Genomic DNA, 57,671 nt, shown 5'->3' on the forward strand with positions numbered 1-57,671 from the left:
CACCGAGCCGGCGCGGCCGTCGGTGATCGCGGCGCGGAAGGCCGGCAGATAGGTGTCCTCGAGATCGTGGCGCGAGACGAAGACATTGGCGCTGTGCCGGGTCGATTCCGGACCGCTGTGCACGGCGAAGTGCTTGGGCGTGGCTACCACCTGCGGCAGATCGGAGTCCGGACCTTGGACGCCCTGGACGAAGGCGACGCCCATCCGCGCGGTGAGGAACGGATCCTCGCCATAGGTCTCTTGGCCACGGCCCCAGCGGGGATCGCGGAAGATGTTGATGTTGGGCGACCAGGTGTCGAGACCGGTGCCGATCCGGCCCAGGCGTCCGGTTCGCCGGGCCAGGCCGTGCAGGCCGCGCACCTCGGCGCCGATCGCCCCGGCGACGTCCTCGACCAGGCCGGTGTCGAAGGTCGCGGCCAGGCCGATCGGCTCGGGGAAGTTGGTGGTCGGCAGCGCGCCCAGGGCGCCGTGCAGCGACTCCGTCCACCAGTTGTAGGCCGGCACGCCCAGGCGCGGGATAGCCGGCGCGGTGTTGAGTAGCTGGTCGAGCTTCTCCTCGGTGGTCATCTTCGCCACCAGGTCGGCGGCCAGGCGGTCGGCCTTGGCCCGCGCGGCCGAGTTGGCCGGCTTGGCCGCGTCGAGCGGGGCGGCCTGGACGACGGACGGCGCGGTCAGGGCGAGGATCGCGCAGAGCGCCGTGCTCGCGCCGCTGCGGCGCCATGAAGACCTGAACATCGCTTGCACCTTGGGAATGGACATCTGAATGGCTTTGCGGATCGCGGGGGCTAGCGGGACGGGCCGGCGCGGGCGATCACCGCGCGGGCGCCCTCGGGCCAGGCCGGGCCTTCGACCGGGACATTGTCGACGAGACGGTTGTTGGCGTAGCCGGACCACGACCCGTTGGCCTTGCCGGCGTTGTGCCAGTTGCCTCGAGCGAGGTTGTCGGCGGCCGTGCGGCGCGGATGGGCGCCGTCCAGGGCGTTCAGATTGACCCAGAGTCCGAGGCCGTCGAACACGTTGTCGCGCACGGTCACGTAGCGCGAGCCCTCGTCGAGATAGACGCCGATGCCGCCGGGCACGTCATAGACGTGGTTCTCGGCGATCAGGGCGCCCGGGTCGGCGGAGAGATGATAGATCGCGCCGCCGTCGGGGAACCAGCGCTTCACTCCGTGCACCCGGTTACCCAGGATCACGGTGTCGCGCAGGATCGTCGGGGTGTCGTAGATCAGGTTACCGGGCTGGTCGTAGTAGCCGCGGTTCAGCGACATGTAGGCGGTGTTGCCGCCCGGATCGTTGACGCCCCAGCCCCAGCCGACATCGATCCCGTCATAGGGGGCGTCGGAGACGTCGTTGTGCACGATGACGGCGGCGCTCGCGTAGGTGACCAGGATCGCGGCCTGCTCGCGATAGACCTGGGACACGCCCGAGATCGTATTGTCGCGAATGACGATGTCGCGCACCGCCAGGTCTGGCCGCGAGGGGTGGTGGGCGTCGGTCGAGACGCCGCCGACCATGATCGCGCCGCCGGCCAGGTCTTGGAACCGGCTGCGGACCACCTCGACCGACCGCGTCTCCAGCTTGGTCCCGCTGAGATTGGCGCTGGCGTCGTTGCCGAGGCCCAGCGCCACTTGGCCCAGATGCGCAAACTGGCAGTCCTCGAACAGGATCCGCGCGGCGGCCGACACTTGGACGGCGGCCGGCTGCTGACGCCAGTGGTTGCGCATCGACTCGAACGCCCAGCACCCCCAGCTGCAATCCCTGACCGGGTCGGCCGGATAGTTTGCGACCTCGCCCGCCAGATATGCGCCGCTCTGCTGGCTGGCGTAGCCTTCAGCGCTGGAGGGGCCGAGCGAACTGGTGTGCTGGAACCCGATCCTCGCGAACTGCAGGTCGTGCAGGGCTTGGCCCGGGCGTCCGGCGGCGGAGATCAGCGCCTCCAGCCTCGGCATGATCACCTGGCTCTCGGACAGACGTTCGCCGGTCCGTGGCTTGTAGTAGAGCTTGCCCTTGGCCGGGTCGGCCCACCAGTCGCCCTCGGCGCGGACGAAGGCCAGGGCGTTGGCGATGAAGAACCGGGCGCGGTCGCCCGAGACCGGGCGCGCGAAGGTGTCGTAGCCGATCAGGTTATTGCGCCAGCCCGGCTGGGCCAGGACGATGCGGCCGTCCTTGATGCTTTCGACGCGGGCGCGACGATCGGTGAAGAAGCCGGTGTTCTCGACCTCAAGACGGGACTGGTCGGGCAGGTCCGCCAGGAAGCGCCAGGCGGGGTCGACGATCTCGATGCCCCAGTCGTGGAACGCGAAGGCGCGGCGGGGCGCCTCCACGGCGGCGCGATGGGCCAGTCGGTCATTGACCCACAGTTGGCGCGGGTCCGCGCCGCGCGGAATGTCGGCCATCCAGATGTCGCGCGCCGCATCGGCTTGGCGCCAGCCGGTGACCTGCTCGCCGCCGGAGAGGATCGGTTTCGCGCCCTTGGCCGCTTCCCAGCGCACGACGTAGCCGGCCTGACCGCCGTCCTCGACGGCGAAGCGCAACGGCGCGCGCAAACGATAGACGCCGTCGGCCAGACGCACGGTCACCGACTGGGTCTTGTTGACCGAGCGCACCGCCGCCTGGGCGCGGGCCAAGGTGGCGAAAGGCCGCTCGGGACTTCCGTCGCCGGCGTCGGATCCTCCTGGGGCGACGTTGAAGACGATCGGAACCGGCGCGGGGCGCTCGTGGATCTCGACCGACGAGAACGCCTTTTCGGAATTGGGCCGATCGGCCGATGCGATCGGCGGGATGGCGATGGCCGGAGGCAACTGCGCCGTGGCCGGCGTCGCGATCAGGAGCGCGGCGCCTAGAACGCCGCGCCAGCGCGCGTGATGGGTGAGCGGGCTCATACCGGCTGAAGGCCGTGTTCGACGATCTTGCGGATCAGGTCGCGATGCCGGGGCAGACTGGCGCGCAGCCGCTCGGTCTGGAGGGCGTTTTCACGCAGCGCCCGCTGGGCCAGGGCCGCCTCGTCTGCCAGGGCGCCCGGCTCGATCTCGGTCCGAAAACCCATGCCGTAGAGCACGTACTGATAGCTGGCGGCCGGGAAGACCTCCTCGACTCGATCGAATTCCTCATGCAGCCAGGGCGGCTGATGACGCCAAAGGCGCAGCAGGTCCGACAGGCGCTCGGGGATGGTCTCGGGCGCGCGGTTATCGCGCCAGAAGGCGGTGTCGGATCTCTGGCTCAGCACATAGTGCAGCTTGAGGAAGTCGATGATCCGGCCCCAGCGGTAGTGGGTGGTGGCGTTGAAGCGGGCGGCGACGACGTCCATCACCTCGCGACAGGCGGGCATCTGCTCGGCGATCAGCTTGGCCGAAAGCTCGATCAGGACGATGGCCGAGGCCTCCAGCGGCTCCAGGAAGCCGGCGGCCAGGCCGACGGCCACGCAATTGCCCTTCCAGAAGGTCTCGCGGTGGCCCGAGCGGATCGAGATCTTGCGCGCCGACAGGTCGCGCGCCGCCGGCCCGATATAGCCGCGCAGCTCGCGCTCGGCGTCTTCGTCGGAGATGTGGCGACTGGAATAGACGTGGCCGACGCCGCGACGGGTCGGCAGGCCGATGTCCCAGATCCACCCCGCGCTCTGGGCGGTCGAGATCGTGTGGGTCGACAGGGGGCTGTCCTCGCGCTCGTGCGGGACCTGGATGGCCAGGGCCGTGTCGCAGAACAGCACGTCGCCGCACTCGCGGAACTTGACGCCCAGCGCCTCGCCCAGCAGCAGGGACCGAAAGCCGGTGCAGTCGACGAAGAGGTCGCCCCGGACTTCGCCGCACTGCTCGGTCACCACGCCCTGGATGTCGCCGTCCTCGGTCAGGGTGACGTTGCGAACGTCGGCCAGGACGTGGCGCACGCCCAGCTTCTCGCAGCAGTGGCGTTGCAGGAACGGCGCGAACTTGCCGGCGTCGAGGTGGTAGGCGTAGTTGGCCGCGCCCTGGTAGGGTGGGGCGGTGATGGTCTTGGGCGCCAAACCGTCGTCGCACAGCACGCCTTGCGGACAGACGGCGTCGCAGAAGCTCTGCGCCGCGCCGCTGGCCAGCCAGTGGGCGGCGAGATTCACCTGGCCGAAGCTCTGTGGCAGGACCAGCGGATGATAGTAGGCGTCGTCGGGCGCGCCGGTGGTCCAGCGGGCGAACTTGGCGCCCTGCTTGAACGCCGCGTCGCACTCGCGGAAGAAGTCGGTCTCCGACACTCCGATCTTGGCCAGGGTCGTGCGGAGCGTGGGCCAGGTGCCTTCGCCGACGCCGATGATCGGCGTGGTCGGCGACTCCACCAAGGTGACGGTGAAGCCTCCGGCCTGGCGGGCGCGATGCTTGGCGGCGATCACGCCGGCGGTGAGCCACCCGGCGGTCCCGCCGCCGACGATCACGATGTTTTTGACGGGACGGACCATGATCTCGGCGCAAGCAGGGGCTTGGAAAAAAGCGATTGGGAAACAAGGAGCGACCGGGAACGCCGAAACGACGTTCCCGGTCCAGTGGGGAGTAGAGACTAGAAGCGGAACCGTGCGCCAGCCGTATAGCGACGGCCGTACGCGAACACGTCGAGTAGCTGGTTGTCGAACCGGCCGTGCGTGCTCTGCACCTCGTTGGTGAGGTTCAGGGCTTCGAAGAACAGGTTGATCTGCTTCGTCAGCGCGTAGCTGGTCGAGAAGTCGATCTGCAGGTTCGGGTTCTCGAACGTGGGTTCGGAGCCGAACGCGCCCGTGTTCTGGTTCTGGCCAAAGGCGCGCAGATATTCCTTGCGGTAGTTGACCGCGACCCGCGCCTCGAGACCGTTCTTGTCATAGAAGGCCACGAGGTTGGCCGAGTCCGCCAAGCCGGTGATCGCGAAGCCACTCTGCGAGATGTCCTTGCGATCGTAGGGCTTGTTGGTGCTGACCAGGGTCGTGTTGGCGTTGAAGCCGAAGCCGCTGTCGCCGAACACGTGCTGCCAGGCCAGCTCGACGCCGCGCACGGTCGCTTCCGGACCGTTCACCTGTTGAGTGACGCTGAACACCGCCGGCTGGTTCGTCGTCGGATCGATCACGCCGTTGATCGTCTGCCGCTGGGTGCCGCCGACGATGAAGTTGCTGACGTCCTTGATGAAGAAGTTCACCGCCGCGTACGAGTTCGGCTTGTAGTACCACTCCACCGCCGCGTCGAAGTTGTCGGCCAGGTATGGCTTCAGCGACGGGCTGCCGCCGCTGCCGGTCAGGGCGCCGACGCGTTGGCCCGTTCCGACGCTGAGCACCGGCGTCAACAAGTTCAGGCTCGGCCGCGTCAGGGTCCGCGAGGCGTCCAGACGCAGGTGGATGCTCTCGGTCAGCTCCAGCTTCATGTCGACGCTGGGCAACAGGTAGGAATAGTTGCTCTTGGTCGACACCGCCTGGGGTTGGCTGAGGGACACCGTCAACAGGGTGGGGTCACCGGTGCTGCGGGTGATCGCGGTCGGCACCTGGCCGAAGCCGTTCGAGGTGACGTGGGTGTTCTCCTCGCGGACGCCGGCGTTGAAGTGGAACGGCATGCCGGCCACGTCGACGTCGAAATTGGCGCGGACGAACAGCGCCCAGGTCTTTTCGGTGATGTCGCGGATGCTGCCGTTGTCCAGCGCCAGGTCGAACGCCCCGGTGAACTGGGTTCCGACGCCGCCGCCGCCATAGTTGAAGCCCGGGATGTTCTTGGTCTGGGGATTGCCCAGGCTCGACAGGAACTGCTGGAAGGCGTGGGCGTCGTACTTCAGCAGGTACGGCGGCAGAGCGCCGTCGAAGCCTGGGATGAAGTTCTTGGTGCTGACGCGGGCGGTGAACAGGTTGGCCGGGACCATGACGCCGCCGTTAGCGCCCGAGGCGGGGCCATAGCCCGGATAGGCCTGCCAGAAGTTGTTAACGAAGGTGTTGCTCTGCTGGAACTTGTAGTGATCCTCTAGATAGCTGCCGCCGGCCTTGATCTTGAAGCCTTCCTGCTCCCAGGACCCGGCGAACCGCAGTTGCTTGACGACGTCGGTGTTCTGCTGGGCCTGGCGCACCACCACGTGAGAGCCCATCACCGACGTGTCCGCCCAACGCGCGGCGTCTCCATTCGGGCCGTAGTTGTGTAGCACGGGCAGCGTGTTCTTGCTGTCGCCGCCGATGCTGATGCCCAGCGAAGGGCCGATGCCGAAGCCGTAGCCAACGTCGGCGCCGTCGCTGGTGAGCTCGCCGCCCGGGTTCAGCCAGCTCTTGGCGTAGCTGGCGTCGGCCTCGAACTTCAGATTGTCGGAGGCGTCCCACTGGACGTTGAGGCCCGTCTGGTTGGTCCGCAGAACCGAGCGATCGGTGCCGGCCGTGAAGTCGGTTTGCGAGCCGGCCTGGGTGAAGTCGACGGTCGTGCCGTTCTGGTCAAGCTTGACGTTCCGAAGACCGTCCTGGTTGAACCAGATGCCGTAGCCGAAGTTGTCGGCCCGGATGCTCTGACGCGAATAGTTGTCGTCGAGCGTCACCGTGAGGCCGTCGGTCGGGGCCCATTGCAGGGCGATGCGCCCGTCGAGCCGTTCGTCCTTGGTGTAGATCTGGCTGGCGCCGGCCTGTTGCTCGAACCAGCCGAGGACGGTCTTGGTGCCCGAGGCCTGCTGGGCTGGCGTGCAGGTCGGGGTCAGCTGGCATGGCGAGTAGTAGCCGCCCGGCCAACCACTGACATAGACGCGGTTGGTCTGGGTGTCGTGACGCGTGTACATCGCGTCGACCAGGACGCCGAACTTGTTGTCGGCGAAGGTGTCGCTGAACAACGCGCCGACGGTCGGAACGAACTTGCCCGCGTCGTCCTGCACCGAGCCCGAGGCGCTGAGCGCCATGCGACGACCGGGATGGTCGAAGGGCTTGGGGAAGGCGACGTTGACGGTCGCCCCGATCGAGCTGCTCGACAGGGAGACGTCGGGCGTCTTGAGCACGGACAGGCCGCCGACGAAATCAGCGCCGACGGTGCTGAAGTCCACCGAACGGCCGCCCGTGGCCGTCGAGATCCGGCGGCCGTCGTACAGGGTTTCGTTGAAATCGCCGCCGAAGCCGCGGACCGTGATCCCCTGAGGTTCGCCCCGGGCGCCGGAGCGCTGGATCGAAACGCCCGGCAGGCGTTGCAGGGACGCGGCGACGTTGGAATCGGGGAACTTGCCGATGTCCTCCGCCGAGATCGCGTCGACGACGCCCGCTGAGTTGCGCTTGATATCGAGGTTGCGCTGCAGGGAGCCTCGCAGGCCGGTGACGACGACCTCTTCGACGACGCTCTGATCGGATGCTTGTGAGGTCTGAGCCTGCGCCGCGCCGGGCGCGGCCAGGGCCGCGGCCGTGGCGATCGCCTCGCCGTCGGCGCGGTCTGCGGCGTGAGCGGCGCCGCAAAGCGCCAGAGCCAGAAGGCTCGCCGCACCGGCTAGCGCCGACTTGGAGGCCGTGCGCATGCCGTAATTACTCTGATAAGATATTGTCGTGGTTTTCATTTCCCCCTCCAGGGTGTCATGGGGTGTTTTCTTTCCGGCATGAGGCAGCCGGACGCACACGCAGACGCCGTAACGCTGCGATTCCATTGACTAAAGAGGGTGTGGTGCCTCGCTTGCGTGAGTCTTGCTCATCACATCCTCCCTGCGCATTTATCGTTCTTATGACGCAACGTTAGCGCTACCAGTTACCGGTATCAATAGTTATTTGTCGGTGTAATTGTGAAGGTATGGAGCGGGGTGCGACGCATTGCGTCGGACGCCGTATCGGGGTTCAACGAGGCCTCTGGAGGAAGCGATGCAAGGACAGCTGGAGCGGCTCAACGCCCGGGATCACGGCGATTTGCGCCTGGGCGGGCCCGTGGGAGCGGGCCCTCATTTCGTGCAGGCGGTGACGGCCGAGTTCACCACCGCCGCCGCCGTCTGCCCGCTGTTCCTGACAAAAAGCGCGGATACCGGCCAATTCTACGCGGGCGCGATGTTCGGTTTCGAGCCGGGCGAGAACCTGCTGGACGAAATCTCGCGCGCGCTGTTCGCGCCACTGGACCTCGCGCGCCAGGGCTTCTTCGTCATCGATGACGACCTGGTCGCGATTGATCCCGGTCATCCCCGATTCGCGGCCGCGGGGGGCGCACGCCTGTTCGAAGCCGACGGCGAGCCGAGCCAGGCTCTGCGCCGCGTCCAGCAGGCCATGGCCCGCCTGCGCAACGGCCTGGCCGAGACCGACGCGTTCATCCAGGCGGTTCTGGCGCGGGGGCTGGTCGAGCCGATCGACGTCGACCTGTCGTTCGACGACGGCAGGACCCTGAGCCTGAACGGCCTCTACACGGTCAGCCTCGACAAGCTGGGCGAGCTGGACGAGGCGGCGGTGCTCGACCTCTTTCGGCGCGGACACCTGCAACTGATCTACGCCATGGCCGGATCGCTGAAGCAGGTTTCGCGGCTGGCCGCGCGGCGAAACGACCAGATCTCGGCATGAGCGCCGCGCCCGTGCGCATCCTGGAAGGGCCGGCGTTCGACGGGCTCGACGCCGCGACCTTCTTCCGGTTGGTGGCCCAGGATTGCCAACCGGTTGTGCTGCGGGGGCTGTGTCGCCAGTGGCCGGCCAGCGCGGCGGCCCGCCAAGGCTGGGAGGAACTGGCGGCCTATCTGCTCGCGTTCGACGCCGGCCGCACCGGGCAGGCCTTCATTGGCCCGCCGGCGATCGCCGGGCGCTACGACTATGGCGATGGCCCGGACGGGTTCAACTTCGAGCGCCAGTCCCTGACCCTGGCCCAGACCCTGGAGCGCATCGACCGGGCCGCGCGCGAGCCGGAGGCGCCTAGCGTCTATATGGGCTCGCTCCCCGCCGACGATTATGCGCCCGGCTTCGCGGCCGCCAACGCCCTGGACATCCTGCCGGCCATGGCGGCGCCGCGCCTATGGCTAGGCAACGCCAGCCGGGTGGCCTGCCACTACGACACCTACGATAATCTGGCCTGCGTCGTGGCGGGGCGTCGGCGCTTCACGCTGTTTCCGCCGCAAGCCATCGCCGACCTCTATGTCGGGCCGATCGACCACACCCTAGCGGGACAGCCGACCAGCCTGGCCGCCAGCGCCGCGCCGGGCGACCCCCGTTATCCGCGGTTTCCCGCGGCCGCCGCCGAGGCCCGCGTTGTGGAGCTCGAGGCCGGCGACGCCCTCTACCTGCCCAAGCTGTGGTGGCATCAGGTCGAGGCGCTGGAGCCGCGCAACCTGCTCGTCAACTACTGGTGGGACGGGTTCGCCGCCGGCCCGGACGCGCCCTACACGACCATGATGCTGGCGATGATCGCCATCGCCGAGCGGCCCTGGGCCGAGCGCCAGGCGTGGCGGGCCTTCTTCGACCATTACGTCTTCCGCCCCGACGGCCACCCGCTGGCGCATCTGCCCGCCGAGCGTCACGGCCTGCTGGGGCCGCTCGCCAACGGCGCCTATGGCCGCATCCGCGCGACGATCATGCGGATGCTGCGAGGCGGGTAGGGCGCCGGGCTAGCCGGCGCCCGTGTCCTAGCGGCCGCGCGGGTCGATCGGGAACTCGAACACCGTCGCTGAGACGGGCGACACCACCAGGCTCGCGCTTGGACGGGCCGCGCTCGGAGTGATCGAAACGCCCGCCGGCGCGCCGACCTTGTTGGCCGCCGCCAGCGAGGAGCCGCTCAGCGTCCACTTCTGGCCCGCCCCGCGCAGGGCGAGGGCCTTCAGGTCCAGGCGCACGGTCTGAGGCGTCTGGGTCGCGTTGACCACCCCGACCTTCAAGGTTCTGCCGTCCGGGCTGAGCCCGGCGATCACGTCCAGAGGATAGGTTGGGCTGCCCGCCCGGACCTTGGGATGGTTGAAGCCGACGGGGTAGCGCGGCTCGGGTTGCGGCGCGTCACCATCGACCGCCACGGGAACGACGCCGGCCCCGAAGTGCTCGCCATACAGCTTGAACACCAAGCCCGTCGTGTTGAGCGTGGCGGCGGTGGGGGTGATGTCCATAGTCGAGGCGCCGGTCGTAAAGGCGGCCATGGTCAGGAAGTCGGTGTGGCGCAGCATCTCCTGCATGACCATGGCGTAGGCCAGGGCCGACTTCAGATTGACCTCGCCGAAATAGGCGTACTCGTCGATCGACAGGAAGATCTTCTTCGCCGTCATCGCCGGGAAGCGCTGCTGGTAGATCTTCCACTGCTCGGCCTTCATGCGCACTTGGTTCGAGGGCGAGCGCGCATATTCCATCAGCTCGGCGTCCGCCGGGGCGTCGGGCCGTTTTTCGGGCTGGTCGTACCAGTGCTCGGAGATGCCGTCGAAATTGCCCCAGGCCTTGGCGAGCAAGCCGCCGGTCCAGTCCCACTCGGTGCCGAACTTGGGCGCGACGCTCTCGAGCGAGGCGTTCTCCTTGGTGCCGCGCGGATGGCCCTGGTCGGGCATGGCGCCCGAGCCGATCAGGGTGATCGTCGGGTCGACCGCCCGCATCGCCTCGGCGAAGGCGTTGTGCTTGATCATGAAGTAGTCGAGCGAGGTCTTGCCGATCTGCCACCAGCCATAGGGCTCGTTGCCGATGTTCCAGAACTTCACGCCATAGGGCTCGGGATGGCCGTTGGCCGCCCGGCGCGCGCCCCAGGCGCTGGTCGCCGGCCCGTTCAGGTACTCGACTTCCTCAGCCGCCGAATTGGCGTCGCCCAGGCCGGCGTTGACGGTGACATAGGGCTCGACCCCGATGATCTTGGTCAGGTCCAGCCATTCGTCCATGCCGATGTCGTTGGGCTGCATCGCGCTCCAGGCGTGGTCGAACATCGGCGCGCGCTTGTCACGCGGACCGATCGCGCCGTGCCAGTCCCAGTCGGACAGGAAGTTGCCGCCCGGCAGACGCCACATGCCCGAATTCAGCGAGCGCGCGATGGCGGTGGTGTCGGCGCGCCAGCCTCGCACGTTGTCGGCCGGCATCAGCGAAACCGCGCCGATCCGGAAGGCGCCCGAGCCCAGGCCGGTGATTTCCAGCCTCGCGTCGGCGGCGTCGGCGGTCGGGGTGAAGTTGAAATCGGCGCGCTTCCAGTCGCCGCCGAGAGCGGGCAAGGCAATGACTTGGCGATCGTTGGGGCCTGGTCCCCAGACCAGGGCGACCTCGACCTGGGCGCCGGCGTCGCCCGAGATCTGCACATAGCCGTCGTAGCGCTTGCCTTTGGCCAGGCCGATTCCCGCTTGCGACAGGCCTTTGCGCGTCGCCGGATCGACGACGATCCGCGGGCTCTGGGCGCCGACATAGGGCGCCGCCTTGTCCATGATCACCGCGTCGTCGCCCCCGATCGGGCGCCATTTGCGATAGCTGACGCCAGGCCGGCCTTCAGCGTTCAGGGGCGGCGGCGTGTCCAGCGCCGCGGGGACCACCGGGTAGTAGAACTTTCGGTCGTCCAGCATCTCGGCCCACAGGGTGCGCGCCACCAGGCCGCCGATGGGTTCGATGAACATGCCGTATTCGTACTTGGTGACGGCGGCGGCGCGCCGCGCCCCATCGATCGTCACCTTGACCGGCTCGGCGCTGGCGGCTTCCGCCGCGCCGCTGATCGCCCAGCCGAGGCAGGCGGCCAACATCAACCTGGAACGCATCTGAATCTCCCTAATTACTCTGTTTATTTATGAGTCTCGCGTGGGCGACGACGGCGCGAGACGCCGCTGTTTCCCCGAACGGTCTTCGCGCGACAGATCGGCTTCTCTCGCCGATTTCTTGCCGGTTTTGGTATGGGTTCGCGTCGGAGGGCGAAGCGTGAATTTCAAGGCGTTCCGCACCGACGCGGTTGACGAAGCTTCATTTACACAGACAAATGGTAGCGCTCACAATGGCAGAGCGCAACGACCGCGATCACGCGGCGCCGGGGAGGTTTCGATGACGACTCGCGACAAGCATGGCCAGGGCGGCGCGCGCTCGAGAGCCTTCGCCTCAGCCTTGATGATGGCCCTGCTCGGCCTGGCCGCGCCGGTCGCCGCCAGCGCCCAGGTGACGACCAAGGCGCCCCCGCCCGTCGCCGGCGCCAAGCCCGCGACCGTCCAGAAGATCAAGGTCCATTCGGCGGCCATCGAAGGCAATCTCGAGGGCGAGAGCGCCGACCGCGACGTGCTGGTGGTGCTGCCGCCCGGCTATCAGAGCCATTCCAAGCAGCGCTATCCGGTCGTCTATGCGCTGCACGGCTACTGGATCGGCGCGCAGCAGTGGAGCGGCGAGATCCACGTCCCCCAGACCGTGGAGAGCGCCTTCGCCAAGGGCGCGCGCGAGATGATCGTCGTGCTGCCGGACAGCAAGACCATCCACAATGGCTCGATGTATTCCAGCTCGCAGACCACCGGCGACTTCGAGACCTTCGTCGCCCGCGACCTGGTGGCCTATGTCGACCGGCACTACCGAACCCTGCCGCGCCGCGAGAGCCGCGGCCTGGTGGGCCACTCGATGGGCGGCTACGGGGCCAGCCGGATCGGCATGCGTCACGCCGACGTGTTCGGCGCGCTCTACATGATGAGCCCGTGCTGCCTCTCGGCGCGGGAGGCGGCTCCGCTCAGTCCGGAAGCCGCCGCCGCGCTGGCCCAGGTCAAGACCAAGGAAGACGTCGCCAAGCTGCCGGGGGCGCTGCGCCCGCAGCTCGCCGCCGCCGCCGCCTGGTCGCCCAACCCGCAAAAGCCGCCGCTCTACCTGGATCTGCCGGTCGAGAACGGCGTCGCGCGGCCCGAGGTGCTGGCCAAGTGGGCGGCCAACGCACCGCTGGCCTTCGTCGACCAGTACGTGTCCCAACTGCGCCGCTACAAGGCGATCGCCATCGACGTGGGCGACCGCGACAGCCTCAAGGGCGACGCGGGCAAGCTGCATGAGACGCTGGACCGTTACGGTCTGGCCAATGGTTTCGAGATCTATCCGGGCGATCACACCAGCGACGTGGCCGGACGCTTCCAGGACCACGTCCTGCCGTTCTTCAGCCAGAACCTGTCGTTCCAGGCGCGCTGAGATCCATGTCGCCCGCCGTCCGGAGCCCCCAGATGTCCTCACGCCGCCTGAGCGCCGCCCTGGCGGCCGCGCTTCTCGTCTGCGCCGCCTCGGCGGCGGCCGATCCGTTGGCCGCCACGGGACGGTGGAGCGCCCATGAGCGGAGCGCGGCGCGCACGCCGCCGATGGGCTGGAACAGCTGGAACGCCTTCACCAGCGACATCGACGAAGACAAGATCATGGGCTCGGCGAACGTCCTGGTCTCATCGGGCCTGGCCGCCAAGGGCTATCGCTACGTCAATCTCGACGACGGCTGGTGGCTGAAGCGCCGGGCCTCGGACGGCCGCATGCTGATCCGGGCGGCGCGTTTCCCCTCGGCTGCGACCGCCAATGGCGACACCAGCTTCCGCCCGCTCACCGACCGCCTTCACGCCATGGGGCTGAAGGCGGGGATCTATTCCGACATAGGCCGAAACAGCTGCGGCCAGGTGTTCACCTCGACCTTTCCCAACCAGCCGGAAGGCGATGTGCGCGAACGCGAGGTTGGTCTCTACGGTCACATCGATCAGGACATCGGCCTCTATTTCGGAGAGTGGGGCTTCGATCTGATCAAGGTGGACGGCTGCGGGGTGCGCGGTCTCGGCCCCGCCGACCCCAGGGTCAAGGCCGGGCAGTATCGAGCGCTCGGGCCGTTCGTTGACATCGACTCTCTGGGGCGAACCGACATTCCTACGGTCCGTGGGCTTTACGAGGACGTCGGCCGGGCGCTGGACAAGCACAATCCCGACGGCGACTTCGTCTATTCGCTTTGCCTGTGGGGCGCGGCCGACGTGCGGTCTTGGGGCAAGAACGTCGGGGCGATGTCGCGCACCAGCGAGGACATCTCGCCGACCTGGAGCCGCATGCTGCACAATCTCGACAGCGTCTCGCGGCGGCCGCTCTACGCCCATCCGGGGACGTGGAACGATCCGGACATGCTCTTTGTCGGCAAGGGCGACTTCGACGCCGACCATCTCGAGGCCGCCCGGTCGCACTTCGCGCTCTGGGCGATGGTCAACGCCCCGCTGCTGATCGGCTATGACCTGCGCAACGCCAATCCCGCCTTGCTGGAGATCCTCGGCGCCGAACAGGTGATCGCCCTGAACCAGGATCCGGCGGGCAACCAGGCCGTCCTGGCGTTCGATTCCGCCGACCTCTCGATCTTCGTCAAGACGCTGGCCAGCGGCGACAAGGCCGTGGCGATCCTCAACCGCACCGCCGCGCCGGCCGAGGCGATCCTGACCGCCGAGCACCTGAAGTTCCTGGCCGACGCCGATATCGATCTGACGGACCTCTGGTCCGGCCAAGCCTCCCGTTTCAAAGGTGAGCGCAAGTTCCAGCTCGCGCCGCGCCAGACCCTGCTGTTCTCGGCCAAGGGCAAGCGACGGCTGGCGGACGGCGTCTTCCTGTCCGAGCAGCCCGGCGCGGTCAATCCGGCCATCGACGGCGTAGTCACCCCGCAGGCCGACCCGCTGGTTCATCGGGCGATCCTGCCCTGGCGCGGCACGCGCGGCGCCGGCGAGCCGCCTCGCTACGGCGGCTGGGGCGGCGCCCAGGCCGATCGGACGCCCTATGATCAGGAGCTGGCGATCGCGAGCCAGCGGTTCGGCGCCGGCCTCGGCGTCCTGGCCAATTCGCGGCTGGAGGTTCGCAACGCCGGCTTCCGACGCTTCACCGCGACCGTCGGCGTTGACGACAGCGCGATAGATCGCGGCCGGGCCATCACCTTCCTGGTCTATGGCGACGGCAAGCTGCTGGGGCGCTCGCGGCCCTTGAAGTTTGGCCAGAAGGCGCAGCCGCTCAGCATCGACGTGGCCGGCGTGCGATTAATCGAGCTGGTCGCACGGGCGGCCAAGGCGGACCCGCATCCGGATCCCGTCACCTGGGGCGAGGCGGCTCTGCGACGCTAGAGGCTTAGGACCGAGGCTCGTCCCGGGAGCCGCATCGGCGGTCGATCGCCGGTTCCAGCGACCGCCGTGGTGCGCGCCCTCGAGGTTGATCCGAGCAAGGCGTTCCTGCGCCTCGAAGTCGGACACCGCGGCGAGATAGGCGTCGAAGAGCGCGCCGACGGCCTGGCGTGTCGCGGAGGGCGAGCGCTGCGCCAACGCCTCGACCACCCGCGCCTGCAGCGTCCGGATCGACCGCGACGAGCGGGCCAGCGCCGCGTTGAAGGGGCCGCGAAGTCCGGGCCGGGTGGCGGCCAGATCCCAGAGGTTCTCGATCGAGGCCGCGATCGCCGCGTTGTCGCTGGCCCGGGCCAGGGCGACATGAAAGCGGCGGCAACACTCGGCGGTGGTCGCGCCCGGCGCGCTGGGGGGCGGGGAGGCGGGCAGGGAGCCCTCCGTCGCGTCGAGGCCCGCGGCGAGACTGGCCGCCTGGATCTCGAAGGCGCGGCAGGCCTCCAGCAGGGCCACCAGGTCGACGGAAGAGTTCCCGCCCAGGCCGCTCCTGGGCTCGGCGCCGATCACCTGGCTGCCCGATCCGTGACGCGAGACGATCAGCCCCAGGCACTCCAGGATGATCAAGGCTTCGCGCAAGGCCGTGCGGCTGACGCCGAACTCGCTCAGCAGCTCCTGCTCGGTCGGCAGCCAGTCGCCACGGCGGAAGACCCCGGCCTTGATGCGGCTCATCAATTCATAGGCCAGCCGCTGCGGCGCGCGTCGCCCCAGCGGGGTCACCTGGGCGGCGCGCAGAGAACCAAACGACGACATCGCGAACCCTAATTACTCAGGAAAAAATATGATTTTAGGGTCCCCTCGTCGAGAGGATTCTCATATTTGACAATGTTTCCATATATAAAATGACGGACTCATCGGTGGCGCCCACAACGATGAATCTTCCGGAGATTTCGAGATCGGAGCGGTCGCTTGAAGGGGCGCGTTGGTCTGGTGGTGAAACGGGATTTCAGCCGGCTATCTAGGCCGACGAAAGCACGCGCACGCGATCGCCGCTCGAAGCCTTGGTGGCGGTGTTTCAACTCGGATTTGGTAGGCCGTAGGCGACGGCCGGATTACATGGACGAGCGGGTGTCATCCAACGCCAGATCGACGAGCGCGCGCATCGCCGCGCTCGCCGCCTCTGGATCTCCAGCGACGATGGCGTCGCAGACCCTGGCGTGATCAGGCACCGGATCGCGCGGCAGGGCGCGCGAGCGCTGCTTGAATTCCGTCGTCCAGCTGACCGCGGCGCTGATGCTGGCGCTGAGCGCGATCATGGCATCGTTGTGCGAGGCGCGCAGAAGAGCGTCGTGAAAGGCTCGGTCCGCCGCGCGGCCCGCTTCCGTGGCCAGGGTGTGGCGTCGCATGCCGGCCAGGGCGTCCTTCATCGCCTTGATGTCGTCCTTGTCGCGGCGCTCGGCGGCGAACCGCGCCGCGGCCGGTTCGACCACCGCGCGCAGTTCGAAGAGGTCGCGCACCAGGCCGGCGTCCGGCTCGGCCGAGAACGCCCAGGCCAGGACCATGGGATCGAGGATGTGCCAGCGATTGCGGGGGAGAACTCGGGTCCCCGCCTTGGGCCGGCTTTCCACCAGGCCCTTGGCGGTCAGGACCTGGACCGCCTCGCGATAAGCGCTTCGCGAGACGTCCAGCGCCGCGGCGTTGGCGATCTCTCCGCTGAGCGTCTCGCCGGGCGCGATCTCGCCCGAGACGATGGCCGTTCCCAGATAGTGCGCCACCGCCCCGCGTAGACGTCGCCCAGACCCTTTCGCCGATCGCATGATCGGCTTGTCGTCCGGCTCGTCCGTCGGCATGGGCATGGGGCTCCTGAGTGTGAAGCATCCTATAAGCGCAACCGGCTCAGCGTTGGCAAGTTGTCAGGCAATTTGGCGGCGCGAAAGACGTCGGCAGGTCAGTGCAACCTCCAGGAATACTAAGGAAATCCGATCTGACCTCGAGACGAAGAACCCGCGCGGCCCGCCCTCGCGGAAGGAGAGGTCAGACCTCAGGCTCAACCTTAACCATCAGGCTCGACTCGGCGAATACGCACTAGCGGCCGCCGGCCCAGTCCTTGATGAAAAGACGGCCGACGCCTGGAAGGAGGCGCCGGCCGGGATAGCCGATCGGAGGAGGTGGGTGATCGGCCAGGAGGCAAGGCGGCCGCGCCGTCGCCGGCGCGGCCCGGGCGATCAGAACCGGAAGCGGACGCCCGCGCGGTACATCCGGCCGACGATGTCGTACAGCGCCGGATTGGCGTAGTTCGGCGACTTGGCCGGAGCGCGGTCGAACATGTTGTCGACCTTGAAGTAGGCCGTCACGTTCTCGCGGAGGGCGTATGTTCCGCCGACGTCCATGTAGAACGCGCCCGGCATGAAGTTCTTGTCGATCGTCGGCGCGTTGGGCGTGGAGACGGGGCAGGTCCCGGGCGCGCAGACGACGTACTGGTTGCCGTAGTTGCCGTCGGTGAACCAGCGCTCCTGCAGCGTCAGGCTGAAGCGGTCCGTTTCGTAGCTCTGGATCGCCAGCCACTTCCAGTTGGGGGTGTTGCCCTGGTTCACGCCCGCGGAGTCGACCGGCACCGTGCCGGGCAGGCCCGTGTCGGTCCAGAAGTCGCGGATGTGGGTGGCTAGGGCCCGCAGCGTGAAGTTGCCCGAGAGGCCCAGCGGCTGCTGCCAGCGATAGCTGGCCTCGATGTCGAAGCCGCTGGTCTTGATCGACGCCAGGTTGAAGGACTGGACGTTGATGTAGTTCGGGCCGTTGGTGTTGTTGAGGTTATAGGCGCTGCAGGTCTGCGGCAGGATGTTGCGATAGCAGTAGTCGACGATCTGGGCCGCGCCCAGGCTGGAGACGACGTCGTCGACCTTGATCTTGTAGTAGTCGAACGACGCGCTGAAGCCCGGCAGCCAGGACGGATTGGCCAGGACGATGCCGATCTGGGAGTTGCGCGCGATTTCCGGCGTCAGGTTGGGGTTGCCGACGGCGTTCTGGATCGCCACCACGTTCCGATTGTTCACCGGATCGAAGAAGTTCGGCAGGGTCGTGGTGACAGGCGCGGCGAACAGTTCCGACAGGTTGGGGGCGCGGACGTCTCGCGAGGTCACGCCGCGTAGGCGCAGGCCCTCGATCGGCGTGTCCCAGGTGCCGCCCGCCTTCCAGGTCCAGATCGTGCCCGAGGTGCTGTAGTCGGTCACCCGCGCCGCGGCGTTGAAGTTGGCGCGACCGACGGTGTCGTTGTCGAACAGCGGCAGGTCGATTTCCAGGAAGGCTTCCTTGACGTTGTAGACGCCGTCGCCGTTCTTGTAGTTGCCCGCGTGCCAGTTGTTGCCGACGGCGTTCAGCAGCGGATCGGCCGGATAGGCGCCGCCGTAGGGGCTGCGAGCGGCGACGCCGGCGCCGTACGGGTCGGCCCGGACGGTGTAGAATTCCCGGCGATACTCGGCGCCGAACGCCACCGACAGCGGGCCGGCCCACAGGTCGATCGGCGCGCCCGAGAAGTTCAGGCTGGCCACGTCCTGGGTCATGCGCAGGCGCTGGAACGGACCGGCGGCGGGCTGGACATATTCCAGGGCCGCGGCCGAGGGCGGCTTGCCGCCGAAGATGTTGAGCGGCTGGCAGCCGCTGGCGCGCGCCACCGGATCGGCGCAGACGATCGCGCCGTTCAGCGTGGTGGCCTGGATCGCCTGGTTGAAGCGCGGGGTCAGCAGGATGTGGTCGACGTCGACCGCGGTCTTGTTGACGCCATGCTCGTAGTAGGCGTCGTAGCTCCAGTCCTTGCTGAGCAGCCCGAACTTGCCCTTCAGGCCGCCGACGACGCGGTACTGGCGACGATCGGTGTGAACCTTGGTGTTGGGCAGCACCGCGTTGCTGACGCCGTACTGGAAGCTGGTGATGCCCGCCGTCGCGCAGGCCGTCTGCACCGAGGCCGGCACGTACGGGTTGGAGCACTGCAGCGTCAGGCCGGTCTTGTTCATGCCGTTGACGGGCTGGTTGTGGGTCTTGACCTGGCCCAGGTTGAACGAGACGTAGGCCTCGTTGTTTTCGGCGAAGTCGTAGCCGATGCGCCCGTAGCCGACCTTGCGTTCGATCGCCGACTGCAGCGTGCGGCCGCTGTCGACATTGCCCGACAGGTCGCCGCCGACGCAGGAGCCCGGGAAGCAGCCGATGACGGCGCCGTTGGCGGCCTTGGACGGCACGCCGCCCGAGCCGTATTGGAACTGGAATGGCTGGCCGCTCTGGTCGAAGGCGGTGCCTTGCAGCGGGCCGGCGGTGATCAGGCCGTACTTGGTGTAGGCGTAGGGCTGGACGTTGTCGCGCATCACATATTGCGGCGAACCGTCGTTGGTGACGTTGCGGTTGATCATCGTCGTCTGGGTGAACCAGTCGCGATCGCCCGCCAGGTCCAGGCCGAAGTCGCCAGGACCGACGCCGTTTTCCTTGGCCCACTCGACGCTGCCGACCACGTGCACGCGATCGCCGGCGAAGCTGCGGCCACCGGCCAGTTGCACCAGGCCCTGCTCGTTGTCGCCGTAGGTCGAGACGCCCGCTTGGACGTTGCCCTTCAGCCCGGTGAAGCGGGTGTTGGTGATGAAGTTGACCACGCCGCCCACCGCGTCGGAGCCGTAAGAGGCGGAGGCGCCGCCATTCACGACGTCGACGCGCTGGATCAGCAGCTGCGGGAACAGGCTGACGTCCGTGACGCCCGTGTAGTAGGCGCCGACTACGCGCTGGCCGTCCAGCAGGGTCAGGGTGCGGATCGTGCCCAGGCCGCGCAGCGAGAACGAGCTCAGGCCCTGCTGGCCGCTGGACGTGCTGAAGGTGTTGGTCGTCGAGCCGCTCGAACCCTGCAGCGACGGCAGCTGGACGATGGTGGCGAAGACGTTTGGCTGGGCGTTGTTCTGGATCTGGGCTTCGCCGATCACCGAGGTCGGCGTCGGCGCCGTGAAGCCCGTGGTCTGGATGCGCGTGCCGGTGACGACGATCTCGCTGACCGTGGCGGTTTCTGCCGCCGCCGGTTTCGGGCCGCCGCTGGGGACGGCTACGGACGGAGCCGTCTGCGCCATCGCCGGCGCGGCGAACAGGGCGGTGACCAGGGCAAGGATGCTGGCCGACGTCAGCGCCGCCGAACCTCGGCGCGCCTGGAACCCGTCGGCGTCGCGTCGCCGGGGCGATGCGAGGTCAGGATGTCGGAGTATTTCGGTGTCGCGAGCTTCGTTGGCGGCGCGGCCGCGCGAAGGCGTATTGCCCTTGGTGTTCATTCTCGTCCCTCCCTTTGCAGGCGTTGTCGCGCCTGACTCGATTTGACGTCCAACAGGCCTTTTGATCGGCTATGTTAGCGTTATCGTAAAAAGGGGTAGGCTGCGCCTCGGGCCCTGTCAATACTCCGACATAATATCCTCAAGCCGCGTTGGTTGAAGCTCGGCAATAGCGTTGATCAGCCGATTTCACGGCCAAGGCGTTGTCGCCGGCACGCAAGCGCAACAGATGATAACGTTAACGTTGACGCCGAAGATGCTCGCGCCTCGCCATTCAGATCGCGCCTAGGGGACGGATATCGCCGAGGTCGACTGGCGCCGTGTGATCTGGTGGTCGAGCACCCGGTCGTTGGGCTCGCCAACCGCCGGACCGGGATCGGCGATCCGGGCCGCCAGCAGGCCGAGCGCCTCGGCCGCCAGCTTGCGCACGGGCTGGCGCACGGTCGTGAGCGGCGGCCACAGCGTCACCGCCGCCGAGGTGTCGTCGAAACCCACGACGGTGAGTTCGCCAGGCACGTCGAGATGACGGCGGTGGGCGACCGAAACCACCGCGGCGGCCATGTCGTCGTTGCTGGCGAAGATCGCGGTTGGCGGCGAGGCGGCGTCCAGCAGCTGTTCGGCCGCCGCGAGTCCCGAGGCGAAGCTGAAGTCGCCTTGGGCGATGGCCGTGCGCGCGCCGTCGGTTTCGCGTACGGCGGCGTGGAAGCCGGCCAGGCGTTCGGCGCTGGCCGCCTGGTCGGGATTGCCCAGGATGAAGCCGAGTTCGCGGTGCCCCAACAGGATCAGCTCGCGGGTCATCTCATAGGCCGCGCGCCGGTCGTCGATGCGCACGCAGATCGCCCCGTCCACGCCGTAGGCGCCGACCGCGGCCATCGGCAGTCGCGCCTCGCGCAGCACCTGCAGCACCGTCGGCGATTCCCCCAGGGGCGGGGCCAGGATGACGCCGCCGACGCCCGAGGCCAGCAGGTTCGTGAGCGCGGCGGCGTCCGGCGCGCGGCCGCCCTCGCCCTTGAGCAGGGTCAGGCGAGCGCCCCGGATCGAGGCTTCCTCGAACACGCCCGTCAGGAAATCGCTCATGAAGGCCGCGCTGGGATTGGCGTAGAGGACGCCGATCCGAAGCTCGGCGGAGGTCACCAGGCTGCGCGCCGCGACATTGGGGGTGTAGCCGAGATCGCGGATCGCCGCGTCCACCGCCGCGCGCGTTTCGGGACCCACGCCCGCGCGGCCGTTGATCACCCGCGACACCGTCATCGCGGAGACCCCGACGCGCGCCGCGACATCGACGATCGTCGCGCCGCGTGTAGGTCCAGTCGTTCTCGCCAACCCTATCCCCCGCCGTATTCAAGGCTCGAGCGGTTCACTAACCCATCGCGCGCCCGGCGCATAATCGTGGGCGCGAGGCTGCGTGAACGGGCGCCGCGAACGGTCCGATGCGGCCGCTCTAAGTCGTCGATTTTGGAATGTTTGAAATGGTGGATGCTGCAGGGATTGAACCTGCGACCCCCTCGGTGTGAACGAGGTGCTCTCCCGCTGAGCTAAGCATCCGCCTTGTCGGTTCGGGCCGTGAAGGACCGATCCGCGAGAGGAGGGGGCCTATAGCCCGGTGTTCGGCGCGGGGCAAGAGGCCAAAAGCGCGATACAGGCCCGCGGCACGTCCAAAAAGCTGTGGATGACCAGGTCGGCCCCCAGCGTCTCGACCGGATCCTCGGTGTAGCCGAAGCTGACCAGCACGCAGGGCACGCTGGCGTTGCGAGCGCCCAGGGCGTCGTTGACGCTGTCGCCGATCATGACGGCGCGGGCGGGATCCCCGCCGGCGGCCGCGATGGCGGCGGCGACGTGGCGGCCGTCGGGCTTGGCGGCGGGGGCGAGGTCGGCGCCGACCACCGCGTCGAAGAACGGCGTCAGGCCCACGGCGTCCAGCAGGGCGACCGACAGGTTGGTCAGCTTGTTGGTGCAGACCACCAGCTTGGCGCCGGCGGCCTTCAGCTCCGTCAGCACGTCGATCACGCCGGGGAAGGGCGCGCTCTGGTCGGCGATGCGGTCGAGATAGACGGCGATGAACCGCTCGACGAGCGTCGGCGCGCGGTCGGCGCCCAGCGGCGCGCCGGCGGCGGCGAAGCCGCGCTCCAGCAGGGCCCGGGCCCCGCGGCCGACCATCAGCCGCACCTCGTCGAACGGCAGGGGCGGCAAGGTCTCCTGCGCCAGGATGGTGTTCAGCGCTCCGACCAGGTCGGGCGCGGTGTCGACCAGGGTGCCGTCGAGATCGAAGGCGATTGTCGCCCCGCCCAGGGCCCTGTTCCGGTCATGAAGCTCGCTCATGGGTCTGGCGTTTCGGCCAATTGCGCGGCTAATGCAACGCTGGAACGCCCTCGAGGGAGTCGCCAAGGCCCATGACCGAATCCGTTTCCAAACCGGCTCGCCCGCGCGCCGCCGTGATCCTGGCCGCCGGTCAGGGTACGCGGATGAAGTCGCCGACCCCCAAGGTGCTGCACAGCGTCGCTGGCCGGACCCTGCTGGACCACGCCATCGACGCGGCCGAGGGCCTGGGCTGCGAGCGGATCGTCGTGGTCGTGGGCGCGCACAGTCCCCGGGTCGGCGAGAGCGCCCGCAAGCGCCTGGGCCCGAACGCGACCGTCGTCCAGGATCCGCCGCTGGGCACCGGCCACGCCGTGCTGGCGGCGCGGGAGGCGCTGGCGGACTTCGACGGCGACGTGGTCGTCACCTATGCCGATTGCCCGCTGACCACCGCCCCGGTGATCGCGCCGCTGTTCGACCTGATGACCGGTGGCACGGACGTCGCGGTGCTGGGCTTCGAGGCGGCCAATCCCACCGGCTACGGCCGCCTGATCCTGGCCCCGGGCCACGTGCTGCTGCGCATCGTCGAGGAGAAGGAAGCGGATCTCGCCACCAAGCAGGTCAAGCACTGCAATTCCGGCGTCCTGGCCGCCGATCGCGCGACGCTGTTCGATATCCTGGCCAATGTCCGCAACGACAACGCCAAGGGCGAGTACTACCTCACGGACGTTGTCGGCTTGGCCCACGACCGCAAGCTCTCGACCCGCGCCGCCTTCGCGCCGGAGCCTTCGGTGCAGGGCGTCAATTCCCAGGCCGAGCTGGCCGCCGCCGAGGCGGTCTGGCAGGGCGCGCGCCGCAAGGCCCTGATGGTCGAGGGCGTGACCATGCCGGCGCCCGAGACGGTCCATCTGTCGTGGGACACCCGGATCGCCGCCGGAGCGGTGGTCGAGCCGTTCGTGGTCTTCGGCCCCGGCGTCAGCGTCGAGAGCGGCGCGGTGATCAAGGCCTTCAGCCACCTGGAAGGCGCCAGCGTTGGCGAGGGCGCCCTGATCGGACCCTACGCCCGCCTACGGCCCGGCGCGGAGATCGGACGCGAGGCCCACATCGGCAATTTCGTGGAAGTGAAGAAGGTGAAGGTCGGCGCGGGCGCCAAGGCCAACCACCTCAGCTATCTGGGCGACGGCTCGGTGGGCGAGAAGGCCAACATCGGGGCCGGCACGATCTTCTGCAATTACGACGGCTTCGAGAAGTTCGAGACCCATGTCGGCAAAGGCGCCTTCATCGGCTCCAACAGCGCTCTGGTCGCGCCCGTGCGGGTGGGCGACGGGGCGATGACCGGCTCGGGCTCCGTGATCACCAAGGACGTCGAGGATGGGGCCTTGGCGCTGTCGCGCGCCGAACAGACCGCCAAGGCCGGCTGGGCGACCAGGTTCCGGGCCCTCAAGCAATCCAAGAAGGACAAGAAGGCATGAGCGCCGACGATCAGAAGCGCGCCTCGGGCGAAGCCGCCGCCGAACTCGTCGAGAATGGCATGGTGGTGGGTCTGGGCACCGGCTCGACGGCCGCCTGGTTCGTCAAGGCGCTGGCGGCCCGCGGCCTGAAGGACATCCGCGGCGTGCCGACCTCGGACGCCACGGGCGCCCTGGCCCGCGAGCTGGGCATCCCGCTGGCGGCGCTGGACGACGTCAAGACCATCGACCTGACCGTCGACGGCGCCGACGAGGTCGGTCCGGGCCTCAGCCTCATCAAGGGCGGCGGCGCGGCCCTGCTGCGCGAGAAGCTGGTCTGGGAAGCCTCGAGCCGCTGCGTGGTCATCGCCGACGCCGCCAAGAAGGTCGCGGCCTTGGGCAAGTTCCCGCTGCCCATCGAGGTGGTCCGCTTCGGCCACGTCCATACCAGCTGGCGCCTGGCCGATATCGCCGCCGAGTTCGACCTGCCGCCGCCGCGCCTGCGGATGGCCGACCGGGGCGTGGTGGTCACCGACGGGGGCAACCTGATCTACGACATGGCCTCGGGGCGCATCGACGAGCCCGCGGCCCTGGCCACGGCGCTAAAGAGCATCACCGGCGTGGTCGACCACGGCCTGTTCCTCGACTTGGCCGACGAGGCCTTGATCGGCACGGACGAGGGTGTGGTGCGCCTCGTTCCCTGACGTCCTACATAAGCCGACCCGTTAAGGTTTCCGGAGGCCACCGTGGCTGACTACGACTTCGATCTCTTCGTCATTGGCGCCGGTTCGGGCGGCGTACGGGCGGCGCGACTGGCGGCCATGAGCGGCGCCAAGGTCGCGGTGGCCGAGGAGTATCGGGTCGGCGGCACCTGCGTGATCCGCGGCTGCGTGCCCAAGAAGTTCATGGTCTACGCCAGCGAGGTCACCAGCCAGCTGAAGACGGCCAAGGGCTATGGCTGGACGGTCGAGGGCGCCAAGTTCGACTGGAAGAGCTTCCTGCACGACAAGGACGTCGAGATCGCCCGACTATCGGGGATCTATGTGACCAACCTGCAGAAGGCCGGCGCGCACCTGCTGCACGGCCGCGCCCAGATCGTCGACGCCCACACGGTCGAGGTGCTGCCCAAGGAAGACAGCAAGGACGCCGGGACCTACACGGCCAAGAAGATCCTGGTCGCCACCGGCGGCCGTCCCGTGCGTCCCGAATTCCCCGGCGCGGAGTTCGGCATCACCTCGGACGAGGCGTTCCACCTGCCGAAACTGCCCAAGAGCATCATGATCGTCGGCGGCGGCTATATCGCGGTCGAGTTCGCCGGCATCTTCAACGGCCTGGGCGTCCAGACCACGCTGCTTTATCGCGGGGCCAACATCCTGCGCGGCTTCGACGACGACGTCCGCTCGCACCTGGCCGACGAGCTGGAGAAGCGCGGCATCAAGGTGGTGCTGGGCTGCGCGCACAAGAGCATCGAGAAGGGCGAGGACGGCACGTTGCTCAGCACGCTCAGCAACGACCTGACCTTCGAGACCGAGACGGTGATGTTCGCCACCGGTCGCGGTCCCTATGTCGAGGGGCTCGGGTTGGAGAAGGCCGGGGTGAAGCTGAACGAGCGCGGCGCGATCGCGGTCGACGACTATTCCAAGACCAACGTTCCCAGCATCTGGGCCGTCGGCGACGTCACCGACCGGATCAACCTGACCCCGGTGGCGATCCGCGAGGGCGCGGCCTTCTCGCAGACCGAGTTCTACGACAACCCGACGAGCTTCGATCACGACATGGTCGCCTCGGCGGTGTTCTCGCAGCCGCCGGTCGGCTCGGTCGGCATGACCGAAGCCGAGGCGCGCCATGCATTTGGAACGGTCGACATCTATCGCGCCGTGTTCCGGCCGATGAAGATCACCTTCTATGGCGGCCAGGAGCGCTGCCTGGTCAAGCTGGTGGTCAAGCAGGACGACCAGAAGGTGGTCGGCGTCCACGTGGTGGGCCCGGACTCGCCCGAGATCATCCAGATGGCCGCCATCGCCGTGAAGATGGGCGTGACCAAGCCCCAATGGGACTCGACCTGCGCGGTGCACCCGACCCTGGCCGAGGAACTGGTCACCCTGCGTGAGAAGTACGTCCCGGTCGAAGTCGGCGGGGTTGGATGACCCGAACCGACGTCTTGCCGGACGCGCCGGAGCGACGCACGCGGTGGCTGGGCGCGCTCGCCGTCTTCATGATGGTGATGACGCCGCTGATCGGCTACCTGATCCCGCTCTGGTTCGCGGGGCTGCTCAGCCTGGTCGGCCTGCTGGCGACGCCGGGACTGGCGCGTTCGCGGCCGCCGGTGCTGCCGGTGCTGGCCCTGGTGCTGCTGGTGGCCTGGGCGCTGATCAGCCTGAACTGGAGCCCGGCGGCCCCAGACCTGTCCGCGCTGCGCCGCGACAAGGACGTCGAGAAGTTCACCGCCCTGAAGCTGGTGTTCCAGCTGGGCCTCTATGGCGTCGCGGTGGCGGCGCTCGGCGGGATGTCGCGGCGCTCCGCCCGTTTCGCCGGCAAGGTGATGCTGGTTGGCGTCACGGTCCTGGCGCTTGTCGCCTGCGTGGACGGCCTTCTCCACGCGAAGATCTACATGGTTCTTCACAACCTGACCGAAGAGCCCATCCGGCCGGACCAGGCCGTGGTGAAGGTCTCGGAAGCGACCTATCCGCTGGTGCTGCTGTTCTGGCCCTGCGCGCGCATGCTGGACGCCTGGAAATTCCAGGGCCGTAACCTGCTGATCGCGCTGATCGCGCTCTGCACGGTCCTCGGCGCGCATTTCACCGGCGCCGACGCCCCGATCGCCGCCATCGCGCTGGGCGGGCTGACCTGGCTGGGCGTGCGCGTGATCGGCAAGCCGATCGCCCGCGCGCTGATCCCGATCGTCGTGACGCCGTTCATTTTCGCGCCGATGGTCGTGCTGTGGGGCGTGCGGTCGGGGCTGTTCGCCTGGCTGCACGTGATCGCGCCGCCGTCCTGGGACCACCGCCTGAACATCTGGGCCTTCACCGCCAACCAGATCGTCCAGCACGCCTTGCGCGGCTGGGGGATCGACGCCAGCCGCACCTTCGGCCCGGCTATCCCGCTGCACACCCACAACGCCGCCCTGCAGCTGTGGCTGGAGCTGGGATCGCTGGGCGCGGCCCTGGCGGCGGCGTTCTTCGCCTGGATCCTCTACCGCGTCGTGGCCTGGACGGGCGAAGATCGGCGCGACGGCGCCATGGCGGCCGGGGCCTTGGTATCCTATCTGGTGATCGGCGGATTGAGCTTCGGGGTCTGGCAGGAATGGTGGCTGGCCCTCGGCGCCCTGACCGCCATCGCCTGCGGGGTCGCGCAAAAATCGAGCGCCGCTACCCGGTAGGCGACAACGAAATTTCTCGCTTTGGCGTATCGACGGTGTTCAACCGCACGATTTTGCCTTTTCATTCCTTTCGCGGTATCTACGCCGCCCTTTGTTGTTATCGAGCCTGTCATGACCGCCCGCTGGACCCCCGCCGCCTGGAGAGCAAAACCCGCCAAGCACATCCCGTCCGACTATCCGGACGCGAGCGCCGTGGAACGGGTCGAGCAGACGCTTCGCCAGATGCCGCCGCTGGTCTTCGCGGGCGAGGCGCGCCGTCTGAAGAGCCTGCTGGGCGACGTGGCGGAAGGCCGGGCCTTCCTGCTGCAGGGCGGCGACTGCGCCGAGAGCTTCAAGGAATTCCATGCGGACAACATCCGCGACACCTTCCGCCTGATCCTGCAGATGGCGGTGGTGCTGACCTTCGCCGGCGGCAAGCCGGTGGTGAAGGTGGGCCGCATCGCCGGCCAGTTCGCCAAGCCGCGCTCGGAGCCGATCGAGACGATCGGCGACGTGACCCTGCCGTCCTACCGGGGCGACAACATCAACGGCATGGACTTCACGGCCGAAGAGCGCCTGCCCGATCCGGATCGCCTGCTGAAAGCCTACGGCCAGTCGGCTTCGACCTTGAACCTGCTGCGCGCCTTCGCCAACGGCGGCTATGCCGACCTGCACAATATCCATCGTTGGACCCTGGGCTTCGTTGGCGACAGCCCGCAGGGCGCGCGTTATCGCGAGCTGTCCGACAAGATTACCGAGAGCCTGGCCTTCATGGCCGCCATCGGCGTCACGCCTCAGAGCCATCCGGGCATGCACCAGGTGGAGTTCTTCACCAGCCACGAAGCCCTGCTGCTGGGCTTCGAGGAAGCCATGACCCGCGTCGATAGCACCTCGGGCGACTGGTACGACACCAGCGCCCACCTGCTGTGGATCGGCGAGCGCACCCGCCAGCTGGACGGCGCCCACATCGAGTTCATGAAGGGCGTCAAGAACCCGATCGGCCTGAAGTGCGGCCCGACCATGGAGGGCGACGACCTTCTGCGCCTGATCGACGTGCTGAACCCGAACAACGAGCCCGGCCGCCTAACCCTGTACGGCCGCTTCGGCTCGGACAAGATCGCCGACCGCCTGCCGCGCCTGATGAAGGCGACCAAGGCCGCCGGCCGCTCGGTGGTCTGGGCCACCGACCCGATGCACGGCAACACGCTGAAGGCCTCGACCGGCTACAAGACCCGTCCGTTCGACCGCATCCTCTCGGAAGTGAAGAGCTTCGTGGAGATCGCCCAGGCCGAAGGCGTCCATCCGGGCGGCGTCCACCTGGAGATGACCGGCCAGAACGTCACCGAATGCCTGGGCGGCGCCCGCGCGGTCTCGGAGACGGACCTCGCCGACCGTTACCACACGCACTGCGACCCGCGCCTGAACGGCGAGCAGGCGCTGGAACTGGCCTTCCTGGTCGCCGAGAAGCTCAAGGCCGCTCGCGACGATCAGCGTCGTCTCGCCGTAGGCTAGTTTGGTCGATCCGCGAACGGCGTTCTCTGGCGCCGGTTCGCGGGTCCCTATAGCGTCCTCCTTCGGGAGGACGCTTATGGACGATCGAGGCGTTGAGCGCCGAGCGCTCACAAGCGAAGAGATCGAGCGCCGAGCGCTCACAAGCGAAGAGATCGAGCGCCGAGCGCTCACAAGCGAAGAGATCGAGCGCCGAGCGCTCACAAGTCAGGAGATCGAGCGCCGCGCGCTCATGGGGCTGGTCGCGAGCGCGGCGGTCGCGCCTGGCGTGGCGTTCGCCGTTCAGGATGCGCAGCCGCCGGCCTCTTCGCCTCTGCCCGAGACCACCGACCCGCTCAAATACCTCGATACGGCCCAGCGCCTCTCCGTGAAGGCGCGGGTGAACGGGCAGGGGCCTTTCGATTTCCTGGTCGACACCGGAGCCAACAGCTCGGTGATCACGGCCGAGCTGGCCAGCCAGCTGGACCTGCCGCGCGGCGCGTCCAGCAACCTCCACAGCATCGCCGGTTCCCAGTCCGTGGAGACGGCCAAGGTCGCCACCCTGTCGGTCGGCAAACGCTCGCGCGCGAACATGACGGTGGCGATCCTGCCGCGCGAGCAGCTGCGCATCGATGGTGTCCTGGGCCTGGAGTGGCTGGACCGCGCCAGCCTGCTGCTGGACTTCAAGCGGCGGCGGATGACGGTGGGCGAGGCGCTGCCCCTGGTCGACGCCCAGACGGTGACCGTCGAGGCCAAGCTGCTGCCCGGCGGGCTCACGCTGATCGACGCCTTCATGCCGCTTCAGCGGCTGATCGCCTTCGTCGACAGCGGCTCGATGGCCACCGTCGGCAATCTGGCCCTGCTGGAGGCGGCGCGTCGGAACAAGGCCGTGTTGGGTTCGCTGGCCGACACCGAACTGCGCAGCGTCACCGGCCAGGTGCTGTCCGGGCGCACCGCGGTCCTGTCACGCCTCACGTTGGGGAAGATGACGCTGCGGAACGTGCCGCTGATCATCGGCGCGATCCATACCTTTGATTATTGGGGCTTTCACGACCAGCCGGCGATCGTGATCGGGACGGACATCCTGCGGAACTTCGAGACCGTCTCGATGGACTTCAAGCGCAGCGAGGTCCGTTTCCGCGTTCAAGGCTAGGGCGCCGTTTGCACGAACGGCGAAAGGTTTGCGATGCAACGCGCGGCGTCTTGACCGGCCGCGCGGCGCTCTCCAATGGTTGTTTGAAGGGAGAGCCGAATGCGTCTGCGTCAGAAGATTAAGCGGGAGATCCGGTTCCTGAAGGGACTGTCCCGGACGCTCAAGCGCGTGAAGTCCATCGCTCCCGACAGCACCAATCTGATCTGCGACGATCTCGAGGCCGCGGTCGACAAGTGGCGCGACCGCCAGGCGATCACGTTCGAAGGCAAGACGGTCACCTACGCCGAGCTGGACGCCATCGCCAACCGCTACGCCCACTGGGCCAAGGGCCAGGGGCTGACGCGAGGCCAGACCGTGGCGCTCTTCATGCCCAACCGGCTGGAATACATGGCCATCTGGTACGGCCTGACCAAGGTCGGCGTGTCCACGGCCTTGATCAACAACCAGCTGACTGGCGCGGCCCTGGCCCACTGCCTGAACATCTCCCAGGCCTTGCACTGCATCGTCGATTCCGAGACCTCGCCCTGTTTCGAGGACGTGAAGGGCCAGTTGCAGCGTCACATGCAGCAGTGGGTGCTGGGGCCCGCCACCGGCGAGCAGCGCGATCTGGTGAAGGCGCTGAAGAGCTGCAGTCAGCTGCGCCCCGACCGCCAGACCGCCCGCGACGGCATCACCGCCAAGGACACGGCCCTCTTCATCTTCACCAGCGGCACGACGGGCCTGCCCAAGGCCGCGCGCATCACCCACATGCGCGCCCAGCTCTACATGCGCGGCTTCGCCGGCTCGACCGGAGCCAATCAGAGCGACCGCATCTACGTGACCCTGCCGCTGTACCACGCCACCGGCGGCCTCTGCGCCCTGGGCGCGGCCCTGCTGAATGGCGGCTCGGTGGTGCTGCGCAAGAAGTTCTCGGCGACCCACTTCTGGCCGGACGTGGTCAGCGAGAACTGCACGATGTTCGTCTATATCGGCGAGCTGTGCCGCTACCTGGCCAACCAGCCCGAGCACGAGTTGGAGCGCGCCCACAAGATCCGCATGATCTTCGGCAACGGTCTGCGCCCCGACGTCTGGAACGACATGCTGGACCGCTTCAAGGTCGGCGAGGTGCTGGAGTTCTATGGCGCGACCGAGGGCAATGTCTCGCTGTTCAACTTCGACGGCCGCCGTGGCGCGATCGGTCGGATCCCGAGCTATCTGCGGAAGAAGTTCAACATCCGGATCGTCAAGTTCGACGTCGAGAGCGAGGAGCCGGTGCGCGGTCCGAACGGCTGCTGCATCGAGGTCACGCCCGGCGAGGTCGGCGAGTGCATCGGCCACATCGCCAACGACGCCCGCTCCAACTATGTCGGCTACGCCGACAAGGCCGCCACCGAGAAGAAGGTGCTGCACAACGTCTTCGCCAAGGGCGACGCCTGGTTCCGGACCGGCGACCTGATGAAGGTGGACGGCGACGGCTACATCTATTTCGTCGACCGCATCGGCGACACCTTCCGCTGGAAGGGCGAGAACGTCGCCACCAGCGAGGTGGCCGAGCGCCTGGCTGGCTTCGAGGGCGTGCAGGAGATCAACGTCTACGGCGTCAAGGTCGGCGACCTCGACGGCAAGGCCGGCATGGCCGCGCTGGTCACCGCCGAGGACTTCGACATGGCCGCGTTCAGCAAGCATGTCGACGAGCACCTGGCCAGCTACGCCCGGCCGCTGTTCGTGCGCCTGCAGAAGGCGATCGAGACCACCGGCACCTTCAAGTACCGCAAGATCGACCTGGTCAAGGACGGCTTCGACCCGACCAAGACCAAGGATCCGCTGTACTTCCGCGATCCGGTGAAGGGCTATGTGAAGATCACCAAGCCGATGTACGCCAAGATCGAGGCGGGGACCTTTAAGCTTTAGCGCTGGCAAGCTTTAGGACTGACAAGCTTTGAGCTCGGCGCTTTACGTCGCAAAGTGAGGCGGGTTCCGAGGAGGATTCGCCGTGACCGACGACGTGAAGGCCATCCGTGACGATCTCGCCTTCTTGCGGGCCCTGGCCGAGGACGGCCGGCGCACGCCACTGCTGGGCGGCTCTCTGCTGGCGGCGGCCGGCGGTTGCTACGGCCTGGCCAGCGTCGTTCAGTGGCTGATCCTGGCCCGGATCGTCGCGGTTCCGCCGGCCTCGCTGCTCGGCGTGTGGCTCCTGGCCGTCGCTGTCCACCTGTCGATCCAGGCGCTGCTGATCCGCCGCCTGGCCGCCAAGCCGGGCATGGCCTCGACCACCAACCGCGCCAGTCGCGACGTCTGGAGCGCCGTCGGGCTCGGCTGCTTCGTCCTGTTCGCCGCCCTGGCCGTGGCCAGCTGGAAAGCGCGGACGGACGTGCTGATCGGCTTCGCGCCTTCGATCGTGCTGGTGCTGTACGGCGCGGCCTGGTGGGTGGCGGCCTCGGTGTCGGGCCTGGCCTGGATCCGCGCCGTGGCGGCCGCCTCGTTCGCGACGGCGATCGCCCTGGGCCTGCTGATCGGCTCGACCTGGGTGTGGCTGGCCTATGCCGCCGCCCTGATCCTGCTGGCCCTGGTTCCCGGCCTGGCGCTCATGCGCCAGGAACCGCCGGCGGACTGAGCGAACGGCGTGGAAGAGTTCGAGATCGACCGCCTGGACGAGGTGATCCACGGCCGCGTGCGGCTGGGGATCATGGCCTATCTCACCAGCGCCGGTGTCGCCGACTTCAACACCCTGAAAGCCAAGCTGTCGCTGACCGACGGCAACCTGTCGGTCCACCTGCGCAAGCTGGAGGAGGCCGGCTATGTCGCCATCGACAAGAGCTTCGTCGGCAGCAAGCCCCTGACCCGCGTCGCGCTCAGCGACGCCGGCCGCGCGGCCTTCGCCGGTTATCTCGACGCCATCGCCAAGCTGGTCGAAGGCCGGCCTTGAACTAGCTTCCGCAGGCCTTGCCGTTCAACTTGCGCTGATAGGCTTCGGCCAAGCTCAGATAGGGCGGCAGGAAGGTGTGCAGGGCGATCGGCTTGCCGTCGGTGGTCGTGCCCGCCACCCCCGCCCGCAGCTCGAAGTGCAGGTGGATGGTCGTCGGGGTGCCGCCGAAGTCGTTCGACACCTTGCCCAGCTTCTGGCCTACCGCGACCTGGTCGCCTTCCTTCACCGCCAGGGTCGCCACCTGCATGTGCAGGTAGCGGTAGGTGTAGTGCGGCGCGGCCTTGGCCACGAGGGTGACGCTGTAGGTCCCGATATCGGTGATCGTGCCGGCCTCGGCCGCCACGGCCCAGTGCTCGTTCTTCTTGCAGGTGGCCGGGCGGATGTCCTGGCCCTGGTGGCCGGTGCCGGCTCCCGCGCACAGCGGATTGGCGCGCGAGCGGGCCTCGCAGAAGGTGTCATGCCAGGGCAGGGTGTAGTTGAGGCTGTCGCACTGGCTGGGCTTGCCGGGCGGGCCCATGCCGCCGCCGGGCCCGTACACCTGCGAGTTCGGGAAGCCGGCGTCGACCATCGGCCAGCACATCTTGGGCGACCAGACCGTGCGGTCCAGATAGCCGGGGCCTTGCCCGGCCGGGATCGCCCCGGCGGGGGCGTGGTCGAACGTCGCCGGCGAAGGCGCGGGCGGCTCGGCCGGCTGCGGCGCGGGATCGGGGCTGGGCGGCACCGGCTCGCTGGATGGCTGCTCGGCCCCGCCGTCACCGGGCGAGTCGTCGGCCGTGGGCGGTCCGGGTTCGGGCGAGGCCGGCGTCTTGACGTCACCGCCTTGTGCCGGGGGCTTGGTGGTGTCGTCGCAGGCGGCCAGCGGCGCCAAGGCCAGGGCGGCGATCAGCAGGAGCGGGGAGATACGCATGCTCTAGCCTCCCAGTCCGGCTTCGGCCCGGGCGGCCTTGCCCAGGACCACGGCCGTGGTCTTGCCGACCAGGCCCAGCACGTAGTTGTCGTCGAGGCAGCGCGGGTCGCTGGGCGCGTCACAGCGGACCTCCACCGTGTAGAGCACCCCGTAGCGCACGAAGCTGGCCAGTTGGCCGTCGACCGTGCGCTGCACCGTCAGCATCTCCGGCCCGCTCTCGATCTTCAGCGGCTTGCTCGCCGGCATCGGCACGGTGGTGGTGGTCCCGCTCAGCGAGACGCCGCCGCCGACCGTGTCGGCCGTGATCGTGTAGTAGTCGCCGAAGCTGTAGATCCGCGCGCCCGCCGTCAGCTTGGGGTCGCGCGGCAGCAGGATTGGCACGGCGGTGATGTCGACCTGGTCGCGGTTGAGATTGGCTCCGAGGGTGTCGCCGACTCCGCCCGACTGCCGCAGGCCGCCGACCGCGCCTTGCCAGTCCACCCGGCTGCGGGGCCGAGCCACCAGGGCCGCGATCCCGGCTGTCGGCCGCGTGACCGTCGGAGCTGGCGCGGCCGCGCCTGGAATGGGCCGGCCCGCCGCGTCGCGTGTCTGCGCCTTGCTTGTCGTGATCCAGGCCGCACCCGCGACCAGGGTCGCGGCGACGGCCCCCGCCGTCACCAGCCATTTTTCGTGACGCATGGAGTCCCCCACCGAACCGCGTTCGATCAAGCTCTAGCGTGAAACGGCGGCGCTGTTAACCTTTGTCGCATGCTGCACTGCGATTGAACCCCGGCGGGTTCGTGTCTATATGGCGGGACCTGATCAACGGGCCTTGTGTGTGGCGGCCCGGAACACCCCAAATCGTTCAAAGGGATAGACTTCCCCGCCATGCTGCTCACCATGCTCAAGGCCAAGCTGCACCGCGCCACGGTGACCCAGGCCGACCTCGACTACGAAGGCTCGATCGCCATTGACCGCGACCTGCTGGACGCCTCGGGCATCCTGCCGAACGAGCAGGTCGACGTGCTGAACATCACCAACGGCGCGCGCTTCACCACCTACGCCATCGAGGCCCCGCGCGGCTCGAAGGTGATCGGCGTCAACGGCGCCGCCGCCCGCCTGGTGCAGAAGAACGACCTCGTCATCGTGGTGACCTACTGCCAGATGCCGGCCGAGGAGGCGCGCAACTATGCCCCGACCGTCGTGCTGCTGGACGAGGGCAACCTGATCAAGAAGGCGGCCTGATGCGTCGAGTGGCGTTTGTCGCGCTCGCCGCCGCCGGCCTCACGGCCTGCGCGCCCAAGCTGCCCGAAGGGATCGACGAAAGCGTCCTGGTCCAGGCGGTCGGCCGCGCGATCGGCTCGCCCTCGACCTGCGTGGTGATCGCCGACCCCAAGGGCAAGCTGGTCTGGCGCGGCGGCGGCTATATCACCTGCGCGCGCAGCCTGCCCGATTGCGAGGGCGCGCCGACCACGGCCGAGGACCTGGTGAAGGCCAATCTCGGCAAGCCGGCCCGCTTCCTCAGCTGCCCCAGCCCGTCCAGCGCGGCCAACACGGTCGGCTGGGCTATCGGCCCGGTGCCGACCGGCGAGGGCAAGCCCGAGCGCCACCTGACCTATGTGGCGGTGATGGAGGGGGAACGCGCCCTGCCGGGCCTGGAGATCAAGGACCGCGTCGAGCGCGCCTTCCGGAAGGCCGGCTTCTAGCCGCTTCCCGGGCCTCGAAATCAAAGCCGCCACCGGGACCTCCCGACGGCGGCTTTTTCGTCTCTACTTGGCCGCTTCGTACACGGCGTTGACGTCGATCCGGACCTTCAGTTCGCCGGACGCGACGCTGGTGGAGTCGGCCATCTCGCGCTTGGCCATGGCGTACATCGGCATGGGCGGCGGGGCGGGCGTGTAGCCGCCGCCTTCGTTCAGATTGACCAGGCGCCAGGCCTTGTAGCCGGTCGCGCGGCTGTAGAGCTCGGCCTTGGCCTGCAGGGCCTTGACCGCTTCCAGACGCGCCGCGTCCTCGGCCGCCTGCGGGTTGGCCAGGCCGAAGCTGATGCCGTTGACCGTATTGGCCCCGGCGCCGACCGTGGCGTCGACGGTCGCGCCCAGCTTGGTCAGGTCGCGGACGGTGATCGTCACCTGGTTCGAGGCCTGGTAGCCGGTCAGGCGCGGCGGCTTGTTCTGCTCGTAGACGTACTGGGCGTTGATGCTCAGGTTTGAGGTCTGGATGTCGCGCTCGGCGACCCCCGCCTTCTTCAGGGCGGCCATCACCTGGTTCATGCGCGCGCCGTTGGCCGCGAGGGCGGCGGCGGCGGTCGGGGCCTCGGTCTGGACGCCCAGGCTGATCGAGGCCATGTCCGGCGCGACGCGGGTCTCGCCATAGGCCGACAGGCTGAAGGTGGTGGCCTTGAACGCGGCGTCGGCGCCGGTCTGGGCCAGGGCCGGAGCGGCCGCGCCCATCAGCAGCGCGCCGCCGATCAGGGCGGGGAGGGTGAAAGCGGCCAAGGGGTTGCGAGCGGTGTTGGTCATCGTTCTTTCTCCAGGGCTATCGGGCGCCAGAAAGCGTCGCCAGACAGCTAGGACGCCTTGGTGACAGGCTCAACCTGAACCGGAGCTTTAAGCCGCGTTCGGCTCATGCTAATCCGCCGGCTCGCCGTACGCTCACACGTATCCGCGCGGGCCTGTAGCTCAATGGTTAGAGCCGACCGCTCATAACGGTCTGGTTGGGGGTTCGAGTCCCTCCAGGCCTACCAAAACTTCTGAAGCTTGAGTGATGGATTGGCCATGGCCGATCGATGCGGAACGGCAACGAAGGCCGCCGCCCCTAAGAGCGGCGGCCGTTCCTGCTATTCGGCGGCTACTGTCTGCTGGATCGCAACGAACTCGTTGAAAGGAACGAGTCCGTTCCAAAGTCGCTGATCGGAAACAAGGTGGCGTTCGCTTTTGCCACCTATCGAAGGCGGGATTTCGGCGACCTGTTTGATCTGTCCGTATTCGTCTCGCCAGACTGCGTAGCAGCCAGATACGTAGAGATGTATTTCCGGATTGGGCATGGTGACGCTCTTCTGAGACGCGCGCTGGTGCGCGCGAAAGAAGTATCAGGCATGTGGATGGACCCTCAGGAGCGCGCGGATATCGCGGCTTCCAACCGACTCTCGCGCTGAATTCCGCCGCCCCTCACACCACCGGATAAGCATCCCCAATCTTCGTGCCCGTCTTGTAGTGGACATTCGGCTGGGCGGTGAAGCTGACGTTACTCTTGGCCTCGAACAGCACGATGATGTCAGAGCCGCCGAACTGGAAGTAGGCGATCTCCTCGCCCTTGCGCAGGGTGACGCCGACCTCGGCGGTCAGGACCACCGACGAGACCTGGCACATGCCGATCGGCAGCACCGCGACCAGGCCGATCGGGGTGTCGAGCACGATCAGGCCGCGGGCCTGGGCGAACTGGTAGCCGGCCGAGTCCGGGGCGTCGAAGGCGCGTAGCGGCTTGAGCTTGTGGACGCCGTTCGTGTCGCCGGCGACCGGTTCGGCCACCACCTCCAGATAGACCTGGCCGGGGATGACCCGCGCCTCCAGCACCGTGCCGCCGACCGGCGCGTGCTGGCGGTGATAGTCGTTGGGGCCCAGAAAGGCGTGCATGAACAGGCCGTTGGTGAAGCGGTGCTTGTAGGGGCTGCCCTCCATCAGCTCCTCGATCTTCCAGTGCAGGTTCTTCACGGTGACGTGGCTATCGGTGCGGATCTCCCACTGGCCGGCGAAGGTGGAGTCGGCCGGCGAGACGATCACCCGCTGGTCGGCGACCGCCGCCACCGGCCGGTAGCCCGGCTTGAAGTTGCGGGCGAAGAACTGGTTGAAGCTCTTCCAGCCGCCGTGCGGCTCGATGTAGTCGTCCATGTTGTAGCTGGGCGACTTGCGGAAGCTTTCCAGCGAGGCTGGCGTCAGGGATTCCGGCGTGTCCAGGAAGACGCCCAGGGCGTTGGCGTAGTCCACCAGCCAAGCCGACAGCGGCGTCAGGGGCGGGGCCTTGTCGTGCGGGACGACCTTGTTCTGCAGGCCCTTCACCGCGTCCTGGTCCAGCACGAAATAGAACTTGCAGAGCTTGTTGTAGACCTCGCGGCCCGGCTCGTTCTCGCTGGGGATCCAGGTCAGGAAGTCGTTGATGTAGACGTAGTAGCTCTCGAGGTTCTTGAGGTCGGCCAGTTCGGGAATGTTCCACGCCCGGGCTTCCGCGACGGCCTTTTCGAACCGCGCCTCCCAGCCGTTGTCCTTGACCAGCTTCTGCAGCTTCAGGACCACGGGATGCCATTTGCTCATTGTCTGTCCTCCAAGGGGGATCGGGCGCGGGAACCGGGTGCGGGCGAGCTCTCTATTCGTGTATTGGTCGGATTAACTTCTCATAGTTGTATATCTCCGCTGTTCGCGCGTAAAGCGCGGCCCGGGCGCGGTGCGCCGATTTGCTGCTAACGCAAATCTATCGGCCTATTTAGAATTTGCTTCTCGCGCAAAAATTAACCTGCGTCAGAGTCGGACGCATGCGCCGCCGCGACCGATCGACTCACGCGCAGGAGGCGTGCAGAGTAGGGATGTTGAAGGCGGAGGTTGTCGTGTTCTCGGTAACGCGTTTCTGCGTACAGGCCTTCGGGCGGCGGGGCGGAGCCCTACAGCCGACCGAGGTCCGGGAGTGTTATTTCGAGGCGGACGCGCGGCGCGAGATGGAGGTCCTGGCCCGCAGATCCTCGGGCGTGGCGCTGTACCGCGTCAGCGGCGAGCCGCTGTCGGGCCTGTGGGGAAAGCCCAGGCTGATCGCGCGCCAGGGCGAGATCCTGGCGTTGGAGTGAGCGGAAATTACCCTGTCTTCTTGAGGGTTTGGCCAATCTCGACCAACTGGATCCGCTGCACGGGCTGCAGCTGGTCCCAGATCGACCAGATCGCCTCGCCGGCCGCCGGGTCGCGCATGATCAGGTCGGCCGGTTCGCAGCGATAGATGGTCGCCAGCGCCTCCAGCACGTCCTGGGAATAGCCGGTCTCGCCGCGCTCGACGCGCGACAGCTGGGCTGCCGAATAGGGATAGCCGACCTCGAGCTCCAGCCGTTCGACGGCCTGCTCCAGGTTCATGCCGCGGTGCTTGCGCCAGGCGCGGATGAAGGTCTTCGCGCGCTGCTTCGCCTTGGCCTGCCGGTCGGGGGTCATGCAAATCCGGGGGTGGGTGCGAAAGGGGAGATGTCCGCCCATTAAACACAGATTTTGCTTGCTATGCAAATTTGTATTTGGTACAAATTGGATATTCCGAGAAATCCGCCCTGGCGACGCGAGCCGGGCGGTTTCCGCGAAATTCCCTTCATCGGCTCCAGCCGCAGGAAGCTCCAATGATTCCGATCCACGCGACCGGTCCGGCCGGTCATGCGCCCATTCATGTCTCCGTCCAGGCTTCCGCGCCCGGCTATGTCGCCCGCCGGACCGAGGCCGATCGCCGGCCGCCGCGCGCGGTGCTGACCGCCCGGCTGATGGGCGATCCGCGCCCCGACCGCTACGCGCTGTCCGAGGCCATTCGCACCCGTCTGTGTGGGGCCGCGCCGGCCGAGCCCGTCGCGCCCGCCAAGGTCCTGGCCGTGCTGGAGGCCCTGGTCGACGGCCCGCTGACCCTGGCCGACCTGGCCGACGAGATGGCCGTCAGCCTGTCGGCCGGCAGCGACCGGGCCCAGGCCGCGCGACTCCTAGGCCTGGTCGAGCGCCTGGGCGGCCGGCCCTGCCGGGTTCGGCTGACGCCGGCCGGCCGAGCCGCGCTGGAGGCTTAAGGGCGATGGGCGGGCTCCAGGACGAGGTCGCCGAGGGCGCCATCGACCAGGCGGTCCGCGCCTGCGGCCCGCGCAAGCCGATGCTGTGCGCGATCATCCGCGCCGCCGGCCGAATGCTGGCCGAGAGCGAAGGCCACGACTTCGTCGCCCAGGTCTGCGCCGGCGAGGCCCGCCGCCACGCGCTGGCGCAGAACCGACGCGGCGTCCGCTTCGGGCGCTGAACATATCGAAAGGGGAACCGTCATTTCCGTCCAAGTCCTCCGCCCCGAGGGGCTGACCTCGGCCGAGCTCAGAGACCTGGCCCGCGCCGACCGCGCCGCGGCCCTGGCCATCAGTCCCGCCGCCCGCCAGGCGGCCCGCGAGGCCGTGCTGCGCATCGCCGGCGCCCAGCTGGCGCGGACCGAGGAGTCCAACGTCGCCGCTGGCCTCGTCGAGACCCTGGCCCTGGCCCGCGCGCGTGGCGAGACCGTCGAGACGCCCGGAGAGACCGGCGGCGGGCCGCTCCGCGTCTCCAGTCGCGACGGCCTGCACAGCCTGCGCCAGGGCGGCCACATCACCGACGCCCACTACGCCGTCGGCCTGCTGTACCGCGCCGGCTTCGAGGCGAGGGGCCGCGACCTGCGCGTCGCCAGTCTGGAGCCCGGAAGCGGCGGCGGCCACGACAACGACCGCTTCGTCGCGGCCCGGCTGCGGCGCGCGCGGATGCTGGACTTCGTGGTCCGCGCCGACCGCGCCGTGGCCATGTCGCTGGCCGACAAGCCCATGGCCCTGCGCCTGTTGCGCGCCGTGGTCGGCGAGGGGACCAGCCTGTCGGCCTGGGGCGCCGGCCGCGCCTTCACGCGCAACCGTGAAGTCTTGGTGGAGGCCCTGGACCTCGTTCTGGCGCTGGCCAAGCAGATTGCGCGCGATCGCAAAAACAAGAACAAATAGCGAACAAACAGATTGACGATCGGGAAGGGAAATGGTCTAATCCAGTCACAGTCGGAGATACGCCCCAGGCGGGGCTTTCAACCTCCAAAGACTGAAATTCTTTCCTCCAATCTCTTTCGGATCCCACGCTCGACTTGAGGCGTGGGTCCTCGTTCGCGAGCCCGCCCGTCCTCGGGCGGCGGGCTTCTCGTCTCGTCTTCCCATCACCGGGGACCCCGACATGACCCTTCTTCCCGACGCCGGGAGCCTCGCGGCTCCCGCGACCCGTCCGCGCGCCCCGAGCCGGGCGGCCAGCCGATGAGCGTGCTGAAGATCCGCGCGGCGCTGGAGACGGCGCTGACCGCGATGAGCCCGGCCCTGGCCACAGCCTGGGAAAACATGGCGTACACGCCGACGGCAGGGACACCGTACCAGCGGGTGTCCATGACCTTCGCCGAGCCGGTCAACATCGAGTACGGCCGCAGCTTCCAGCAGGGCGGCCTGTTCGGGGTGACGCTCTGCTACCCGCAAGGCGCCGGTCCGGCCGACGCCGCCGGGCGCATCGAGCTGCTGCGCTCCACCTTCTATCGCGGGGCCGCGTTCACGGCCGATGGCCTGACCACCCTGGTCGCGCGCACCCCGCTGATCCTGGCCGCGACCCTGGAGGGCGACCGCTACGTCGTGCCCGTCCAGGTCCCGTTCCTGGCCACGATCACCAGCTGACGGCGGTCCCCGCCCGAAGGGACGGCCTTCCGTCCAGACCCTCCACCCATCCCGACAACTTCCCAGGAGAAGATCCCCATGGCCGTCGCCCAGGGCATCAACAAGAAGACCGTCTACAAGAAGCAGACCGGCCTCGGCGCGCCCGCCGCCGGCGCCGGCGGCCAGGTCGTCCGCCGCACCAGCTCGGTGTTCCAGGCTCCGCCGGACACCTTCGAGAGCAACGAGATCGTCAGCCACCAGCAGTCGACGGGCGTCGGCCTGGGCGTGGTCAAGCCGGCCGGTAAGATCGACGGCCTGCTGTCGCCGGGCACCTACGCCACCCTGCTGGGCTCGCTGCTGCGCAAGGACATGACGGCCGGCGTCTCGGCGGCCGGCGCCTCGATCACGGTGGCCGGCTCGGGCCAGAACTACACCCTGACCCGCGCCGCCGGCTCGTACCTGACCGACGGCTTCAAGGTCGGCGACGTGGTGCGCCTGACGGCCGGCGCGTTCAATCCCGCCAACGTCCAGAAGAACCTGCTGATCGTGACCCTGGCCCCGCTGGTGGCCACGGTCCGGGTGATCAACGGCTCGACCATGGTCCCCGAAGGCCCGGTCACCGGCGCCACGATCGCGGTCACCGGCAAGAAGTCGCTGGTCCCGCTGACGGCCCACACCAACGACTACTACACCTTCGAGGAGTGGTACCCGGACCTGGGCCGCTCGGAAGCTTATGCCGACCAGCAGGTGGGCCAGGCCGCGCTGAACCTGCCGGCCACCGGCAACGCCACGATCTCGCTGGACACCGTAGGCCGCACCCGCGTTCTGGGCGCCGCCCAGGTGCTGACCGGCCCGACCGCCGAGACCGTCACCGACATCCTGACGGCGGTGAACGGCGTGGTCCTGGTCAACGGCGCACCGGTCGCCAACGTCACCGGCGCCCAGGTGACCATCAACGGCAACGCCGCCCACAGCGACGCCGTGGTCGGCTCGAACGTGGTCGACGACATCCAGCGCGGCCGCATCGCCGTGTCGGGTTCGTTCACCGCCAAGTTCGACAGCGTGACCCTGCAGACCATCTTCGACAGCCGCTCGACCACCTCGCTGGTGCTGGCGGTGACCGAGGACGCCACGTTCAACGCCGACTTCGTGGTCATCAACCTGCCGATGATCAAGCTGACCGGCGACACCCCCGACGACGGCGAGAAGGCGGTGATCCGGACCTATCCGTTCACGGCCCAGATCAACGGCGCCGGCGGCCCGGCCCTGGCCAGCGACCAGACCATCATCGCCATCCAGGACAGCGCCGCCTAACCGCCGGCGTCCTTTCTCCCGTCCCACTCCCCCTCAACTCAACGGCCGGGTCGCGCCCGGCCGTCCTTTTCAAGGACACGACCATGATGAAGTCCCCGACCGAGACCACCCTGTTCGACCTGAACGACCTCGACGCCGTCGCCGCCGGCGACACCCCGTTCGAGATCGAATATGTCCGCGCCGACGGCTCGGGCTCCGGCGTCTTCCTGCTGGTGCTGGGCGGCCAGTCCGAGAAGGTGCAGGGCGAGGTCAACCGCCTCGTCAACGACCGCCGCAAGAAGCAGGCGATCGCCGCGGCGATGCAAGGCCGCGCCAATCCCGAAAAGGCCGACTTCACCCCGATCGAGGACGACATCGCCTTCGGCCACCGCCTGACCGCCGTCCGCCTGGTCGGCTGGCGCGGTATCAAGCAGGAATGGTCGGCCGAGAACGCCTACCGCCTGGTCAGCCGCAATTCCGAGATCGCCGAGCAGGTCACCGCCGCGTCGAACAACCTCGGAAATTTTATGCTGGGCAAGTCCGCGGCCTGATCGCCTACGCCCGCGAGCAGTTCGAGCTCGCGGGCCGGCAGGACGACGGCGAGCCGCTGCGGACCCACCTCGAGAGCCTCGCCCGCCAGGGCGACGCCGAGGCGACCTGGCGGCTCGCCAACCCGCCGCCGCTGTCGCCGCACGTGGCCCACCTGTGGGCCTGGTACGCCGACCTCTGCCAGACCCGCCAGAGCGGCGGGTTTGGCCCGTCCCGTCTCTCGCGCCTGGAGGTCCAGGCCTGGGAGCGCGACGAGGGCGTCCGGCTGGAGCCCTGGGAACGCCGGGCCCTGCTGGCCCTCGACGCCGAACACCTTCTGACGATGACGGCCCCCGCCAAGGGCGGCTGACCACCTCACGGGCTGCGCCTCCAAGCGGGGGCGCGGCCCGAACCTTTTGGGAGAGCCGCTGTGTGCGATCTGAACGACCTGATCTCGGAGTGCAAGAAGGCCGCCGGGGCCGCCAGCGAGCTCGCGGGCGCGCAGAAGAAGTTGGATGCGCAAACGGCGTCGACGACCCAGACCGCTCGCGTGTCCGCCGAGCAGATGGGCAAGCTGAAGGATGCGACGAAGGGCTTCATCTCTTCGATCTCGGCCGGCGAGAATCCGCTCAAGGCCTTTGCAGCGCAGGGCCCAGCCGTCGCGGAGGTATTCGCAAAGGCGATTTCCAACGGCGCACCGTTGAAGGAGTTGCTCGGAGGGATTGTCGAGGCGGCCAGTCCGATCGCCGGCGTCAGCGCGCCGGTCGCGGGGGTCGCCATCGCCCTGAGCGCCGTGGCCTCGGCCGCGGCCGAGGCTCAAAAGCAGACGGCGGCGTTCAATCAGTTGGCGCAAGGCGTGGGACGGGACGTCGGCATGACCGGCGGGCAGCTCCAGGCCTTGGCCGAAACGGCGGCGGACGCCGCGCATGCCTCGATCGCCGACGCCGAGAGCTGGACCCAGGCCTATGTGAGGATGGGCGTCAGCAATTCTGGTGTCTTGGGCCAAGCTGTAGCGGACACCAAGGCCCTTGCGAAGGCGATTGGCGTCGATGGCGCTCAGGCGTCCCAACTGCTGGGCGCGGCCTTGACCAATCCGATCGCCAACCTTGACGCCCTGGCCAGAGCGACTGGCGGGTTCGACTACGCGACCCGGGACAGCATCCAAAGCATGGCTCGGCGCGGTGAACTGGCCCAGGCTGATGCGCTCATTCTCAGGGAGGTCGAGAACCGCACGGTGGCGACCTCGGGGAAGGTGACGACACTCAGCGGCGCCTACGATCGCGCCGCGACATCGATCGGCAACTACCTGCAGAAGATGGCCAAGGTCGTGTTTACCGAGCCGGACCCGGCTGCGGTCGAGGAAACCTATGCCGGTTTCGGCTACAATCCGGCCGCCGAGAAGCGCAAGGCAGCGCGCCAAAAAGCTCAGGACGGCGCCGTTGATAGCACGATCGGCGCCGCAGCGCGTGCGGCTCACGAGATCGCCGATCCGAAAGAGCGGCAGATCAAGGAGCTGACTGACCATAGGGCGGCCCTGTCGAACGCGGTGGCAAGGGGCGTCGGCGCGCTGAAGGATGCCGGCCTGACCAAGGCGCAGGCCCAGCGGGATATTCAAACGCTGAACGGAAAGATCGTGGACCTGCAGAAGGGGGACGGTTCGAGCGCGGCCGCCCGGGGAGCCTCCACGCGCGTCGCTTCCGCTTCCCATGCCGAATATCGCGGCGGCGACGCCATTCAAGCGGCAAAGTCGGCTGAGCTGTCCGCGCAGTTGGGAGCAACCAAGGACGTCCAGGAGATCGCCAGGCTCCGGCACGAGCAGGTCGCGGTCGAGTTCAAGTCCCAGCAAGACCGCCTGATCGCCCAGATGAAGAACGGCGAAATCAACAAGGCCGACGGCGAGTTCATCGGGGAAAAGTATAAGTCCATCGCCAATGCCAAGGACGCGGCGATCGAGCAGGAGCGCAGCGCTCAGCTGCTGCAGGCCGAGGTCGCGCGCCGTCAGAGCCAGAACGGCTACCTCGACCAGATGGACAAGTTCACTGCCGACACCGTGGGTACGGCAGAGGAGCGCAATAGGATCGAACTGGAGGCCCTCAAGCGCCGCCAGGAGTTCGAGACCTTCACGCTGCAGCGTACCAATACGCAGAAGATCCGGACGGGCGAAATCGATTGGCTCGAAGCCTTCCTGCTGGAGATCCAGCAGGAAGAGGTGCAGCAGGCCGAGAAACAGGCGACGATCCGCAAGCAGACGATTGATGCCGAGAAGCACGCCTTGGATATCCGCGTGGCCGGCCTGCAGAGCACGATCGACATCGCGGAAGGCCAGAAGGTCCTGGCGCGCTCGGTCGGCGCCACCCGCGCGATCGATGCGCGCATCCTGGACCTGAAGCACCAGCAGGAGATCGCGGCCCAGCAGGCTATCGTCAACGGGACTGGCTCCACTCCGGAGCAGGTGCGCGACGCCGAGAAGCGGATCGGCGTCCTCAACCAGACCTATGCCAACCAGGTCGAGGCCGCGCAGCGGCTGGACGTCTCGTACGGCGACATGTCGTCTACGCTCAAGAATGCCGCCAGCGCGCTGGACCAGCACGATTGGCTGGGGGCGACGAAAAGCCTGTTCGACGCGTTCGAAACCTTCACGCTGAAGATGCAGGACAGCGGCGCGAGCCTTGAGTCCAAGATCGGCGCGATTGCCGGCCTCGCCAACGGCGTGGGCGCGATGATCGGCGGCAAGGCCGGGGCGGCGCTTTCGGGCGCCGGCTCGGGCGCGGCGGCCGGCTTCCAGATGGGCGGCCCCTGGGGTGCGGCGGTCGGCGCGGCGCTGGGGGGCGTGGCCGGTCTGCTGGGCGCTTCCAACGCCAAGGCGCAAGCCAAGATCGATGCGCTGATGAAGGCGCAGCAGGATCTGCAGGCCAGGCAGAAGGAGAGTTCGGGCGCGATCGAAAAGTCGCTCGGGTTGGCCGGACAGTACCAGAACACCGACCTCGACTATTCGAACGCCATGCTGGGGTCGCTTCGGTCGATCGACGGCAAGATCGGTGTCGTCGCCGCCGGTATCGCGCGGAGCATCGCAAGCGGCGGGCTGCTGAGCACGTCCGGTCTGGGGCTGGGCTCGACTTCTTCGCGCGGTCGCGTCGTCGGTGCGAGCATCGGGGGGGCGATCGGTGGCCTGGCTGGCGTTGGAGTCGGCGCGGCGGCTACAGGCGCGGCTTTCGCTGCCGCGACGGTTGGTGGCGGCTTGGTGCTTGGAGGGATCACGGCGTTTCTGGCCACCAATCCTATCGGCTGGATCGCGGGCGCTGTCGGCGCCCTGGTCGGCGCGCTCACCAAGACCAAGAAGACCGTCCAGGTTCTGGATCAGGGCCTGAACTTCACCGCCCAAACGTTCGGCCAGATCACCGCCGACGGCCTGGCTGGCAGCCAGTATGCCGACCTGCTCACGACCAAGAAGACTTCGTTCGCCGGCATCGGTCTGTCGACCAAGGTCAGCACCTCGACCGTCTATGGCGGCGTCGACCCCGACCTGCTGGCCCAGATCACCGGCGTCATCGAGGCGCTAGGCGAAGGCGTCGTCACCGCCGCCAAGACCTTCGGCGAGGCTGCGGGTCAGGCCGCGCAGGACGCGCTCGCCGGCGCGACGATCGATCTCGGCAAGCTGTCCCTCAAGGACCTCAAGCCCGACGAGATCGAGGCCGCGATCAACGCGATGTTCGACAAGGTGGCGGATGACCTGGCCTCGGCCGGCGTGCCGGCCCTGAAGGACTTGGCCAAGGTCGGCGAGGGCGCGTTCGAGACGCTGACGCGGCTGGCGACCGAGTACAAGACCATCGACGCGGCCTTGGCCTCGGTGGGCATGGCGTTCAAGACCGGCGGCCTGGGGTCGCTGGAAGCGCGCAAGGGTCTGCTCGACAAGTTCGGCGGCCTGGACGCCTTCACGTCGCAGACGGCCTTCTTCGGCGAACACTTCCTGACCGAGGATGATCGCCTCAAGCCTCTCAGGGCCTCGGTCGCGACCACCTTGACGGCGATGGGCCAACCCGCCGACCTGTCGCGCGAAGGCTTCAAGAAGTTCGTCCAGGGCCAGGACGTGTCCACCAAGGACGGCGCCGAGCTCTACGCCGCCCTGATGGCCTTGGCTCCCGCCTTCGATAAGGTGGCCACGGCCGCCGAGACCGCCAAGGCCGCGATCGACGACCAGCGGACCTCGATCCAGGACCAGATCGACGAACTGACCAAGTCGCCCGCCGAACTGCTCGCCAAGTCGCGCGACAAGGAGAGGGAGGCGGTCAAGGCGCTGGATCTGTCGCTGGTCCCGCTGCTCGAGAACCTCTGGAAGCTGCAGGACGCGGCCGAGGCCGCCAAGCTGGCGACCGACCGGTCGAACGCCGAGGCCGACATGCTGGACGCCCAAGGCTTCACGGAGCAAGCCAAGGCCAAACGGCGGACCCTGGCCCTGGCGGACGTCAAGGATCCCGACCAGCGGACCTACATGCAGCGCACCTGGGCCGCCGAGGACGCCGCCGCCAAGGTGTCGGTGGCGCGCGACGTGCTGACCCAGGCCTATCACGACGAGCAAGACGAGATCCTGAAGACCAAGGACAAGTTCAAGGAGCTCTCCGACTCCTTGAAGGCGTTCAGCGCCAGCCTGTCGGACACCATCGCCGGCGCGGACCTGGCCACGCGCTATCGTACGACACGGCAGGCGTTCCAGGCGACGGCGTCCCTGGCGCGAACCGGGAACGAGGACGCCCTGCGCCGGCTGCAGGCCGAGGGCGAGGCGTTCACCAGCGCCTCGCGCGACTACGCCTCGACCAGCATCGACTACCTGCGCGACGTCGGTCTGGTCCGCTCCGCCGTCGATGACGCGGCCGACGCGGCGGATAACCAGGTCTCGATCGCCGACCAGCAACTGCTGACGTTGAAGGAGTCCTTAAAGGGGCTGATCGACGTTAAGGATGGCGTTATCTCGGTCAGGGACGCGATCGCCAATCTGCAAGGCGCGCTAGTCGAAGCGCGGGCGGCGGGCGTCGGTTCGGTCGGCGGCTCAAACCTCGGGCTGACGCCGACGAACACGTCTTCTCCGTCCCCGACCGTTCAGCGTGACCCAACCCTCGCCAACGCCAACATGGCCTGGCTGCTCACCCACGGCATGCTCGCGGCGGCCAACGACACCAAGCCGGACGACGCGACCAAGGCCTATATCGCCCTCGGGAACACCTACAAGCCCGGCTACATGGACATCGTCAACACGCAGGGGATCAACGCCGCCAACGCGTTGGTCGACGCCGGCAAGCTGTCGGTCCTGCAGGGCGGTTCTCTGAACTTCGCCACCGGCGGCGGCTTCGAGGTCGGGGGCTCCGGCCCGCCGGACTCCAAGCTGTTCAACCTGGCCCTCAGCCCCGGCGAGGCGGTCAACGTCCAGCGCGCCGACCAGAAGGGCGACCGGTCCCTGATCACCGAACTGCGACGCCTGCGCGAGGAACTCGCCGACCTGCGCGAGACCAGCGTCCGCATCGCCAACAGCAACGACAAGATGGAGCGCACCTTGACCAATGTCACCGAAGGCGGACGCGCCATGATGACCGAGGCGGCCGCCTGATGCGCGCCCTGCCTCCCATTCCCATCACGCCGGCTCTCCTGACCAGCACCTCCTGCGCCGAGCCTTCGGCGGGGGAGGCTGTGTGGGCCAGCGGGACCACCTACGCCGTCGGCGACCGGGTGATCAGCACCGCGACCCACCGGGTCTATGAGAGCCTGAAGGCCAGTAACGCCGGCAAGGATCCCACCCTGGCGGCCAACGCCGCCTGGTGGCTGAACATCGGCCCGACCAACCGCTGGGCCATGTTCGACCTGTTGCGCAACACCGGCACGACCACGGCCTCGCCGTTGACCGTGTCGATCACGCCGGGCCAGCGCGTCGACTCGATCGGCGTCGTCGGCATGGTCGCCGACACGGTCAGCGTCACCGTCACGGTGGCCGGCGCGACGGTCTACACGGCCTCGGCCAACCTGCTGAACCGGCCGACCGGCGGCTGGTACGACTACTTCTTCGGCGCGTTCCGCTACCGGCAGGAGTTCGCCCGCTTCGACCTGCCGCCCTACACCAACGCGGTCGTCACCATCACCCTGACCAAGGCGAACGGCAACGTCACCTGCGGCGGGGTGGTGCTGGGCTCGTCGGTCTATCTGGGCCGCACCCTGCACGAGGCCGAAAGCGACGCGCTGAACTTCTCGAAGATCGACCGCGACGACTTCGGAACCGCCACCCTGGTGCCGCGCCGCTCGGTGCCGCGCACCGTCCAGACGCTTCGTTGCAAGAAGACCGACGTCGATCGGATCCTGCAGCTGCGCGACGACCTCAACGCCACGCCGGCGCTGTGGTCGGGCCTGGACGACCAGGACAGCGGCTACTTCTCGGCCCTGCTCATCGTCGGCGTCTACAAGCGGTTCACGATCTCGATGGACCAGCCGGAAGACGCCCTGATTTCCCTCGAACTCGAAGAGGTCTGACCCCGTGCCCGCACAAATCACGGCGCTTCCCACGCCGCCCTCCACCAACGACCCCGCCAACTTCAACACCCGCGCCGACGCGTTCCTCGGCCAGATGCCGACGTTCGTGACGGAGGCGAATGCGCTGGCCAGCGAAGTGGCGGCCAGCGCCGCCCAGACGGCGGCCGACCGCGTGCAGACCGGCCTCGACCGCGCTGTCTCGGTCAGCGCCCTGAGTTCGCCCGGCACCAACGGCAGCAGCACGACTTCGCTGCCGGTCGGGACGGGGACCAAGGCTTTCACGACGCAGACCGGCAAGGCCTGGGTCCCAGGGCAGGGCTTTTTTCTGGCCAGCACCGCCTCGCCGCTGAACTGGATGAGCGGGATCCTGACGGCCTACAACTCCGGCACCGGCGCGGCGACCTTGGAGGTCGATACGGTCGGTGGTTCGGGGACGTTCGCGGCCTGGAATTGCGGCTTGGCTGCGGGACGGTCCATGGCGGTCGCGACCCAGGCGCAGGCGGAGGCGGGGACCGACGCCGTCACAGTCATGACGCCCCAGCGCGCGGCGCAGTCGGCGGCGGTTTTCGGCGCCCCCATGGGCGGGATCGTGCAGAGCTCGATTAACCCAGGTTCGCGTTGGCTGCCTTGCACCGGACAGACCTATCTCAACACGGCCTATCCCGCGATCGCGTCCTCGATGCAGGCCTACGTCAATCCGATGGCGTTGCGGCAGTCGGTGACGACGACGGACAAGGTCTACTATGGCGCCGGCATATTCTTGGCCTGGGCCGCGAACGGCTCGATCTGGTCCCTCTATACGTCTCCAGACGGCGTTACGTGGACGTCGCGAACTAACCCGTTCGGGACCTCGACGGCGCCCCTATTTGTCGTCTACGGCGCGGGGGTGTTCGTCGCGGTCACCAATTCGGCAATCTATACTTCACCCGATGGTCTGACTTGGACTCTCCGGTCAAGTCCGCTTGGGTCGATCTTTGTTCTCGCCTGGAGTGGCGCTCAGTTCGTCATGTTCGGCTACTTTGGCGGCAGCTTCGGCGTTGTGACGTCTAGTAACGGTATAAATTGGTCTGGCGGCGCCACGATTGAGTACGGCGATACAATGAGAATTTTGACCTATAGTTCATCCATACCTCGTTGGATTTCCTTTGGTGGGACTTCAGGGTACTATTCTCCAAATTTGTCTGATTGGTATCCGGTAAATACTGCAAACACGACCGTGTACGATTGTGTGTGGGGCGCTGGAAAGTTCGTCGCCGTCGGAGCCGGAAACATTATTCAGTATTCGTCCGATGGTTTGAATTTCTCAGCTGCGCCGACGCCGTTCACCGGCGTCACTTGGAACCAGGTGATATACGACGGCGCTCGCTTCATCGCGTCCGGATCCAACGGAGCGCTGGCCTCCTCCACGACGGGGTCCTCCGGCTGGACAGCGCTGGGCGCCGGTGTCGGCTCCGCGGCCATTACCGGAGTCGCCAGGGCCTCCAGCAATGTCACCTCGCCGATCATCGTCGCCTCCGGCGGATTCCGATCGGGACTGGACGCCTCGACGACCCAGTTCACGACTCCCAACATCACGCCCGCGGCCGCCGGCCTCGGCGTCTATATCAAGGCGTCCTGACCATGATCGATATCTACGAAATCGACGAATTCGGCCAATGGACCGGCGCGTCCGACCAGATCGATGAAGTCGATGGCTGCACGCCAACTTGGGTGCGAGCGCCAGCGCCGCCCAAGTTCCCCGAAGGCGGCGCCGTCGTCTGGGCGATCGGGCGCTGGCATGTGCGGGATGACCGTTTGATCGCCGAGATCGAACCGGAAGAGCCCGTTTCTCAAAAAGAGGCCCAGCAACAGTAAGGAGTAACCCCCGTGGACATCCCCACAGCCATCGCCAAATCGTGGCCATATGTGATGGTGGCCGCGCCGGGGATCTATGCGGTGGTCAAGGACCTCCTCGGCCGGCGGGCGATCGCCCGCAAGGCCGAGGCGGACCTGATGCAGATGGCGCAGGACGCCGCCTCGGGGGTGATCCACACCCTGCGCGAGGAGGCCGACCGCCTGGCGCACCGCCTCGAACAGGTCGAGGCCGAGCTGGGCGACCTGCGTCGCGAGCACAGCCGCATGATCCTCGACAAGGACGCCCGCATCGCCCTGCTGGAGGGCGAGAAGCGCCAGCTGGAGGCCAGGGTCGCGGCCTATCGCCGGATCCTGGCCGCCCATGGCCTGGCCGAGGAATCGGCCGCCTAGCACTTCGAGGTGGCGGCCGGCGACAAGCCGGTCGTCACCCCCGCGCGGTCGGCTGACCGCCTGAATTTCCGACAAGAAGGAGCCTGCCCATGCCCACGCCCCCGGCGCGGGACGTTCCCGCCTGCGCGCTGGCCTTGATCCGGCGGTTCGAGGGGCTGCACGACGGCGATCGCAAGACCGCCGTGCTGGAGCCCCAGGCCGATCCGGTCGGGATCTACACGGTCGGCTGGGGCCATGCCCTGTTCGCCGGCGGCAAGCCGATTAAGGACCGCGAGGCCGCCTATCGCCTGTGGCGCGCGCGTTGGCCGGCGGGGATGGTCCGACCCGACGCCGACGCGCTGCTGAAGGCCGACGCCCAAGCGGTTTGCGACAAGGTCGTCGCCCTGTTTCCCGAGACGCCGCTGAGCGAGGCCCAGCTCGGGGCGATGGTCAGCCTGGCCTACAATGTCGGCGTCGGCGAGGTCGGCGGCGGGCCGGACTTCGCCGACAGCAGCGTGCGCCGGCGACTGATCGCCGGCGACGTCGCGGGCGCGGCCGACGCCTTCCGGCTGTGGCGCTACGCCGGCGGCCGCGAACTGCCGGGCCTAGTCGCCCGCCGCGAGGCCGAGCGTGTGGTCTTCCTCAATCAAGGAGCTTTGAAATGAAACACGTCATCGGCCCGATGGCGGGCCTGCTTTTGACCGTCTGCCTGTCGGCCTGCGCTGGCCTGGCCGCCGATCCGCTCACCCTGGCCCAGGCGGTCAGGATCCTCAACGAGGGCTGCGAGCGGACGGTCAACCTCACCGTGGACAAGAGCCAGCCGGGCGGCGGCTCGCTGAGGGTGACCCGCGCCTGTCCGCCGGCCGCCGAGACGTCCGGCGTTCCGAAGCCCTAGAACTGGGACGGATAGGCCTTGGCCGTCTTGGCGTCGTTGTAGGCCGCGCCGGGGCAGTCGACGGCGTAGGCGTTGGCGGTCTCGGCCAGATAGGGACCCCGGCCGGCGTCGCCGTTGAGCGCGCGGCATGAGACGGCGGTCTTGTAGACCACCGCGCCGTCGCGGCTGAGGTCGTTCATGAAGATGTCGAAGGCCAGGTCCATCAGGCCGCGCGTGGCCGCCAGGCGCCGGGTGCGGCCGTTGAAGGTGGTGGTGATCTCGTCGCTGGTCGAGACGTCGCGCGAGACCGGGACCGGACCGGCGGCCGCGCCGGCCGCGCTGATCGCCCCGCCGGCCAGCATGGCCTCCAGGTCCTGGAAGCGGCCGGCGGCGGTCCCGACGGCCAGGGCCGTGGCGAAGGCCGCGTCGGCGCCGGCTCCGGTGCGATACGGGCCGCCGATCAGGCCGGCCTGGACCGCGCCGACCAGGCTGGCATAGGGCGCGTCGGCGATCGAGACGATCAGCTTCTGGTTGACGTAGTAGCCCAGGGCCACGCCGCCGATGGCACCGCCGGGCAGGGCGATCACCCGGTCCTTCGAAGCGCCCAGCGGGCCGGCGATGGCGGCGCGGGCGATCTCGGGCGTGACGCCGGTCCAGCGCGCTTCGTAGGAGGCCTCGATGGTCTTTTCGCGCACCACCTCGCCCGTGCGCCAGCGCACCAGGCGGAAGGTGACGCGGGCCGAGGCCAGCTTGTCGCTGCCCAGCCAGACGTTGGGGCCGCGCAGCTCTTCGAAGCTCGTGTACAGCATGTACTCGGCGTCGAGGCGGCTGGGAGCCAGCATCTCGGCGTGGCGCAGATGGTCGTTCAGGCTCTCGACGACCTGGACGCGGGTAGGGCGGGTGGTGATCACCGCGCCGCCGTCGAACCAGCGGAACTCGGGCGCGCCCTCGACGGCCTGGACGGCGACGTTGCGGTAGTAGGCGCGGGCGGGCGCGGCCTTGGCCACGGCCAGCGGCGGCATCGCCGGCTGGCGCAGGGCGGCGACGTCATCGCGAGTGGCGCAGGCGCCCAGCAGGCTGGCCCCGGCCAGCAACGCGGCCAGGCCCATGGATTTCGTCGACATCGATGCGCTCCCCCAGATCGGCGGGCACTATCGCGCTCAATTCTAAAGAGAGCTTGAAAGATCAGGCTTGCCGGAGGCTGGCGCGCAAAAAGAACCCCTGTCGGCGGGACCGACAGGGGGCTTGCAGGCTTAGGGGAAGGTTTAAGGGACTAGAACTTGTAGTTCAGCCCGACCAGGAAGGTGCGGCCGTAGTTCTGGTAGTCGATGACCTGGCGCGGGTCGTTGTTCTGGTAGGTGACGAAGGGCTCGTTGGTCAGGTTGTTGACCTGGGCCAGCAGCGACAGGCCGTTCATCGGGCCGTCGTCGAAGGTGTAGCCGACCTGGCTGTCGACCACGGACTCGCCCTTGACCATCCGGTAGTTGCGGCCGTTGCCGAAGCCGGAGACCTCGCCCAGGAACTTGGAGCGGTAGCGGTCGCTGACCCGGAACGAGAAGCCGTTCTTCTCGTAATAGACCGTCAGGTTGGCCACCTTCTTCGACAGGCCCGGGATCGGCGCGGTCTTGTCGCTCGGGTTCGGCTGGATCGAGCTGTCGGTGTACGAGGCGCTGAAGGTGGCGCCGAAGCCGTCCAGCATCGGGGTCAGCAGCGCGCCCGGCATCGAGGCGGCGAACTCGACGCCCTTGACCGCGCCGCCCTTGCCGTTCTGCGGCGTCGTCACCAAGCCCTGGCGGGTGGCCGGTTCCGGGTTGCCGCCGGTCGGGAAGCCGGTGAAGTCGAACACGACGCTCTGGTCGTAAACGTAGGTCTTCAGGTCCTTGTAGAAGGCGGCCAGCGAGATGTAGGCCTGGCGACCGAAATACTTCTCGTACGACACGTCATAGGCGTCGGCGCGCCAGGGCTCGAGCTCGGGATTGCCGCCCGTGCCGCTCCACGGCGAGAAGTTGATGTTGGTGTTGTTGGCTTTGGCCGGGTCGAAGCTGAAGGTCTTGCTGGCGCGCATCTGGTCCATCCGTGGACGGGCCAGGGTGCGGGCGATGGCGAAGCGCAGGCTCTGCTCGTTGGGCAGGGCGAACCGCAGGTTCACGCTGGGCAGGAAGTCGACGTACTTCTTGCCGCCCGACAGGTTGGCGCGGGTCACGCCGGCGCCGGTGCCGCTGGCGCCCAGGGCGGTCGAGCCCTGGTCGGTGTGGACGATCTGGAAGCCGAAATTGCCGGTGACCGGCACGCTGCCGAGGGCAGCGTCGATATTGGCCTTCACATAGCCGATCGCGACCTTCTCCTCGACGTCCCAGCTCTTGACCAGCACGTCCGAGTTCGGGTTGCGGACCAGATCGTACGTACCGCCCTTGATCAGGGCGAACGGGTCGTAGCTGACCATGCCGGGGATGCCGATGAAGCCCAGCGAGGTCGTGCCGACGATGGCCGACGAGGGGATCGTCACGCTGGCCGGCGAGCCCTTCACGCGCAGGAACCACTCGTCATTGACCAGGCCCTTGGAGCGTTCGCTGTAGTTGAAGCCGATCTCGAAGCTGGACAGGCCGTCGTCCAGGGCGCGGGTGGCCGACAGGCGGACCGCCTTCAGCTCGTCCTCGATGGTCGGCTGGTTCAGATAGCCGTCCTGGCCGCCGGCGATGATGTCGCTGCCCCAGCCTTGCGAGCTGGTCAGCTTGATCACGTTCGGGTCGGCGTAGTTCAGGGTCGACTTGAAGATCGCCACGCCGTCGTCGTTCATCGCGAACGTCATGTTGTCGGTGGCGCCCGTGCCCGAGCGGCCGGTGCCGGCGTAGGTCTCGAGGATCTGGTCGGTGCGCTCGACTTTCGAATAGGACAGGTCGCTGACCAGGGTCCAGGCGTCGCCGACTTGCAGCTTGTTGTTCCAGCCGACCGACTTGATGGTCGCGTCGCGGTCGTTGCCGTCGTTGCGGACCACGCCCTTGACGCCGTTGAAGGTCCCGCTGTTGACGAAGCCGCCCGAAGCCTGGGCGTTGGTCAGCGGCACGCCGCCCCAGACCAGCGGCAGCTCGATGCCGCGCTGGATCTGGTGGTTTTTGAACTCCGAATAGAAGACGTCCAGCGACGAGGTGAAGGTGTCGGTGGGCGCGAACTCCAGGACGCCGATCACGCCGTCGCGCTTCAGCATGCTGGACTGGACGTACGGCTTGGCGCCGCCGATCACCAGATTGCCGGCGGCGTCGGTGGGATAGCCCCAGGCGTTCCAGCGCTCGGCTTGATATGGCGACTCCATGTGGGCGTAGCCGAGCGCCAGGCCCAGCTTACCGTCCATGAACTGGTCGATGTACGAGATCGACAGGCGGTTGCCGTGCGCCTTGGTGCCGGCGTTCAGCGCGCCGATGTCGTTCCACTCGTAGCGGGCGCCGACCGCGAAGGCCCGCTTGCCGAAGGCCAGCGGGCGGACGGTGCGCATGTCGGCGGTGCCGGCCAGGCCCTGGCCGATCAGGCCGGCGTCCGGGGTCTTGTAGACCACGACGGCGCTCAGCAGTTCCGACGGATACTGGTCGAATTCGACGCCGCGGTTGTCCCCGGTCGAGACCTGCTCGCGTCCGTTCAGCAAGGCGGTGGTGAAGTCGGGCGCCAGGCCCCGGATCGAGATGACCTGCCCGCGGCCGTCGAGGCGCTGTGCAGTCAACCCAGGAAGACGCGCGATCGACTCGGCGATCGACACGTCGGGCAGCTTGCCGATGTCTTCCGCCGAGACGGCTTCGACGATCGAGGTCGAGCTCTTCTTCAGCGTGATGGCGCCTTCGATGCCGCGGCGGATGCCGGTGACGACGATCTCCTCGACCTTCGAGTCGTCCTGCGCGGCCGGGGTGGCGGTCTGCGCCTGGGCCGAGCCCGTCACGGCGAAGGTCAGCGCCAGGCCCGTGGCCCCGCCGGCCATCAGCCAAGCGCGGCGGCGCGAAAATTGAGTGCTCATGAAGTCCCTCCCTGTCCGGCTCTGCGCGTTTGGTGTCGTGCGGCGGGCCGTTGGTGCAAACTACTGCAAATTAACGAGCTGTAATCAACCCAAAAAATCGCAAACGGAGGTCGTCTAGTTCCGCCGCCACATCGGAATCGCGTCGCGTGTGGCTTCTATGCGCCACTTGCCTGGTGAGTTTGTGCGCCGAAATGGCTGCAAATCGCCTCAAGACGGTGGATTGACAGGAAGTGATCGGTTCTGCAAATTCTTGCAAAGAAATGCAAGGGCGATCCGATTTCGAGGTCGCCGTGAACGGGAGGGGAGCGATGTCGGCCTTGACGCCCTGGCGACGGACGCTGCTGGCCATGACGGCCGCTAGCGCGCTGGCGACGGCCGCTCACGCCGCTTCGGTTCCCTACCTGCAACGCAAGCCCCAGGACGAGGTGATCTACTTCGTCCTGCCCGACCGCTTCGAGAACGGCGACCCGGCCAATGACCACGGCGGCCTGAAGGGCGGACCGCTGGTCGACGGCTTCGACCCGACGCGGGCCGGCTTCTATCACGGTGGCGACCTCAAGGGTGTGACCCGGCGGCTGGACTACATCCAGGGCCTGGGCGCGACGGCCGTGTGGCTGGCCCCGATCTTCACCAACCGGGCCGTGCAGGGCCCGCCGGGTCACGAGTCGGCGGCGCACCACGGCTACTGGATCACCGACTTCACCGACGTTGATCCGCATCTCGGGACCAAGGCCGACTTCAAGGCCCTGGTCGACGCGGCCCACGCCCGGGGCATGAAGGTCTATATGGACATCGTCGTGAACCACACGGCCGACGTCATCCAGTACAAGGAATGCCCGGACAGCCGCTGCGCCTATCGCGGCGTCGCCGACTATCCCTATGTCCGCCAGGGCGGGCTCGCCGGCGCGCCGATCAACGACGGCTTCGACAGCAAGGACTTCGGCAAGCTCAAGCGGCCCGACTGGGCCTATACGCCATACGTCCCGGCCGGGCAGGAGCACGTCAAGAAGCCGGACTGGCTGAACGATCCGATCTACTACCATAACCGCGGCGACAGCACGTTCGCTGGCGAGAGTTCGCTGCTGGGTGACTTCGCCACGCTGGACGACGTGTTCACCGAGAACCCGCGCGTGGTGGCGG

At 67.9% G+C, this 57,671-nt stretch carries 49 protein-coding genes and 2 tRNA genes (2 of these 51 cut by a window edge); 32 read left to right on the top strand and 19 right to left on the bottom strand.

Annotated features, from left to right (window positions below):
• The 4 genes from ASC70_RS10850 to ASC70_RS10865 all read right to left on the bottom strand — a co-directional run.
• Nucleotides 1-759, bottom strand: the 5' end (the start) of a protein-coding gene (locus tag ASC70_RS10850; RefSeq protein WP_235519341.1) for a glycoside hydrolase family 3 C-terminal domain-containing protein. The gene continues 1,974 nt to the left of window position 1, outside the view; only the first 759 of its 2,733 coding nucleotides appear in the window; its start codon is at nt 757-759; its stop codon lies off the left edge, out of view.
• Nucleotides 760-785: 26 nt separating this feature from the next.
• On the bottom strand, nt 786-2,882 hold the full coding sequence (locus ASC70_RS10855) for a right-handed parallel beta-helix repeat-containing protein (protein WP_056049915.1): 2,097 nt from the start codon (nt 2,880-2,882) through the stop codon (nt 786-788).
• Entirely contained in the window at nt 2,879-4,423 is a 1,545-nt protein-coding gene (locus ASC70_RS10860) for a tryptophan halogenase family protein (RefSeq protein WP_056049917.1), read from the bottom strand. Before ASC70_RS10860 ends, ASC70_RS10855 begins: the two co-directional genes overlap by 4 nt.
• Nucleotides 4,424-4,521: 98 nt before the next feature.
• Nucleotides 4,522-7,479: a TonB-dependent receptor gene (locus ASC70_RS10865; protein WP_082539598.1), complete on the bottom strand. Its 2,958-nt coding sequence runs from the start codon at nt 7,477-7,479 to the stop codon at nt 4,522-4,524.
• Between the two features lie 295 nt (nt 7,480-7,774).
• Between ASC70_RS10865 and ASC70_RS10870 the strand changes: the two genes are divergently transcribed.
• Together ASC70_RS10870 and ASC70_RS10875 are read left to right on the top strand one after the other, a co-directional pair.
• Nucleotides 7,775-8,455, top strand: a complete 681-nt coding sequence (locus tag ASC70_RS10870) for a SapC family protein (protein ID WP_056049923.1) — start codon at nt 7,775-7,777, stop codon at nt 8,453-8,455.
• Entirely contained in the window at nt 8,452-9,477 is a 1,026-nt protein-coding gene (locus ASC70_RS10875; RefSeq protein ID WP_056049927.1) for a cupin-like domain-containing protein, read from the top strand. Before ASC70_RS10870 ends, ASC70_RS10875 begins: the two co-directional genes overlap by 4 nt.
• Nucleotides 9,478-9,504: 27 nt before the next feature.
• Here the strand turns inward: ASC70_RS10875 and ASC70_RS10880 are convergent, their stop codons facing one another.
• Complete coding sequence (locus tag ASC70_RS10880) at nt 9,505-11,580, bottom strand: alpha-L-arabinofuranosidase C-terminal domain-containing protein (RefSeq protein ID WP_056049928.1); 2,076 nt, start codon at nt 11,578-11,580, stop codon at nt 9,505-9,507.
• A gap of 277 nt (nt 11,581-11,857) precedes the next feature.
• Here ASC70_RS10880 and ASC70_RS10885 point away from each other — a divergent pair, with 277 nt between their 5' ends.
• The gene (locus tag ASC70_RS10885) at nt 11,858-12,964 is read left to right on the top strand and encodes an alpha/beta hydrolase family protein (RefSeq protein WP_056049931.1); all 1,107 of its coding nucleotides are present in this window, start codon (nt 11,858-11,860) and stop codon (nt 12,962-12,964) included.
• 32 nt (nt 12,965-12,996) lie between these two features.
• Complete coding sequence (locus ASC70_RS10890) at nt 12,997-14,892, top strand: NPCBM/NEW2 domain-containing protein (protein ID WP_056049934.1); 1,896 nt, start codon at nt 12,997-12,999, stop codon at nt 14,890-14,892.
• Here ASC70_RS10890 and ASC70_RS10895 read toward each other — a convergent pair.
• From ASC70_RS10895 to ASC70_RS10920, 6 genes are all read right to left on the bottom strand, one after another.
• Nucleotides 14,809-15,693: a FadR/GntR family transcriptional regulator gene (locus ASC70_RS10895; protein ID WP_056049937.1), complete on the bottom strand. Its 885-nt coding sequence runs from the start codon at nt 15,691-15,693 to the stop codon at nt 14,809-14,811. The two genes, ASC70_RS10890 and ASC70_RS10895, sit on opposite strands and share 84 nt — an antisense overlap.
• Nucleotides 15,694-15,992: 299 nt before the next feature.
• Nucleotides 15,993-16,730, bottom strand: coding sequence for a FadR/GntR family transcriptional regulator (locus ASC70_RS10900; protein ID WP_047409078.1), 738 nt, complete (start codon nt 16,728-16,730; stop codon nt 15,993-15,995).
• 375 nt (nt 16,731-17,105) lie between these two features.
• Nucleotides 17,106-20,171 carry a TonB-dependent receptor plug domain-containing protein gene (locus tag ASC70_RS10905; RefSeq protein ID WP_369815075.1) on the bottom strand — a complete coding sequence of 1,022 codons (3,066 nt, stop codon included), beginning with the start codon at nt 20,169-20,171 and terminating at the stop codon, nt 17,106-17,108.
• A gap of 282 nt (nt 20,172-20,453) precedes the next feature.
• Nucleotides 20,454-21,491, bottom strand: coding sequence for a LacI family DNA-binding transcriptional regulator (locus ASC70_RS10910; protein WP_056049940.1), 1,038 nt, complete (start codon nt 21,489-21,491; stop codon nt 20,454-20,456).
• A gap of 147 nt (nt 21,492-21,638) precedes the next feature.
• Nucleotides 21,639-21,713, bottom strand: a tRNA-Val gene (locus ASC70_RS10915).
• 48 nt (nt 21,714-21,761) lie between these two features.
• Nucleotides 21,762-22,487, bottom strand: coding sequence for an HAD-IA family hydrolase (locus ASC70_RS10920; protein ID WP_056049944.1), 726 nt, complete (start codon nt 22,485-22,487; stop codon nt 21,762-21,764).
• Nucleotides 22,488-22,558: 71 nt separating this feature from the next.
• Between ASC70_RS10920 and glmU the strand changes: the two genes are divergently transcribed.
• From glmU to ASC70_RS10965, 9 genes are all read left to right on the top strand, one after another.
• On the top strand, nt 22,559-23,935 hold the full coding sequence (glmU, locus tag ASC70_RS10925) for a bifunctional UDP-N-acetylglucosamine diphosphorylase/glucosamine-1-phosphate N-acetyltransferase GlmU (RefSeq protein WP_056049948.1): 1,377 nt from the start codon (nt 22,559-22,561) through the stop codon (nt 23,933-23,935).
• Complete coding sequence (rpiA, locus tag ASC70_RS10930) at nt 23,932-24,615, top strand: ribose-5-phosphate isomerase RpiA (RefSeq protein WP_047409066.1); 684 nt, start codon at nt 23,932-23,934, stop codon at nt 24,613-24,615. The genes glmU and rpiA overlap by 4 nt, the downstream gene beginning before the upstream one ends.
• Before the next feature lie 42 nt (nt 24,616-24,657).
• The gene (gene gor / locus ASC70_RS10935) at nt 24,658-26,058 is read left to right on the top strand and encodes a glutathione-disulfide reductase (RefSeq protein WP_056049951.1); all 1,401 of its coding nucleotides are present in this window, start codon (nt 24,658-24,660) and stop codon (nt 26,056-26,058) included.
• A complete protein-coding gene (locus tag ASC70_RS10940; RefSeq protein ID WP_056049955.1) occupies nt 26,055-27,290 on the top strand; it encodes an O-antigen ligase in 1,236 nt (411 codons plus the stop codon). The genes gor and ASC70_RS10940 overlap by 4 nt, the downstream gene beginning before the upstream one ends.
• A gap of 111 nt (nt 27,291-27,401) precedes the next feature.
• The gene (locus ASC70_RS10945) at nt 27,402-28,781 is read left to right on the top strand and encodes a class II 3-deoxy-7-phosphoheptulonate synthase (protein ID WP_047409058.1); all 1,380 of its coding nucleotides are present in this window, start codon (nt 27,402-27,404) and stop codon (nt 28,779-28,781) included.
• A 229-nt stretch (nt 28,782-29,010) separates the two neighbouring features.
• The gene (locus tag ASC70_RS10950; protein ID WP_056049959.1) at nt 29,011-29,910 is read left to right on the top strand and encodes a retropepsin-like aspartic protease; all 900 of its coding nucleotides are present in this window, start codon (nt 29,011-29,013) and stop codon (nt 29,908-29,910) included.
• 99 nt (nt 29,911-30,009) lie between these two features.
• The gene (locus ASC70_RS10955; RefSeq protein WP_047409052.1) at nt 30,010-31,800 is read left to right on the top strand and encodes a long-chain-acyl-CoA synthetase; all 1,791 of its coding nucleotides are present in this window, start codon (nt 30,010-30,012) and stop codon (nt 31,798-31,800) included.
• 82 nt (nt 31,801-31,882) lie between these two features.
• On the top strand, nt 31,883-32,503 hold the full coding sequence (locus tag ASC70_RS10960; protein WP_056049961.1) for a hypothetical protein: 621 nt from the start codon (nt 31,883-31,885) through the stop codon (nt 32,501-32,503).
• A gap of 9 nt (nt 32,504-32,512) precedes the next feature.
• A complete protein-coding gene (locus ASC70_RS10965; protein ID WP_056049964.1) occupies nt 32,513-32,815 on the top strand; it encodes a transcriptional regulator in 303 nt (100 codons plus the stop codon).
• Between the two features lies 1 nt (nt 32,816).
• On the opposite strand, the gene ASC70_RS10970 is transcribed toward ASC70_RS10965, so the two are convergent.
• Together ASC70_RS10970 and ASC70_RS10975 are read right to left on the bottom strand one after the other, a co-directional pair.
• Entirely contained in the window at nt 32,817-33,722 is a 906-nt protein-coding gene (locus ASC70_RS10970; RefSeq protein ID WP_056049966.1) for a M23 family metallopeptidase, read from the bottom strand.
• Nucleotides 33,723-33,725: 3 nt separating this feature from the next.
• Entirely contained in the window at nt 33,726-34,412 is a 687-nt protein-coding gene (locus tag ASC70_RS10975) for a hypothetical protein (RefSeq protein ID WP_162247207.1), read from the bottom strand.
• A gap of 177 nt (nt 34,413-34,589) precedes the next feature.
• Here ASC70_RS10975 and panD point away from each other — a divergent pair, with 177 nt between their 5' ends.
• Nucleotides 34,590-34,946, top strand: a complete 357-nt coding sequence (gene panD, locus ASC70_RS10980) for an aspartate 1-decarboxylase (RefSeq protein WP_010920154.1) — start codon at nt 34,590-34,592, stop codon at nt 34,944-34,946.
• Nucleotides 34,946-35,407, top strand: a complete 462-nt coding sequence (locus ASC70_RS10985; RefSeq protein WP_056049973.1) for a hypothetical protein — start codon at nt 34,946-34,948, stop codon at nt 35,405-35,407. Before panD ends, ASC70_RS10985 begins: the two co-directional genes overlap by 1 nt.
• Nucleotides 35,408-35,470: 63 nt before the next feature.
• On the opposite strand, the gene ASC70_RS10990 is transcribed toward ASC70_RS10985, so the two are convergent.
• On the bottom strand, nt 35,471-36,223 hold the full coding sequence (locus ASC70_RS10990; protein ID WP_056049976.1) for an SIMPL domain-containing protein: 753 nt from the start codon (nt 36,221-36,223) through the stop codon (nt 35,471-35,473).
• 148 nt (nt 36,224-36,371) lie between these two features.
• On the opposite strand from ASC70_RS10990, the gene ASC70_RS10995 reads away from it, so the two are divergent.
• A tRNA-Ile gene (locus ASC70_RS10995) sits at nt 36,372-36,447 on the top strand.
• A 93-nt stretch (nt 36,448-36,540) separates the two neighbouring features.
• On the opposite strand, the gene ASC70_RS24940 is transcribed toward ASC70_RS10995, so the two are convergent.
• Both ASC70_RS24940 and ASC70_RS11000 read right to left on the bottom strand, forming a co-directional pair.
• Complete coding sequence (locus ASC70_RS24940) at nt 36,541-36,747, bottom strand: hypothetical protein (protein ID WP_156396180.1); 207 nt, start codon at nt 36,745-36,747, stop codon at nt 36,541-36,543.
• 124 nt (nt 36,748-36,871) lie between these two features.
• Entirely contained in the window at nt 36,872-38,011 is a 1,140-nt protein-coding gene (locus ASC70_RS11000) for a phosphatidylserine decarboxylase (protein WP_056049979.1), read from the bottom strand.
• A 290-nt stretch (nt 38,012-38,301) separates the two neighbouring features.
• Between ASC70_RS11000 and ASC70_RS11005 the strand changes: the two genes are divergently transcribed.
• A complete protein-coding gene (locus ASC70_RS11005) occupies nt 38,302-38,535 on the top strand; it encodes a hypothetical protein (RefSeq protein WP_156136807.1) in 234 nt (77 codons plus the stop codon).
• A 7-nt stretch (nt 38,536-38,542) separates the two neighbouring features.
• On the opposite strand, the gene ASC70_RS11010 is transcribed toward ASC70_RS11005, so the two are convergent.
• Nucleotides 38,543-38,887, bottom strand: a complete 345-nt coding sequence (locus ASC70_RS11010) for a helix-turn-helix domain-containing protein (RefSeq protein WP_056049980.1) — start codon at nt 38,885-38,887, stop codon at nt 38,543-38,545.
• A 176-nt stretch (nt 38,888-39,063) separates the two neighbouring features.
• On the opposite strand from ASC70_RS11010, the gene ASC70_RS11015 reads away from it, so the two are divergent.
• The 14 genes from ASC70_RS11015 (at nt 39,064) to ASC70_RS11080 (ending at nt 52,552) form a co-directional block, all read left to right on the top strand.
• On the top strand, nt 39,064-39,492 hold the full coding sequence (locus tag ASC70_RS11015) for a hypothetical protein (protein WP_056049984.1): 429 nt from the start codon (nt 39,064-39,066) through the stop codon (nt 39,490-39,492).
• A gap of 5 nt (nt 39,493-39,497) precedes the next feature.
• Nucleotides 39,498-39,713: a hypothetical protein gene (locus ASC70_RS11020; RefSeq protein ID WP_047409027.1), complete on the top strand. Its 216-nt coding sequence runs from the start codon at nt 39,498-39,500 to the stop codon at nt 39,711-39,713.
• A 145-nt stretch (nt 39,714-39,858) separates the two neighbouring features.
• Nucleotides 39,859-40,422, top strand: a complete 564-nt coding sequence (locus ASC70_RS11025) for a hypothetical protein (protein WP_056049986.1) — start codon at nt 39,859-39,861, stop codon at nt 40,420-40,422.
• A gap of 297 nt (nt 40,423-40,719) precedes the next feature.
• The gene (locus ASC70_RS11030; protein ID WP_056049989.1) at nt 40,720-41,124 is read left to right on the top strand and encodes a phage tail terminator-like protein; all 405 of its coding nucleotides are present in this window, start codon (nt 40,720-40,722) and stop codon (nt 41,122-41,124) included.
• Between the two features lie 78 nt (nt 41,125-41,202).
• Nucleotides 41,203-42,417, top strand: coding sequence for a phage tail tube protein (locus ASC70_RS11035; protein ID WP_056049992.1), 1,215 nt, complete (start codon nt 41,203-41,205; stop codon nt 42,415-42,417).
• 83 nt (nt 42,418-42,500) lie between these two features.
• Nucleotides 42,501-42,947 (top strand): hypothetical protein, encoded by a 447-nt coding sequence (locus ASC70_RS11040; RefSeq protein WP_047409023.1) that lies wholly within the window; start codon nt 42,501-42,503, stop codon nt 42,945-42,947.
• Nucleotides 42,833-43,294 (top strand): hypothetical protein, encoded by a 462-nt coding sequence (locus ASC70_RS24945; RefSeq protein WP_156396181.1) that lies wholly within the window; start codon nt 42,833-42,835, stop codon nt 43,292-43,294. Before ASC70_RS11040 ends, ASC70_RS24945 begins: the two co-directional genes overlap by 115 nt.
• A 60-nt stretch (nt 43,295-43,354) precedes the next feature.
• On the top strand, nt 43,355-48,523 hold the full coding sequence (locus ASC70_RS11050; RefSeq protein WP_056049997.1) for a phage tail length tape measure family protein: 5,169 nt from the start codon (nt 43,355-43,357) through the stop codon (nt 48,521-48,523).
• Nucleotides 48,523-49,434 (top strand): hypothetical protein, encoded by a 912-nt coding sequence (locus ASC70_RS11055; protein WP_056049999.1) that lies wholly within the window; start codon nt 48,523-48,525, stop codon nt 49,432-49,434. The genes ASC70_RS11050 and ASC70_RS11055 overlap by 1 nt, the downstream gene beginning before the upstream one ends.
• Nucleotides 49,435-49,438: 4 nt before the next feature.
• Nucleotides 49,439-51,052 (top strand): hypothetical protein, encoded by a 1,614-nt coding sequence (locus ASC70_RS11060; RefSeq protein ID WP_056050002.1) that lies wholly within the window; start codon nt 49,439-49,441, stop codon nt 51,050-51,052.
• Nucleotides 51,053-51,054: 2 nt separating this feature from the next.
• Entirely contained in the window at nt 51,055-51,288 is a 234-nt protein-coding gene (locus ASC70_RS11065) for a hypothetical protein (RefSeq protein WP_056050006.1), read from the top strand.
• A gap of 12 nt (nt 51,289-51,300) precedes the next feature.
• The gene (locus ASC70_RS11070; RefSeq protein WP_056050008.1) at nt 51,301-51,678 is read left to right on the top strand and encodes a hypothetical protein; all 378 of its coding nucleotides are present in this window, start codon (nt 51,301-51,303) and stop codon (nt 51,676-51,678) included.
• 89 nt (nt 51,679-51,767) lie between these two features.
• Nucleotides 51,768-52,322, top strand: a complete 555-nt coding sequence (locus ASC70_RS11075) for a lysozyme (protein ID WP_056050010.1) — start codon at nt 51,768-51,770, stop codon at nt 52,320-52,322.
• Complete coding sequence (locus ASC70_RS11080) at nt 52,319-52,552, top strand: hypothetical protein (RefSeq protein WP_056050011.1); 234 nt, start codon at nt 52,319-52,321, stop codon at nt 52,550-52,552. Before ASC70_RS11075 ends, ASC70_RS11080 begins: the two co-directional genes overlap by 4 nt.
• On the opposite strand, the gene ASC70_RS11085 is transcribed toward ASC70_RS11080, so the two are convergent.
• Nucleotides 52,549-53,655, bottom strand: a complete 1,107-nt coding sequence (locus tag ASC70_RS11085; protein WP_156396182.1) for a hypothetical protein — start codon at nt 53,653-53,655, stop codon at nt 52,549-52,551. The genes ASC70_RS11080 and ASC70_RS11085 overlap by 4 nt on opposite strands.
• A 149-nt stretch (nt 53,656-53,804) precedes the next feature.
• Nucleotides 53,805-56,531, bottom strand: a complete 2,727-nt coding sequence (locus tag ASC70_RS11090) for a TonB-dependent receptor (RefSeq protein ID WP_056050016.1) — start codon at nt 56,529-56,531, stop codon at nt 53,805-53,807.
• Between the two features lie 308 nt (nt 56,532-56,839).
• Between ASC70_RS11090 and ASC70_RS11095 the strand changes: the two genes are divergently transcribed.
• On the top strand, nt 56,840-57,671 hold the 5' end (the start) of the coding sequence (locus ASC70_RS11095) for an alpha-amylase family glycosyl hydrolase (protein ID WP_056050018.1). 965 nt of this gene lie beyond the right edge of the window; 832 of the gene's 1,797 nt are visible here — the first part of the coding sequence; it begins with the start codon at nt 56,840-56,842; the stop codon falls past the right edge of the window.

Origin of the sequence: Caulobacter sp. Root343 (genome assembly GCF_001425745.1) — a bacterium.
Taxonomy (GTDB): Bacteria; Pseudomonadota; Alphaproteobacteria; order Caulobacterales; family Caulobacteraceae; genus Caulobacter.

Coding starts and splice junctions, on each gene's coding strand:
- ASC70_RS10855 (WP_056049915.1), bottom strand. CDS start 2,882: ATGAGCCCGCTCACCCATCACGCGCGCTGGCGCGGCGTTCTAGGCGCC.
- ASC70_RS10860 (WP_056049917.1), bottom strand. CDS start 4,423: ATGGTCCGTCCCGTCAAAAACATCGTGATCGTCGGCGGCGGGACCGCC.
- ASC70_RS10865 (WP_082539598.1), bottom strand. CDS start 7,479: ATGAAAACCACGACAATATCTTATCAGAGTAATTACGGCATGCGCACG.
- ASC70_RS10870 (WP_056049923.1), top strand. CDS start 7,775: ATGCAAGGACAGCTGGAGCGGCTCAACGCCCGGGATCACGGCGATTTG.
- ASC70_RS10875 (WP_056049927.1), top strand. CDS start 8,452: ATGAGCGCCGCGCCCGTGCGCATCCTGGAAGGGCCGGCGTTCGACGGG.
- ASC70_RS10880 (WP_056049928.1), bottom strand. CDS start 11,580: ATGCGTTCCAGGTTGATGTTGGCCGCCTGCCTCGGCTGGGCGATCAGC.
- ASC70_RS10885 (WP_056049931.1), top strand. CDS start 11,858: ATGACGACTCGCGACAAGCATGGCCAGGGCGGCGCGCGCTCGAGAGCC.
- ASC70_RS10890 (WP_056049934.1), top strand. CDS start 12,997: ATGTCCTCACGCCGCCTGAGCGCCGCCCTGGCGGCCGCGCTTCTCGTC.
- ASC70_RS10895 (WP_056049937.1), bottom strand. CDS start 15,693: ATGTCGTCGTTTGGTTCTCTGCGCGCCGCCCAGGTGACCCCGCTGGGG.
- ASC70_RS10900 (WP_047409078.1), bottom strand. CDS start 16,730: ATGCCGACGGACGAGCCGGACGACAAGCCGATCATGCGATCGGCGAAA.
- ASC70_RS10905 (WP_369815075.1), bottom strand. CDS start 20,171: ATGAACACCAAGGGCAATACGCCTTCGCGCGGCCGCGCCGCCAACGAA.
- ASC70_RS10920 (WP_056049944.1), bottom strand. CDS start 22,487: ATGAGCGAGCTTCATGACCGGAACAGGGCCCTGGGCGGGGCGACAATC.
- glmU (WP_056049948.1), top strand. CDS start 22,559: ATGACCGAATCCGTTTCCAAACCGGCTCGCCCGCGCGCCGCCGTGATC.
- rpiA (WP_047409066.1), top strand. CDS start 23,932: ATGAGCGCCGACGATCAGAAGCGCGCCTCGGGCGAAGCCGCCGCCGAA.
- ASC70_RS10940 (WP_056049955.1), top strand. CDS start 26,055: ATGACCCGAACCGACGTCTTGCCGGACGCGCCGGAGCGACGCACGCGG.
- ASC70_RS10945 (WP_047409058.1), top strand. CDS start 27,402: ATGACCGCCCGCTGGACCCCCGCCGCCTGGAGAGCAAAACCCGCCAAG.
- ASC70_RS10950 (WP_056049959.1), top strand. CDS start 29,011: ATGGGGCTGGTCGCGAGCGCGGCGGTCGCGCCTGGCGTGGCGTTCGCC.
- ASC70_RS10955 (WP_047409052.1), top strand. CDS start 30,010: ATGCGTCTGCGTCAGAAGATTAAGCGGGAGATCCGGTTCCTGAAGGGA.
- ASC70_RS10970 (WP_056049966.1), bottom strand. CDS start 33,722: ATGCGTATCTCCCCGCTCCTGCTGATCGCCGCCCTGGCCTTGGCGCCG.
- panD (WP_010920154.1), top strand. CDS start 34,590: ATGCTGCTCACCATGCTCAAGGCCAAGCTGCACCGCGCCACGGTGACC.
- ASC70_RS10985 (WP_056049973.1), top strand. CDS start 34,946: ATGCGTCGAGTGGCGTTTGTCGCGCTCGCCGCCGCCGGCCTCACGGCC.
- ASC70_RS10990 (WP_056049976.1), bottom strand. CDS start 36,223: ATGACCAACACCGCTCGCAACCCCTTGGCCGCTTTCACCCTCCCCGCC.
- ASC70_RS24940 (WP_156396180.1), bottom strand. CDS start 36,747: ATGCCCAATCCGGAAATACATCTCTACGTATCTGGCTGCTACGCAGTC.
- ASC70_RS11000 (WP_056049979.1), bottom strand. CDS start 38,011: ATGAGCAAATGGCATCCCGTGGTCCTGAAGCTGCAGAAGCTGGTCAAG.
- ASC70_RS11010 (WP_056049980.1), bottom strand. CDS start 38,887: ATGACCCCCGACCGGCAGGCCAAGGCGAAGCAGCGCGCGAAGACCTTC.
- ASC70_RS11015 (WP_056049984.1), top strand. CDS start 39,064: ATGATTCCGATCCACGCGACCGGTCCGGCCGGTCATGCGCCCATTCAT.
- ASC70_RS11020 (WP_047409027.1), top strand. CDS start 39,498: ATGGGCGGGCTCCAGGACGAGGTCGCCGAGGGCGCCATCGACCAGGCG.
- ASC70_RS11030 (WP_056049989.1), top strand. CDS start 40,720: ATGAGCGTGCTGAAGATCCGCGCGGCGCTGGAGACGGCGCTGACCGCG.
- ASC70_RS11035 (WP_056049992.1), top strand. CDS start 41,203: ATGGCCGTCGCCCAGGGCATCAACAAGAAGACCGTCTACAAGAAGCAG.
- ASC70_RS11040 (WP_047409023.1), top strand. CDS start 42,501: ATGATGAAGTCCCCGACCGAGACCACCCTGTTCGACCTGAACGACCTC.
- ASC70_RS24945 (WP_156396181.1), top strand. CDS start 42,833: ATGGTCGGCCGAGAACGCCTACCGCCTGGTCAGCCGCAATTCCGAGAT.
- ASC70_RS11055 (WP_056049999.1), top strand. CDS start 48,523: ATGCGCGCCCTGCCTCCCATTCCCATCACGCCGGCTCTCCTGACCAGC.
- ASC70_RS11065 (WP_056050006.1), top strand. CDS start 51,055: ATGATCGATATCTACGAAATCGACGAATTCGGCCAATGGACCGGCGCG.
- ASC70_RS11075 (WP_056050010.1), top strand. CDS start 51,768: ATGCCCACGCCCCCGGCGCGGGACGTTCCCGCCTGCGCGCTGGCCTTG.
- ASC70_RS11080 (WP_056050011.1), top strand. CDS start 52,319: ATGAAACACGTCATCGGCCCGATGGCGGGCCTGCTTTTGACCGTCTGC.
- ASC70_RS11085 (WP_156396182.1), bottom strand. CDS start 53,655: ATGTCGACGAAATCCATGGGCCTGGCCGCGTTGCTGGCCGGGGCCAGC.
- ASC70_RS11090 (WP_056050016.1), bottom strand. CDS start 56,531: ATGAGCACTCAATTTTCGCGCCGCCGCGCTTGGCTGATGGCCGGCGGG.